This window comes from Aromatoleum aromaticum EbN1, assembly GCF_000025965.1.
GTDB classification, from domain to species: Bacteria; Pseudomonadota; Gammaproteobacteria; order Burkholderiales; family Rhodocyclaceae; genus Aromatoleum; species Aromatoleum aromaticum.
Genome location: NC_006824.1, coordinates 114,217 through 170,925 on the forward strand (window position 1 = coordinate 114,217; position 56,709 = coordinate 170,925).

Sequence of the window (56,709 nt, forward strand, 5' to 3'; positions counted from 1 at the left end):
GGGCCTGAAGGCCGTTTTCATCGTGATTTCTGCGAGAACGCGCACGATTCCCCGTCCGTTTGCTTACTGCGGACGCAATACGGCCATGCGCTTCAAATTCCACGCGAGGCAAACGAGGGTCCATTCGTTTGTCACGTTATCAAGGCCGCGCAGCAGAAACTGGCGGAAGCCCATCACCGACTTGATGATGCCGAATACCGGCTCGACCGTTTGCTTACGCAGCGCATAGGCCGCGCGGCCGGCCCGGGTCTTGAGCTTGTGCTTCATCGTCTCGACCGCCGAGGCGCCTGCGGCCAACGGTTCAGGTTCGCTGAAACGCTCCCGCCAATCCGGATGGTGCTCGTCGCGCTTGACCGCGATCAGCGGTTCGATCTTCGCGGCGACGCACGCCGTGACGTTCTTTTCGCTGTAGTAACCGGTGTCAGCGAGCCAGGTCGCCGGCCGGTTCAACCCCTCGGGATTGGACTGGACTTTCGCGAGCATCGGCGCGACCTGTTCCTTGTCGTTGGTCGCCTGGGTCACGTGAGTGGCGAGGATGAGCATCGACTCAGTATCGACCACCGCCTGCGCGTTGTAGCTCTGCTCGAATCCGCCGCCCGACACCGGCATGATCCGGGACTCTTCGTCGGTCAGGTTGATCTGATCGTCGGCGCGCGGACCGGCTTGCGGCGGCTTCGGCGGCTTGCCCCCCGGCTTCTTGCCGGTCTTGGCTTCCTGCGCCTGCCGCTTCGCGAGCTTGGCCTGGTGCTCGGCCTGTTCGCGTTCGAAGCGCTCCGCGGCACGCGCTTCGATCTTGGCCTTCGCCGCCGCGATCGCCGCTAGCCGGTCCTCGCGACGACGAATCTCGTCGGGCAGCTTCACCCCGTCCGGCAGCGAGGATTGATCGGCCGCCGCGGCCAGCTTCATGAGCTCCTGCACCTCGACCTTGAGCTGCGCCTCGATCGTCCGTGCGTGGCCATAGGAGAGCGCACTGTGCCGGCTCGCATTGGCGTGGATCTTGGTCCCGTCCAGACTCACCGTGCCAAAGCGTGAGAGCTGGTTCTCGCGGGCTACCTGCAGCACCTGGACAAAGGCCGCTTCGAACTCCCCGCCGAAACGCTTCCTGAAATTGGCCAGCGTGTCGTGGTCGGGATGCCGGTTGCAGGCGATGTAACGGAACGCCAGCGAGTCGTAGGTCGCGCGCTCGATCTTGCGGCTCGAGAAGGTCCCGGTGGCGTAGCCGTAGATCAGCAGCGCCAGCAGCGTTGCCGGATGATAAGCGTCGCTGCCACGGCCGGCGTACGCCCGCTCCATCGCCGACAAATCCAGCTGCTCGACGACGTCCACCACGTACCGCGCCAGATGCGCTTCCGGCAGCCAGTCCTGCACCGAGGGCGGCAACAGAAAGTCTGTGTCTCGATCTATCGGGTGGAACGCCATCGCAGCCGATTCCGTCAGTTCGTCTGGCTGGGATTATCGCCTATCTCTGTGAAAGCCCGACAGGCTGCTAGACGGTCACTTCCTCGGTGTGGTTTTTAACTGGCTCATCGACGGCGGTGGCACTGGCGACCGCGATCTCGACACGCGATTGGCGCTCCGCATCTGGGATTACGACGCGACGCGCGCCAAGGCGCGCGAGAAGAAGCATGGCGAGTACGACCTGCCGAGCCAGAACCTCGGCTACGATATCCTTCTGAAGCTCGCAGCCTTGTCGATTACGGCGCCCGCAGGGGAAGACCGTGAGGTTTGGGAACCCGTTCTCGTCCATGGTCCGGCCGCACACTATGCGCTGCAGCACTTCATCGGTGGCTTATTCCTGCGCCTAGGGAAGGGTGACGACCCGGTGGCATTCGAGCGCGTCTGGCGGGCCACCGCGGAGTACGGCCTCGCAGCCAATTGGTCTCAACCCGGTCTCTGGTTCTACGGCGAGCGCTTGATTTGCGACCTGCTCGGCTTCGGCAACGAGGACGCGCTGTCCCGGCTGAACTCGGACGCGGCCCTGCGGATGAAGGATGTCTACGAGTGCTGGGCCGCCGCGCACTTGGCTCGCGACGAAGAATGCGTCACCCGTTTCTGCCACTTCCTGACGACAAAGTTCGGAGCCCCACTTCGGCTTGACGGACTTCGCTGGCTCGCCGTCATGCTGAAGGAGCGCGAACCTTCCAATCGCTGGTACCGCGAGGGTACGAACGACGCATTGGTGGAGTTGGTGGCGGTAGCATTGAGTTCCGACGCACAGGGCCTGTCGCAACACGCTCAGGCGCGGCAGGCGCTTGTCGAGATAGCGGCTGCACTTGCAGGTATGAACATCCCAGTCGCCCTGGCCCTACAAGAGCGCATTAAGCAACTGCGATAGCGGTCGAGAACAGGCTTCACGTGGTCGGCGTGACGGAAGTTCGCTCGCCGCCCCAAACTCAACGTCTGCAATTGGCCGATAACACCGGTTCGCCCATCGTGCTGGGAAGCTGACGGTGTTACGCCGACTAGATGCTGATACGACGATTCGTAGCTCACCTCACCCATCGCTTGAGGTATCACCAACTTTTTGCGGGCAAGCGAGAATGACGCGGATAGTGCCGACCGAAAGGGTGGCTCCGGTGTAAGCTCTCCTAATGAGAACGCTGCTAATCGTCTACCACACCATGACCGGGGGTACGATGCAGATGGCACGCTCCGCGGCGGCCGGTGCCTCTGCGGATGGAACGGTGGCAGTGCAGCTCTTCCATGCCCGGGAGGCCGGCCCTCAGGATGTCCTGGATGCGGATGGGTACATCTTTGCAACCCCTGAGAACCTGGCTGCCATCTCCGGGCAGATGAAGGACTTCTTCGATCGTAGTTACTACCCTGTGCTGGACCGTATCAATGGGCGTCCCTATGCGACCCTTGTCTGCGCAGGCAGTGACGGCGCCAACGCGGCACGACAGATTGATCGCATCGCCACCGGTTGGCGGCTGAGACGGATCGCACCCCCACTGATCGTCTGCACGCATGCCCAAACTACCGAGGCGATCCTTCGGCCCAAGCAAATCGCCATGGAGGATCTTCGACGCTGCGGAGAGCTCGGAGCCGCGATGGCAGCCGGTCTGGCGATGGGTATCTTTTGAGGCGGACTTCCAGGCCCTACACCTGCTGACGGATGCGTTGCGGTCTTTTGGGACACCGAGCCCCAACGACCGTTCAGGCCGAGGACCGGAAGTCGGCCTCACCTGCCGTTCAGTTCCCGCGGAACGACCGGCTACGGTCTGCGCTAATGCAGCCATTGATCGTGCTACAGGTGAGAACGGTAGCGCTCATAGGGACGACCGACGGTGCTCCAATTCTGAGTTGCCCGTCGCCTGCACGGCAATGCGCCAAGTTGTCTCCACATCCAGACGGCTTCAGCCAATGCTGATAACATTGTCAATTAGGATGACCATGTGGAGCGAAGATGGGTGCAACGACTGAGATTGTGGAAAATTGGAATTTCGTCACCGATTTTCCCGAATTGCCAGGTAACTTGATCGAGCGGCCGCATCTTCTGCTGACGATGGCTGAAGCTCTAAGCAGTGAAGCTCCAATTCTTTTCTTGGAGGGCGAAGAGGGAGACGGAGCAACTACAACGCTAGCTCAGTTTTGTCATTTGTACCCCACCCAGACGTTCTCCCTCTTCATCAAACCGGCCAGCCGTATTACATACGGGTTGGAATATTTGCGCCTAGCACTTGCAGAGCAGTTTCACTGGTATGTGTACGGAGAGACGCTGCGAAAAGACCTCCTAAGCGTTAGCGAGTTTGAGGATCTGCGTCTCAAGGCGTTGAGGCACCACCGCTCCCAAGTTCTCTACTTCGTCATTGATGGGCTTCATCAGATTCCCCTCGAAGACCGCTCAGTCATCTCGCAGGTTTTTAAAGAACTACTTCCAACTGGAGCCTCTAGGTGCCGCTTTATTGTCACTGGTCAACAGGCAGAACTTGGTTCTTATATTCATGTCAGTGTCAAATCCAAACATTACCGATTGCTCAAGCTGTCTTTGGATGAGTGTGGACAGTTCTTGCGGGGCACAGGAATCGAGGATCGCGACTGCAAGAAGGTCTATGAACTATGCAAGGGGGGAAGCCCTGGTCGCATTGCAGTGATCAGACGGCTTCTCCTAGCCGGCACCTCGCTGTCTGCCATTCTTGAGACCGATCCCGCGAAGTATCTGGAGTTTGTAAAGCTTGAGTTCGAAGTCCTCAGGGAGTTAAGGGAGAACGAGCTCTTAGTGGTTTCGAGCATCGCCTTCTCAAAGATCGGGCAGTCCGTGAAAGACCTGTGTGCTTTGTCGGGTGCGCAGGAGAGCGAGATCGCGGAGTTGTTAGCCAAGTGCCAGTTCCTCAAAATCTCACCGAGTCAAGGCGTAGAGTTCATCTCCGAGACACACCGAAAGTATGCGGCGAAGCAGTTGGAGTCGCTTCAACGGTCCGCCCTGGAGGCTCAACTGACCTATCTACAGCAGAACCCGAGAAGTGAGACGTCTTTGCGGTTCTTGCCTGCCTACCTAGAAACGCTAAATCGGCAAGAGGCGATCTTGCAGTTGCTATCATCGGATTACTATAGCGACCTGCTCCAAACGACTCAGTCATTCTCTGCCCTGAAGACTCAGGCCGAAATGGGCGCACGGAGCGCACAGGCACTTAAGCGCGCACACGACGTATTCAAGTTCTCATTGCAGCGCTCAATCTTCGCCAGCACTAGCATGGCTGACGGATCTTCCGACCGCGTAAAGGCGCTAGTTGCATTGGGTAAATCGAACGCCGCCATGGCGTTAGCGAACGCAGAGGCGACGAAGGAGGATCGTTTGGCGCTGCTTAGCGCATTTGCCCGTCGTCTGAGCGAGCGCAACGGTAAGTTGGACTCCGAGATCGCAGAATATATAAAGCGCCTGATTGCAGAGGTCGATTTTAGTTCCATGGGCGATATGGCGATGAACATCGCAGCGGACATCCTGATGTTCGACCCCGATGCCGCAATTGGAATCATCGAGTCCGCGGTCAAGGGAGCCACGGCGGCTGTCAAGGACGCCGCGTATGCCGAGCTGTCCTTTTCGGCTTCACTAGCGAAACTGAAACACAAGGCCAAGATCGAGGATAAAGCACGCGCTCGCATCTCCGATCAAGCACTTCAGCACATCGCGTACTCATTCGAGCTGATGGCTGAGAGGTTGGACTCGATGGAGCTGATGGGCATCCTGTCGAGGATGCCTACTGCACACCAAGTTTACTTCCTGCGCTCTTTCGTAAACATCAAGCGCAAAGACCCTCGAATTCTAGATCTAATAGAACTTGGCCTCGACATCATCATTAAGGAAATAGAGTACACACCTCGCGCCAAAGACTTGGCAGAACTATGTGCTCCCTTCCTGGTTACCATTGAAGACCGCAGCCGGCTGAAGAGGCTGGTAACGCGCTTTGACAGCCAACTTGGGCTAGTGGGTAAGGCTGCACAGTCACGGGATTTGACCGTGCTGCAAATGAGGCTGGCCGCGGCCGAGTATCAGTACGAGAAACAATTGGCATGCCAGCGGGTGGCTCAAACCTACTATGAAGTGCTGGACATCAAGACCCCAGAAGTCCAACTCGAGTGCTTAGCCATCATGCTGGGCGCTCTAGCCAAGCTGGATAAGGAAGGTGTCTTGGAAGCACAGGAGGGGTTTCGCGCAGTAATCAAGGCTGACTTGGACAAGCTGTTAGCGGTCGTTCTTAAGGACACTGGAGACCACATTAGCACGGTTTCCCCCGCCCTGAAGGCTTTAGCGGCAGACGACTGCAAAGCCGCATTGGATCTCGCGGGGGGGCTAAATATCCTTCCCAGGCGCGATGTGGCGTACCAGACAGTCGCTGCGATACTGGTGGCTCAGCGGTACAACGAACCCAGATTGGCCTCCGTGAAGCAGGCTTTGAACTTGATAAGTTGCGATGATCTGCGCTCGCGTGCAACTGAGGACCTGCTGAGCTACCTGGATGCAAACGCCGACAAGTCTGCGTGGGTTCCGCATGTTGAGGGACTGAGACAGCACCTGATGAGCGCCTATGCGCTCAGCCACTGGGATTGCTGGATGTTCAAAGCCTCTGCAGCCGGGGGTTTAGGATATAACATACAGCTTCTGTGCGAGCGAATTAGGGAGGCCCTTGCACGGGTGGGGTCACCCTTGGAGGAGGCGAAGGTCTACTTTCGTGCCGCAGAAGCATTAGCGGAAGGCGAACCAGACATCGCGCAACAGTACTACAACGAGGGGCTTAGAGTAAGCCGGGCTACTCCCTTCAGTAGCGGTTCAACTGCCAAGCTTTTCGAACTGTGTCTGTCGTTGGTCGGGCGCTCAATGGCTCCCCTCGCTCGGAGCGGGATGCTGGATGGCGATAAGTTGAGCCGTCACGCCACGCTCATTGATCATCTGCCCGGCATCATTCCCAAGGTGCGAGTACTCAACGAAATCGCGGAACGGATGTGGTGTGCCAAGCGAGAGGATTTGGCGAACAGGTTAGTCAGCGAACAATTGCGACCGCTGCTGGAACAGGCACGCACCACTCACGCATCGATTGGCCGGACGGCCATTCGCATTGCCTTTCCATCGTTATGTGCCTCCCACTTGCGCCTCGCCGTGCCTCTGCTGCTGGAGTTACCAGACACTGATGCCGACGGCGCTTTATTGGATGCCTCAATGCTCAGGGTGCGCCATCTATGTAGCCAGGAGCCCGATGGAAATGGGAGGTCCGACTACAGCAAACTGGAGGCAGGCGACATTGCCGACGTGATCGAGCTAGTCCAGCATGCTCGTATGGATTCAACTATCTTCTCAATAATAAAAACGCTAGTCGAAGCTATCAGCGACAGGGCGAACAAGACGAGGTTCACCGCATCGCAGAAGGCTGACTGGTCGAGTAGACTCCGACCGATCGTCGATGAAAAGCTGCCGGATCAGAAGAATATCAAGCACGACGGTTATCAAATTGTTTGCTTAGCGCAAATCTATTCATTAGTTGATTTTCCTTGGAGTCAGTGGGACGCACTGGAAAAGCGGGCGCAAGCGATTGACAATTGCGCCGACCGCGGATTTATCTACACTGAACTGGCCGCCGCGCTCCCACGGAAGTTTGCGGAGAGCCACCGAAAACGCCTACTCAATAAGGCGGTCGAGGAGATCAACAAGATACCCTCACCGGTTGACCGTCTGTCCCATCTCCAAGGATACGTCCAGGAGGCTCATGCGAATGATTCTGCCGCGTCTGCGCGAGAATGCCTAAAGGCGGCAATGAAGCTGTCGATTGAAATCGAAGGCCACTCGCAAGTGGCTCAGCATCGCAGGGAACTTATCGATATTGCCGATCAGATCGATCCAGGTCTGGCGGACGAATTAATCGAGTTGGTCGATGACGATCCAGCGCGTGCAGAGTTGAAGTCCGATGCCAAGCAAGCTGCGGCACTGGCCAAAGCTAAGCGAGAGATGGCCAATGCCAAGCAGCTCAAGGATGCGGTCAAGTGCGAGATCGACCTGTTGCCCTTGGCCGCGTGGCGTAACCTGGGGGCGCTTGAGGCGGGACGTCTAGAGGTCAAAGCTCCCGAAGTGATGACAAGTTACGTAACCATGGCGGCCGACGGAACACTTCATCAGGCTTACCCTGTCCTTTCGTGGCATCTCGCAAACATGGAGCGCAAGTACGTCCAGCAGCAGGACGTGAGATCGCATCTCGTTCCAATTTGTGAAGCTCTGCTGCTATCGACAGAACTTACGTACTCACTATTGCGCAAGGTGTCGGGCAAGGGTGCTGACGTGCGGGAAGAAACCGGAGAGGAGGGAATGCTAGTGCGACGGCGAAGCCGGGCGGAGGCGGTCGCTTATATCGAAAATTGGCTGCAGCAAAATGCCGACGAGTATGTCGTTTATTGCGATGCGTACTTCTCAACTAGGGACATCCACTTGCTACGCGTGTGCTTGGCGCAAGCGCCACAATGCAAGGTCTATGTAATCGCTAGCAAGCCACACCTGCTGAAAGAGCGCGAGCTGGGAGAGGAACCATTTGAGCGAGCTTGGCGCGAGCAAAGCGATCAGGACCCCCCTGAAACAGAGATCATTGCTCCCGCGTTTGTCGACGCCCCCAATAAGCACGTGCTTCATGACCGATGGCTGCTAACTAAGGATGCGGGGCTGCGATTGGGAACATCATTCAACTCCCTCGGGGTGGAGCGTCTGACGGAGGTGTCTGAAATGGAGACTACTCAAGTCAACGTGTTGCGCGAGCAGATCGAAAAGTACCTCAACCGGCAGCGGGTTGTCGACGGCGCACGTATTCAGTACAGCTCCTTTACTCTGTAGCAGCGAATGGGGGCAGGTAAGTATTTACTTCCCCCGGCAGCGCAAACTTTGCCATGATCAGGGGCCGGTTTGGACCCCGGAGTTCGACAGTTAATCTCGTAACTATCTGATTTCGCTAGAGGCGACTTTCAAACGTGCCCCTACAACAGCGTCAGCTGCTCAGGCGCGACCGGTTTTTTCACCCGCAGGGCACTGAGGACCTCGTTCTGGTGTGCGTTGATGGAAGACACCCCCGTCACAGGTTCGGCGGCGCCGAGCCGGACGCGGTGGTGCTGGATGCGATGCAGCTGCTCGAGCGCCCGCTCGGGGGTGAGGCCGGTGTGCGCGGCGCGCAGCCGCGCGCGCATGATGCGGTGCAGGATCAGCGCCATGAAGCAGATCGAGGCGTGTGCGCGGATGCGTTCGGGCAACCGGTGATAGACCGGCCCAATCTCGATCTCGGATTTGAGCACCTTGAAGCCGCGCTCGATGTCGGCGAGCGCCTTGTAGCGCGTGACGACGTCGGCAGCCGGAGTTCGACAGTTAATCTCGTAACTATCTGATTTCGCTAGAGGCGACTTTCAAACGTGCCCCTACAACAGCGTCAGCTGCTCAGGCGCGACCGGTTTTTTCACCCGCAGGGCACTGAGGACCTCGTTCTGGTGTGCGTTGATGGAAGACACCCCCGTCACAGGTTCGGCGGCGCCGAGCCGGACGCGGTGGTGCTGGATGCGATGCAGCTGCTCGAGCGCCCGCTCGGGGGTGAGCCCGGTGTGCGCCGCACGCAGCCGCGCGCGCATGATGCGGTGCAGGATCAGCGCCATGAAGCAGATCGAGGCGTGTGCGCGGATGCGTTCGGGCAACCGGTGATAGACCGGCCCGATCTCGATCTCGGATTTGAGCACCTTGAAGCCGCGCTCGATGTCGGCGAGCGCCTTGTAGCGCGTGACGACGTCGGCAGGGGCGAGATCCTTCGTGTTGGTCACGAGCAGGAGCTTGCCGTCCATGAGTTCGGCAAGCCGCCGGGCCGTCTCGTCGATTTCGTAGCGGAAGAGCTCGGCCTTGAGGTCGACGCGGATGATTTTGGACAGATGCGCCTCGCACACCGCGTGGTAGAAGCGCGCCTTGGCCCCGCTGTCCGAGAGTTTGCGGCCGCGGTGCTTGACCCCGCCGTCTTGCTCGACGAGCTTGCTGGCCCAGGCTTCGCCCTGCGCGATGAGCGCGGCGATCTCGCCGTTGCGCCGTGTGCTCTGCACCGCGGCTGTCGCCGGAGCGTGGGCGACGATGAGCCGCAGCCCCTGCCAAGCGAGTTCGCCGGTCACCTCGGCCCTCGCCTGCGTGCAGTGCGTGCGCTGGAAGGGGCCGAGGAGCTCGGCGAACTCGTGATAGCGCCGCCCCGGCACCGCGATGATGAACTCGAGCGGCTCACCGCTCGCGAGCCGCACCGCCTCGAGCGCCTCGAGGTTGTCCAGGCTGAGCAACCCGCGGTCGGCCACGAGGATAAGCCGGCGCACTTCGGGGAAGCGTTCGAGCACCGTCGTGAGGGTGGGCAGGAGCGTCGTCGTCTCGGCCGCGTTGCCCGCGAACACCTCGTGATAGATCGGAAGCCCGTCGGCCGTCTGCACCACGCCAAGCATGAACTGGCGGGCAATCAACCCCTCTTTGGCCATGCCGAAGGCGCGTACGTCGCCGGCCACGTTCGTGAGCCCCTCGGCGCGGATCGTGGTGAGATCGTAGAAGACGACCGACAGGTCCTGATCGACGAGCGGGCGCAGGAGTCCCGTCACCACCGCATCGACCGCCGCCTGGTGAGCCATCAGCGCATCCATGCTGCGCAGCAATTGCTGATGCGTGATCGCCTTGACGTCGACCTCGGGCAGCGCGACCGTCTCGAGCCAGCGCAGCACGCCGAGCTTGGAGTCCGGATCGCACAGGCGGTTGAGCACCATCACGCGGATGAGCGCCTCGACATCGGTCGTGTGGCGCGTACGGCGAAACACCCGGCGCAGCGCCCCGAAGCCCAACTCCTTCCACAGCTCGGTGAGCGCCCAGACGTCGCCCAGTGCGCGGGCCGATTCGAACGCGACCGAAGGGGCCGCCGGGCGCTCGCCCATGGGTTCTCGGCCGGAGATCCTGAGCAGCCCGCTGATCACCGAGTCGAGCTCGCCGCCGACCTGGTCGAGGCGACCGAGCGTTGCCACGGTACGCTTCTTCACCCGCCCGGCATCGTCCCGATAGGACTGGACGAGTTGAAGGTAGCGGCGGCCGCCGGAGGTGGTGATCTTGACGAACATGCCGCCACTTTAGCAGCACGGCATACATCGTCAAGCAAGGTCGTAGCTGTTACAAACGTGCCACCACAAGAGTTTCGGAAAAATCGGGCTGAAACCCGCATGAATGCTGAGGCGGGTTTTCAAAAAACGGCGTTTTTCGGGCTGAACTGTCGAACTCCGGTGGACCGAGTCTTGCAGCCTAAGTGTTAGGGGTAGGTTCTCGCTTTCTGAACGGCAGCAGGTGACCGGCTTCCGTCATTCAAAATCCTTTCGCTTAATGACCGGTACGGCCGATTATGTGGATGCCTCGATTATGTTGAGCTTCCCGAGGTGCAGTTTGTAGAGACTGATGGTCGCGGGCTTTTGCGGGCCGAGGATGGGGTTCTGAGCTCGACATAATTTCAGCGCTCTCCTGAAGTGGAGTTTCCACTCCAGGAGACGCTCATGAACCGAACCTCGCCGTCCCGGAGCGCGCAGCGTGTGCGCTCTTCTGCAGAAATTCCCGCTCCCATCGCTGACGAACTGCGTCGGTACGACGACCACCTGCGTGACGTACGCGGCCTTTCGGCAGGCACGCGTCGCGACCGCTGCCGCATCGTCGAACAGCTATTGAGGAAGAAGTTTGCCGATGGCGTCGTCAACATGGCCACGCTACGTGCGGTCGATGTTCGCCGCTTCATCGCTCGGCAACTGGGGGACAGCCCCTCGCATTCCGCCGCAGCCCAATTGGCATCGGCCTTGCGAAGTTACCTCCGCTACCGAACCATCTGCGGCGACTCGGTTGCCGGACTGAACGCAGTCATTTCCTCTCCGGTGCAGTGGAAGCTTGCTTCGCTGCCGCGCGCCCTCCGGCCGGACCAAGTTCAACGGCTGCTGGGTGCATTCCCCTACGGGCGCTGGCCCCGACGAGGTTATGCCATTGTCCGCTGCGCACTCGACATGGGACTGCGCGCTGGCGAGATTGCGAACCTGCTGATCGAAGACATCGACTGGCGCGAAGGCACCGTCACGCTGAAGGGCACGAAGTCGCGACGGCAGGATGTCCTGCCGCTGCCGATGGCGACCGGACAAGCGTTAGCGGACTACCTGCAGCATGAGCGTCCAGCAATCTCAAGCCGGGCGATCTTCCTTTGCCGCCGCGGTTCGCGTGACATCCCGATCACCACTGATGCGGTTCAGAACGTGATCCGCCGTGCCTGCCGACGGGTCGGCTTGCCCGATTCCGGTTCGCACCTACTCCGTCACACGCTGGCCTGCCGTCTGGTCGAGAACGGCAGCTCGCTCAAGGAGGTTGCCGATGTCCTGCGGCACCGTTCTCTGGAAACCACCCGGATCTACGCCAAGCTCGACACCCCAAACCTCGCCGAGGTCGCGTTGCCCTGGCCGGGGAGCGAATCATGAGCAGGCGCCGATGCCTGCAGGCCAGAATCGACGACTATCTGGCCGAGCGCCGCCGCCAAGGTTTCCATCTGCGCTCCCGTTACGCCTTCCTCTCCAGCTTTGCTCGCTTCGTCGAGGCCAAGCGCCATCGCGGTCCGCTGACGGCGGAACTCATGATCGAATGGGTACGTGCCGGCAAGGATGGCCATGGCGATGAGGGTACTTGGGCGCGCAGTTGGGGACGGCTGCGGCACTTCAACTATTATCTGCAGCAGTTCGAGCCGGACACCGAGGTTCCCGAGGCGTCGCTCTTCGGCCCGGAACCTGGTCGCGTTGCGCCCCATATCTACCGTGACGACGAGATCGACGATTTGCTCGCGGCGGCGCGCACACTCGGCCCCTCTGGCAGCCTTCGGCCATTCACCTACGAAACCCTGTTCGGCCTGATGGCCTCGACCGGGTTGCGCGTCTCCGAAGCCATTCACCTGCGCGATGCGGATGTCGACCTCAAGCGCGGGATGCTGATGATCCGGCAGACCAAGTTCGCCAAGTCCCGGCAACTGCCGATCCATCCCAGCACGGTCAAGGCGCTGGCGCGCTACCGGAAACAACGCGAGCGGCATCTTCCAACGACAACCGGTATGCCGTTCCTGATCGGCAGTCGCGGCCGCCGACTGGGACTGCCACTTGGCGAGCGGCAGGCGCACCGCGTCTTTACCGGCCTGCGTGACGGCCTCGGCTGGGTCAATCGCGGCGGACACGAGGCTCCTCGCTTGCACGACCTGCGCCACACCTTCGCGGTGCGGCGGCTGGTGCCCTGGTATGCCGATGGTGCCGAGGTCGACCAGAAGATGCTGGCGCTGTCGACCTACATGGGTCATGCCGAGATCTTCTACACATACTGGTACCTCACCGCCGTTCCCGAGTTGGTAGCGATCGCTGCCGCCCGGTTCGAGCAATTCGCCGATCTCGCGGGAGATGATGATGCGTAAGCAATCCAAATCACCGCCATCGTTTCCCGCGCTCGTGCAAGCCTTCTTCGTCGAGCACCTGACGCAACAACGCGCCCTCAGCCCGCAGACGGTTGCCGCCTACCGCCGGAGTTCGACAGTTCAGCCCGAAAAACGCCGTTTTTTGAAAACCCGCCTCAGCATTCATGCGGGTTTCAGCCCGATTTTTCCGAAACTCTTGTGGTGGCACGTTTGTAACAGCTACGACCTTGCTTGACGATGTATGCCGTGCTGCTAAAGTGGCGGCATGTTCGTCAAGATCACCACCTCCGGCGGCCGCCGCTACCTTCAGCTCGTCCAGTCCTATCGGGATGATGCCGGCCGGGTGAAGAAGCGTACCGTGGCAACGCTTGGTCGGCTCGACCAGGTCGGCGGTGAGCTGGATTCCGTGATCAACGGACTGCTCAGGGTCTCCGGCCGAGAACCCATGGGTGAGCGCCCTGCACCCCCTTCGGTCGCGTTCGAATCGGCCCGCGCACTGGGCGACGTCTGGGCGCTGACCGAGCTGTGGAAGGAGTTGGGCTTCGGGGCGCTGCGCCGGGTGTTTCGCCGTACGCGCCACACGACCGATGTCGAGGCGCTCATCCGCGTGATGGTGCTCAACCGCCTGTGCGATCCGGACTCCAAGCTCGGCGTGCTGCGCTGGCTCGAGACGGTCGCGCTGCCCGAGGTCGACGTCAAGGCGATCACGCATCAGCAATTGCTGCGCAGCATGGATGCGCTGATGGCTCACCAGGCGGCGGTCGATGCGGTGGTGACGGGACTCCTGCGCCCGCTCGTCGATCAGGACCTGTCGGTCGTCTTCTACGATCTCACCACGATCCGCGCCGAGGGGCTCACGAACGTGGCCGGCGACGTACGCGCCTTCGGCATGGCCAAAGAGGGGTTGATTGCCCGCCAGTTCATGCTTGGCGTGGTGCAGACGGCCGACGGGCTTCCGATCTATCACGAGGTGTTCGCGGGCAACGCGGCCGAGACGACGACGCTCCTGCCCACCCTCACGACGGTGCTCGAACGCTTCCCCGAAGTGCGCCGGCTTATCCTCGTGGCCGACCGCGGGTTGCTCAGCCTGGACAACCTCGAGGCGCTCGAGGCGGTGCGGCTCGCGAGCGGTGAGCCGCTCGAGTTCATCATCGCGGTGCCGGGGCGGCGCTATCACGAGTTCGCCGAGCTCCTCGGCCCCTTCCAGCGCACGCACTGCACGCAGGCGAGGGCCGAGGTGACCGGCGAACTCGCTTGGCAGGGGCTGCGGCTCATCGTCGCCCACGCTCCGGCGACAGCCGCGGTGCAGAGCACACGGCGCAACGGCGAGATCGCCGCGCTCATCGCGCAGGGCGAAGCCTGGGCCAGCAAGCTCGTCGAGCAAGACGGCGGGGTCAAGCACCGCGGCCGCAAACTCTCGGACAGCGGGGCCAAGGCGCGCTTCTACCACGCGGTGTGCGAGGCGCATCTGTCCAAAATCATCCGCGTCGACCTCAAGGCCGAGCTCTTCCGCTACGAAATCGACGAGACGGCCCGGCGGCTTGCCGAACTCATGGACGGCAAGCTCCTGCTCGTGACCAACACGAAGGATCTCGCCCCTGCCGACGTCGTCACGCGCTACAAGGCGCTCGCCGACATCGAGCGCGGCTTCAAGGTGCTCAAATCCGAGATCGAGATCGGGCCGGTCTATCACCGGTTGCCCGAACGCATCCGCGCACACGCCTCGATCTGCTTCATGGCGCTGATCCTGCACCGCATCATGCGCGCGCGGCTGCGTGCGGCGCACACCGGGCTCACCCCCGAGCGGGCGCTCGAGCAGCTGCATCGCATCCAGCACCACCGCGTCCGGCTCGGCGCCGCCGAACCTGTGACGGGGGTGTCTTCCATCAACGCACACCAGAACGAGGTCCTCAGTGCCCTGCGGGTGAAAAAACCGGTCGCGCCTGAGCAGCTGACGCTGTTGTAGGGGCACGTTTGAAAGTCGCCTCTAGCGAAATCAGATAGTTACGAGATTAACTGTCGAACTCCGGCTACCGGGATGCCTTCATGCTCTTCTTGGGCTTCGCTGAGGCGCGCCTTGGTCGGTCGCCGGCGCTGATCACGCTGGCCGACATCACGCCAGAACTGATCACGGCCTTCCTCGATCATCTGGAACGCGAGCGGCACAACAGCGTGCGCAGCCGCAATGCCCGTCTCGCGGCGCTGCGTTCATTCCTGAAGTTCGCCGCCCACCGCGACGTGTCATCGCTGCAGGTGATCGAACATGCGCTTGGCGTTCCGGCAAAGCGCTTCGAGCGCCCGATGCTTGGCTATCTGTCCCGGGAGGAAATGCTTGCGGTGATCGGAACGCCGGATGGAACATGGTTCAGCCAACGGGATCATGTGTTGCTGTTGTTGCTCTACAACACCGGCGCTCGGGTTTCCGAGATTGCCGGGGTCAAGGTCGGCGAGGTGGTGCTCGCCGATGGAGCCGCCTGCGTTCATTTGCACGGCAAGGGACGCAAGCAGAGCAGTGTGCCGCTGTGGCACTCGACCGTCAGGGCGATCCGGGTCTGGCTCCGGCGAAATCCGCAGTTTGATTCGGACTCGCCATTGCTGCCCAATCGCGACGGCCAATCGATGTCGCGATGGAACGTGATGCAGCGACTGGATCGCGCCGTCCAGGTTGCCGCGGAATCCTGCCCCGCCTTGGCGGCACGCCAGATCTCGCCGCACGTGATTCGCCACTATCTACCCTTCCTGACTATGTCGAGTGACCCAGAGGAGCTTTCACGATCGTTCGACAAATCGCGTGGTGCCTTGCGTGGTGCCTTACACATCACCCGACATAGTTTTTGTCTGCCCTACAGACTATTCAAGAAGTTCAGGAGCTGGTCTCCCGGTTTATAGCGCCCGGGCGTGCCGTGGGGTGGAGCTGTCTTCGCAAGGGCCTGCTCCTTCATTTCGAGGTTCGCATCGAGATAGATCTGCGTGGTCTCCACCGATTCGTGTCCGAGCCACAAGGCAATCACCGAACGATCAACGCCCGCTTGAAGCAGGTCCATGGCCATCGTGTGCCTCAAGCGGTGAACAGTGATTCGCTTCTGCGTCAACGAAGGGCACGCCTCCGAGGCCGCCAAGCGATGCTTGTTCAGCAAGTACTGCACGCCGTGGACGCTGAGACGCTCGCCCTTGGCGCTGGGGAAGAGCACGTCGCCCTCTCCGCGTTGCGGCTCGCGCAGCCAGGCTTTCAACACGGTGAGCGTGGACTTGGCCAGCGGCGTACAGCGTTCCTTGCGACCCTTGCCCACCACGCGCACGTGAGCGCCGGCCCCGAGGATGAGGTCGTCGCGTTTGAGCCCGGTCATTTCAGACAAACGTAGCCCTGTCTGCACCGCCACCAGCAAAAAGGCGTGATCGCGCCGGCCAGACCACGTGTGCTGATCCGGAGCCGCCAGCAAGGCATCGACTTCGGCACGTGCGAGAAACGAGACCAAGTTGCGCGTGAAGCGCTTGCTGGGGATGGCGAGCACCCGCTGGATCTGCGCGGAATGCTCGGGGGCCTCGAATGCCACGTAACGAAAGAAGGAGTGGATCGCAGTGAGGCGCAGATTACGGCTACGGATGCTCACCCGTCTGCACTTCTCCAAGTCATCGAGAAACGCCACGATCAATGGGGCATCGATCTCCTCCAGGCTCAGCCGTGACGGTGACTTATGCAGCCGTTGCTGAACGAATTTCAGAAATTGACGAAAGGTATCGCGATAGGAGCTGATCGTGTGCGGACTCGCTTGGCGTTGCTGCATCAGGCGCTGGGTAAAGAAACGCTCCAACAGCGCAGCAAAGCTGGCAGGGGTGATCATGGCCGATCCTCCCAGCGCCGCTCGAGCCGGCGCATCGCCTCGCGCATCAGTTCCGGAGAACTGCTCAAGTACCACTGCGTATCCTCGACGTGGACATGGCCGAGGTAGGCGGACAGGATCGGCAGCTGACGCTGCGGATCTTGATCACATTGGTACCAGCGCACGAGGGTATTTGTCGCAAATGCGTGCCTCATGTCGTGCAGGCGTGGTCCGTGACTGTCCGATACCCCGCGTAATCCAATCTGCCGCGACAAGGCGTAGAAAGTTCGGTGAATATCGCCGCCGTCCAAACGATTGCCCGAGCTGGATACGAACAGGTAGGAGGACACCGGCCGTGCCTCCCAATGACGGTTGCGTCGCGCGATGTAGTCGGCAAGTACTTCGCAGGTGGAGCCATGCAAAGGTACGAGTCGAGACTTGCCGAACTTGGCACCGCGAATCGTCAACGCCGCCGCCTCGAGATCCACGTCCTGAAGCTGGAGGTTGCGGGCTTCGCCCAGGCGCAGGCCCGAGACGCTCAGTAACCCGAAAAGGGCATGGAAGGTCCACGGGCGCAGCGCACCGCGTTCATAACGGCACGGCATCGTGAGCGCCGCGCCCAGCAAGCGCCGAATCTCCTCATCCGAGTACAGGTACGGGCGCGCTCGCTTGGGTTGAAACGGCAACAAGCCCGGCGGCGGAATCTGCGTGCGTGGGTCCGTGGCACTGTGATGGCGAGCAAATCCGCGTACGAAACTCAGTCGCTGCGCCCAGTGCGCCGGTTGGACGTTTGAAGGTTGTTGCGCCCAGGCGAGCGCCAACTCATGCGTTACATAGTCGGCGCGGCGCCGCTCCATGAACGTGACGAAGTCATGTAACGCCTTGCCCGCCTCGCGCAGCTTGAACCCCAGAGCGCGCCGCAGACTCAGGTACTCTTGAACGGCCTGTCGCAGCGTGTTCATCGCGCACCTCCGGGCCACGGCAGAGCCAGGGTGCGCAATGCCTCGAGGTCGACCTTGGTGTAGATCTTCGTGGTCTGTGGATGGCGGTGACCCAGCAGCTCGCCGATCTCGCCCAGCGAGGCGCCCTGGCGCAACATCTCGGTGGCCAATCCGTGGCGAAACTGATGCGCCCCCCTCGTAGGGGCGTGGATGCCGGCGCGCTCGATCGCGTGCCGGACCAGGGAGCACACACCGCACGCTCCCTGGAAACCGCGGTTCGGCGCTCTGGTACGCAAGAATACGCGACGGCTGGCGCTACGCGGGCGCCCCGAGTGCAGGTAGGCGACGATCGCTTCGCCGACCTCGACCGGCAAGGGAAACTCGTTTCGCTGGCCACCTTTGCCGCGTACATGCAATTGTCCTGCGTTCCAGTCGATGTCATCGAGTTCGAGAAATGCCACTTCGCCCGAACGCAAGCCCAGTCGTGCGAGCAGCAGCAAGATGGCATAGTCACGGCGCCCTGTCGGCTGATCCCGATCGATGCTGCCCAGCAACTGACGGACTTCTTCGGCTGCGATCGCCCGCGGGATCGACGTCATCGACCAGTTCGCCACGACCGGTACGGCGGCGGCCAGATCCCGGGTGACGTCGCCACGATAACGCGCATAGCGCAGGAAGGAGCGCAGCGCGGTGGTCATGAGCTTCGCGCGCTTCAGATGCAGGCGCGGAACTTGGCCCTGCACAAATCTCACGACATCGCTGGCATTCAGGCGCGAGAGCGTGGCGCCTTCCTCGCCAAATTGTTGCTTGAGAAACTCCCGGACGAACGGCACGTAGTTGATGATCGTTGCTGTGGCTAAACCACGTGCTTCGCACAAATACTGCGCATAGTCTTGGACACAGTGCTCAACTGCGGTCAGTCGGGTGGGCTCGACCTTCTCCTGCGGAATCACGCCCTCACGGCGCAGAAAGGTAATGAGGTGTTGAAGCACCGCCGTATCACCGCGACCAGGTCGCAGATACCGGGCGCGATCACGTAAATACTCGACGGCGTGCGCACTGCAGATGCTGTCCACCTGGATTCCGCTTTGTCCAAGCCATCGACTAAAACCTGCAGCGATCCGAACGTGCCGCCTCAGCGAAAAAACGCTGTACCCCTGTTCGCCCACGAAGTTCGCAAATGACGCAAGGTGTGCCGCCAGCGGCCCTTCAGGCGGCCGCGATAGAACGACTTGCTCATGGATGAAGTAGGTCATGATCGACTCCTCTCCCCGAATTACGGGGGGTGCTGAGAGGAGTCCAGATTATCTTTCTCTAAGCTGCTGCAAGTACTTGAAACTTCGGGATCTAGCGGCACAACGAGACATAGTCAGGAAGGGTAGATAGTGGCGAATCACGTGCGGCGAGACGTGGCGCTTCGCCAGATCCGGATAGGGCTGGGTTGCGGTATGTACAGCCAACGCCAGCCGGAGGGCGACGTTGGTGCGCGTCATCGCATGCCAGTTGCGGTTGGGCAACAACGGTGATTCTGGCTCGAGCTGAGGGTTCTGCTTCAGCCAAGCTCGGACGGCCTTGACTGTCGAGCGCCACAGCGGAACGCTGCGCTGCTTGCGGCCCTTGCCATGCAGATGAACGCAAGCGGCACGCTCTTCCAGTACCACGTCGCCGACCTTGACCCCGGTGATTTCGGACACACGCGCGCCGGTGTTGTAGAGCATCAGGAAGAGCACGTGGTCACGCTGACCGATCCAGGTTTTATCGGGCGCGTCGATCACGGCCAGCATCTCCTCGCGGGACAGATAGCCGAACATCGGGCGCTCGAAACGCTTCGCGGGTATGCCGAGTCCGCGTTCGACCACCTGCAGCGACGACACATCCCGGCGGCCGGCGAACTTGAGGAATGACCGCAACGCAGCCAGGCGCGCGTTACGACTGCGCACGCAGTTGTGACGCTGCTGTTCAAGATGATTGAGGAATGCCGTGATCAGCTCCGGTGTCATGTCTGCGAGCGCGATCGCGGCCGACGATTTGCCCAGCCGGGACTGAGCGAACTCGAGGAACAGCACAAAGGCGTCGCGGTACGCGGCGATGGTCTGCGGGCTGAGTGCGCGCTGTTGGGTCAGGTACTCGGCGAAGTAGGCCTGCACGAGCGTGGCGAATGACGGCGGCGTCTTGGCGGGCTTACTCATCGTCGCCTCCCGCCAAATCCACGAAGCGCTCGAACTTGCCACCGGCCAGGGCCATCAGTTCAGGGACCGACGAGAGATACCAGTAGGTGTGGGAGATCTTGGTATGCCCCAGGTAGGTCGACAGGGCCAGCATCATCTGGTCGATGTCGGTGCCTTCACGATGCCAACGCACCAAGCGTCTGACGGCAAAGGTATGCCTCCTATGTCGCTGAAGAGATAGGCGACACACGACGGCAATGCACCTGCTGCAGGCCGGCGTCGACATCACCGTCATTGCGCTTTGGCTCGGCCATGAGAGTCCGGCAACTACGCACCAATACGTCGAGGCCGATCTGGCGATGAAGGAGCGGGCGCTGGCCCGGCTTCACGAGCCAGAGGCCAAGCTCCGGCGCTATCGGGCGCCCGACTCGCTGATCGACTTCCTGCGGACGCTCTGATTATGTAGAGCTCGAAATCGGCGCCTGCCGCTCCAGACGGGCGGTTGGCGCACGACGCCGGTCCTGGCTCCACATAATCGAGGCATCCACATAATCGGCCTTTATGTTGAGCTCCACATAAGGCCGAGTTGCTGTCCGTGGCAAAATTGCTGGGATGACAGCTCATCGGTTACCTGCCATTGAATTTATGGCAGTCCCGGAAGGCCTGAATGGTTCGGAATTAGCGCCGGACTTGGGGATACTCAACCTTTTCCCGCTGGACGACACCCAGCTCGACATCAAGCGCCGAGCCGACCCGTAAGGACTTCCGCCATCGCCATGGGGGTCTTGTTGTTACCGGCCTCCTCGGCACCCAGGACGAATTAGCAACGGCCGGTCATCCCCCCAACGACGGTCTTAACCTGACTCGCGGTCAATAAACAGTCTACGATGTTCAACGTGACTTCGTGGTCGCCTGACTTTGCTGCCCAGTATCGGTTGGATCTTCAACGCGCCCAAGTCTCCGTTGCGGATGAACTTGGGAAAATTTCCCCACGGGGCGTGTTCGCCCATTCCCAACCCACTCACGTCGACCTCCTGTTTTAGCCGCTAAAAACTACCGAGAGCGCCCTCGACTGAGCTGGATCGTTTCGGCGGACATGCTGGCCTTGCCTTGCGCGTCGTAGCTGATGCTCCTAGCGCTCCCAATTTCCGGGGTTTTATCGAAATCTGAGCGATCGTGCATGACGTAGTTCTTGCCGACTTGCTGGTATACGCGTTCCTTGTCGGCATGAAGGATTACGCCGCGGTGGGTGGCGGCCTTGTCTGCTAGGCTCGCAAGATACAAGTTGTATATACCGGGCCTCAAAGCCCCGGCCTTATCGACCTTGTCGGTGTACCACTGGCCTTCTCGCTCGTTCTGAACGATCCGCGAACCATTCATCACAAGAAGTCTTTGTTTCACTAAGAGTCCCCTTTGAGTTAGGTCGACAATTCTATGATTTATCAGTCTTGTTAGCGAAAACGGTTAGCGACTGCATTCTCACCTGACTCGTGTACGGAAAACGGGTCAGAGTCGTCTATCTGATCGCTAGGACCAGTCGATGTGCGGGTCGCGTTCGACGAGGTCGACGCAAACCTTCCGATCGACGCTCTGGCCATCGCCAAGCTCAGTCGTTCCAGTGTCGAGGATCAGCGCGTTGGCGTCGAGTTGCCCCACCCGGGCGAAGGCCTGCTCAAGTATTGTCAGCGCCCCTTGCCATTGATCTCTTCCAGCAGTTCTGCGTTCTGCGCTTGGAGCATCTCGACCTGACCGGTGAGACGCGCGGTGCTTTCGCGCACCCCAGCGGCCTCCTTGGCGACCGCGTCGCGGTGGTCTTGCTCTTGCGCCCCGCGGTCGTAATGGGTAACTGCCGGTCGGTGATGGCCAAGTAGGTTTCATCGACTTCGACCAGCCCAGGCAGTTTTTCGCGCTCCGGGCGCACCATGGCTCGGCGAAAGCGGTGCAGCATCGTCCACGCCGTCTGGTAACTGCCTAGGCCAAGCACTGTCACTGCCGGATGTAAGTTGATACGGGCTGCCGATTGAAAGTTGATACACCGAGTTGAGAAGATCGGGCCATTTGGAGCCCGGGTGATCACAGACGAGGTGTATGTGGAAATCGAACTGTTGAGGCGTCACGGGTTGAGCCTTCGGCGGATCGCCGCCGAGGTGGGGTGTGCGGTGAACACGGTGCGTGCGCACCTGGCGTCGCCGGAGCTGCCACGCTACGCGCGCAAGGTCCAGCGGGTGACGAAGCTGGCGCCCTTCGAGGCGTACTTGCGCGAACGCCAGGCGGCGGCGCATCCGCACTGGATTCCGGCCTCGGTCCTGATGCGTGAGATCGTGGCGCAGGGCTATCAGGGTGGCGCCAGCCAGCTGCGCGCGTTCATGCACATGCTCAAGCCGGCGCAGCCATCGGAGCCGGTGGTGCGCTTCGAGACGGCGCCGGGCCACCAGATGCAGGTCGACTGGGTGGAGTTTCGCAAGGGCGCGCAGCCGCTGTACGCGTTCTGCGCCACGCTCGGCTACAGCCGCATGAGCTACGTCGAGTTTGTCACCGACATGAAGGTGACGACGCTGATCGGCTGCCACGAGCGCAGCTTCGCGGCGTTCGGGGGCGTGGTGCGCCAGGTGCTGTACGACAACATGAAGACCGTGGTGCTCGAGCGCGATGTCGACGGCGAAGGCGCGCACCGCTACCACGCCGGCTTTCTGGACTACGCCCGTCACGCCGGGTTCGTGATCAAGCTGTGCCGCCCCTATCGGGCACGGACCAAGGGCAAGGTGGAGCGCTTCAACGGCTATCTGCGGCGCTCGTTCTACGTGCCGCTGGTGGCGCAGTTCAAGCAGGCCGGTCTGGTGCTCGACGCCGCCACGGCCACGGTGCAGGTGCGCCGCTGGCTCGACGAAGTCGCCAACGTGCGCGTGCATGGCACCACCGGCGAGCAACCGGTAGCGCGGCTGGCGGCCGAACGGGCTGCGCTGCAGGCGCTGGCACCGCCGTGGCGGGGCGACATCGAGGGCGCCCGGCCGCAGGCTGAGGCGGCACACGACGAGGGCCCCGTGCGCCCGCCCGCCGTGCGTGCGCACCTCGAAACGGCGCAACCCGCCCAGCATCCGCTGGCCGTCTACGACGCGTTGCTGCAGACGCTGCAACAGGCGCAGGAGATCGGCGCATGAACCTGCAATACGAACGGATCCAGGCGCTGTGCCAGACGCTGAGCCTGCCGCTCACCGCCCAAGGCTATGCCGCAGCGGCCCAGCAGGCGGCCACCGATCAACTGGCCTACAGCGACTTCCTCGAACAGTTGCTGCGGGCCGAGGCGGCCGGTCGTCAGAGCCGCAAGCAAAGCATGCTCACGCGCCTGGCGGGCTTCCCCGCGATCAAGACGCTGGAGGATTTCGACTATGGCTTTGCCAGCGGGCTCAAGCGCAGCCAGATCGAGGAGTTGGCCAGCCTCGCCTTCGTCGAGCGTGCCGAGAACGTTGTGCTGGTGGGCCCCAGCGGGGTGGGCAAGACCCATCTGGCCATCGCGCTGGGCTACCGCGCCACGCAGGCCGGCATCAAGACGCGCTTCACCACCGCCGCCGACCTGCTGCTGACGCTGGTCCTGGCGCATGAGCGCAACCAGCTCAAGAACGTGATGCAGCGGGCGATCAACGCCTACCGGCTGTTGATCGTCGACGAGATCGGCTACCTGCCGATGACGCGCGAGCAGGCCAACCTGTTCTTCCAGGTGATCGCGGCGCGCTACGAGCGGGGCAGCCTGATCGTGACCAGCAATCTGTCGTTCGGGCAGTGGGACAGCACCTTCGCCCAGGATGCGACGCTCACGGCGGCGCTACTGGATCGGCTGCTGCATCACGCGCACATCGTGCCGATCAGCGGCGAGAGCTACCGGCTGAAACACCAGCGCAAGGCCGGGATGGTGCAAGCGCTGGCGGTCGCCGGCTGAGGGCCGCGCGACGGAGCGCCCCTGCGGTCGGGCCTTCGGCCCTCCCTTCGGGGCGCTCCGTCGCACATGTCAATGGGATAGAGGTGTATCAGTTTTAAATCGGCAACCGCCGGGAAAGCGTGTCAGTTTTAAATCGGCATTGACAAGCACCCGCTGCAAGCCGAGGGCACTCACGCCCAGCTTCTGGTTGGTTGCATCCCAAGCCCCCGCCAACCATACGCGCAACGGCGTGCGCGTCTTCTCGAAGATCGTCTCGGTCGTGACCGACGTCTGATGCCGGCAACTGCGGCACATCAAGCGCCCCGGCTGGCGCGGTACGGCGGCTCGACCACCCCACACGCCGGACAGGTGAAATCGTGCCGCCAGCGAAGCCGCTCGACAAAGGCCATGCAGGCCTCCTCCGTCGGGAACCAGTCCAAGAACTCGTTCCACGTTCGGGGGTAGTCCCTCCCTGCAACCGGAGCTATCATATATAAATATACAGTAGCCCGGGGTCGGTGGAGCTAAATGGATACCCCATATAAAGTTACAGCTAAAGGCAATGATTATGACCCTGCTCACTCCCCTTTCGGACTTGTCCCCTGCCGCGGTTGCCGGTCTCCGCTATCCGTCGCCGACCCGGGGGTGCCTGGCAATCCCGCTTGGGCTCGCTCCCGTATCGGCTGGCTTCCCATCGCCGGCCGAGGACTATGAAGACAAAAAGCTCGACATCAACGATTACTTGGTGCGCAACCCGGTCTCGACTTTCTACTTCCCCGTCAAGGGCGACTCCATGCAGGGAGCGCAGGTCTTCGACGGCGACATTCTGGTGGTCGACCGCAGCGTTATGCCGGCTCACGGGCATGTCGTCATCGCCTTCGTGAATGGCGAACGCTTGGTGAAGCGCTTTCACCGTCGCGGCGACCGGATCGCACTCCTGGCGGAAAACCCCGGCTATCCGCCACTCGAATTGACCGAAGGCAGCGAGCTGGTGATCTGGGGCGTGGTGATCGGCAAGTTCAGCCGAATCCCCACATGAGTTCACCGCCCCCGGTTTTCGCGCTGGTCGACTGCAACAACTTCTACGCCAGCTGCGAAAAACTCTTCGACCCTCGGCTCGCCGGCCGGGCGGTCGTGGTGCTGTCGAACAACGACGGCTGCGTGGTCGCCCGCTCGGCCGAGGCGAAGGTCCTCGGAGTCCCGATGGGCGCGCCCTGGTTCAAACTCGCCGGGCTCGCCCAGCGGCACGGAATCATCGCCCTGTCCTCGAACTACGCGCTGTACGCGGACATGAGCAACCGTGTGATCGAGGTTCTGGCCAGCTTCACGCCGCGGCTCGAGGTCTACAGCATCGACGAGTGCTTTCTCGATTTAGCGGGGTTTGCTCAGCTCGACCTCGTGGAGTACAGCTACCGGATCCGCGACCGCGTCAGCCAATGGCTCGGGCTGCCGGTATGCATCGGGATCGCCCCGACGAAAACCCTCGCCAAGCTCGCCAATCATCTTGCCAAGAAGCGCCTGCAGTACGCTGGCGTCTGCGACCTGCGCACAATCCAGCCAGCGCAACGGGCGGCCCTATTCGCTGAAATCGGTGTCGGCGAGGTGTGGGGCGTCGGTGGCCGGCTGCAGGACCGCTTGGCCACGATGGCGATCCGCACCGTTGAAGACCTGCGTCGGGCCAACCCCGAATTAATCCGGCGCCGCTTCTCGGTCGCCCTCGAACGCACGGTGCGCGAGCTCAATGACATGTCCTGCCTCGAACTCGAAGAGGTCGCCCCGCCCAGGCAGCAGATCATTGCCAGCCGCTCGTTCGGCAACGCCGTCTTCCTCTTGGAAGAGCTGCGGGAAGCGGTCGCAAGCCACATCAGCCGGGCAGCGGAGAAGCTGCGCGCGCGAGGATCCGAGGTAGGGGCGCTGACGGTGATGATCTGCACCAATCCGTTCAAGCCCCAAGATCCGCAATACCAGCGCGCGGTCACGGTTCCGCTGAGCGACCCGACCAGCGACACCCGCAAGCTGATCGCAATCGCGCTGCGGGTGCTCGACGGTCTCTACCGGTCAGGCTTCGCATACCACAAAGCTGGAATCATGCTCGCCGAGCTCATGCCGGCCGGAAAACGGCAACAGAGCCTGTTCGACGAGCTGGCGAGCGATACGCGCGCACAAGCCGTCATGGTGGCAATGGATGCGATCAACCACCGATGGGGCCGCAGCACGCTGAAATCCTCCGTCATCGGCACCCGGCAAGGCTGGAAGATGCGCCAGGAACGGCGGACACCGGACTATACGACGTCCTGGAGCGATTTACCGGTGGTGGTGGCACGCTGACCGGCAGTCAGCCTTCGAGCCAGGGGGTCCGTCGGGATGAAGAAGTGTTCACGCTTGAGGGGCCGGCGTTGGAATTGACCAACAGACGGAGCCAGCCCGCCTTGCATCGGAGCTGCGTCCCTCCCGTCAGCCCTCGATCAGCGCAACGAGTTTCACCTGGATCAAGTCGGCCTCGAACTCCATTCCGTCATCCTCATACTTCAACCAGGCCCAGCCCTCGGTCGGCGGGCGCTTGTTGAGGATCAGCCGGGCAGGGCGGCCATTGTGCTTGACCTGGATGATCACCTTCTTGAGCTTGTCCGAGTCGGCCTCCTTCTTCTCCTTCTTGGAATCCGACCCTTCCGACCCTTGCTCGCCTTCCTCAGCAGCGGCGTCAGTCTCGCTGCTCGTGGCGTCCGCCGTATTCGGATTGAACTCGTCCTCGTCACCATGCCGGCGCTTGTCCTCCAAGAACTCGCGCAGCAGCTTGACCGATCCCCGCGTCAGCTCCTGGCTGTCGTCGGCCAACCAGACGCCAACTTCTTGCGGGTTCTTCTTGAACGCCGTCACCAGTTCGTTGACCACGGTCACGTCGTTGGCCCGACCGGTGTTGAACGCCTTGGCGATCGGGTCGGGTAGATCGAGCAGCGTCACGTGCTGGGTCACGAATGCCGGGGACTTGCCGATCTCGCGGGCGATCTCGCTCTTCTTCTTGCCAGTCGCCAGCTCGCGGCCGATGAAATCCGCGATCTCGCGCGGGGTGAGCTCGTTGCGTTGGAGGTTCTCGATGACCTGGTCGGCGTGGTTGTAATCGTTGTCGATAAAGGCCGGAATGGTCGCTCTCTCGGCCCACTGAGATCCACGGTAGCGGCGCGCGCCGTGGTTGATGATGTAGCGCCCTTCAGCCTGCGGGTTCTCGCGCACCGAAATCGGCGACTTCACGCCCCGGTATTTGATCGTCTGCCCAATCTCTGCGATGCTTTCGCGCGAGAAGCCGGGGTTGTCTGCGGTGCGGGGCTGGTCTGGATCTTCATCGATCAGCTCCAAAGGCAATTCCAAGGGGCCAGCGCCGCGCGCAACCGACTCGGGCTCGTTCAGGAGGCCCGACAGGTCGCCAATGCTATCCAGGCCCAGCCCGGACGCCCGGGGCTGCTCGACGACCTTCTTCTTGGCGTTCTTAACGGCGGTCATTACGCAATCTCCATCTTCGTAAATACATAGTCGGCCACGTCGCGGACTTCCTTCGCCGCCTTGCGCGCTGCGGTTTTCTTGATCTTCCAGACAGGCACGCCGCTCGCCAAAGCATCGGCGATGCTGCTGCGAAGGCCGACGCTGGCCGGAATCATCAGTTGCGGATACGCCTTGTGTAGCTCGTCCAAGTGCCGCAAGTGCCGGGGGTTCCGGGCGTCCACCTTGCTCGGCATCATCCCGAGGAATTTCAGCTTGGTATTGACCTTGCGGACGTTCGCAATCGTCGTGACCATCCTCTTGATGCCCTGCATGCTGTACGCCTCCAGCTCGATGGGCGACAGCACATAGTCAGCCGCGAACAGCGCGGCCGCCATTCCGACGCCAAGGGAAGGAGCGGTATCCACCAGCACCACGTCAAAACCGCAATCGGCAAGCGCCGCCACGTTGGCCTTGAAACTCGCGCTCGCCTCGGATACGCCGCGCTTCTCCATGTCCGCCAAGCGGGCATCGGATGCGATCAGATGAATAGCTGGCCCGTCCACGCGGCCAGTGAACCACTGTCGCAGGCGGTCGACGTCTAGGTCGAACATCTGGCTCGCCAGATAGCCACTTTGGTGGCCCTGCAAAGTGAAGGACGCATTGGCTTGGGTGTCCAGGTCGATCACGGCAACCCGCAAGCCGCGCTCGAGGAAATCGAAAGCGACATGCACCACCGTCGAAGTCTTCCCGACGCCACCCTTTTGGTTTGCCGTGACCATCGTTTTCATGCTTTAGGTTCCTGTTTTTTCTTGGCGTCCTCGGCCCACTTCTTCACGATGAACGCCTGGTGCTCGGGTAGTACTGCCGTGACTCGCTCAAATCCATCCGGTATTGCCTTGGTTATGTGCGCCCCCCACACTCGTTCCACCGCTTGCCAGACTGCTCCCTTGGTCACGCCCAAGGCTGTCACGTACCCGGCCTGCTTCTTTCCCTCGACCAGCACACCCCACGCGATTTCGCGGGTCTGCTTCCCTATTTCGAGGCCCTTAATGGCCTCTAGAAACTGCGCTTCGGTTAACCTCTTCTTCATGATGATGGACTGCACTCATAACACTCCGCCCTGATGATTGAAATCAGCGGCACCAACCGCCAATCATGCGCTAAAGTTTAGCTATACTTATTCAGCATGTCAATATTTTAGCGGCTAAAATTCCTCCGCAAGCGCTCCGTCAGAGCAGTCGTTTCCGCCCTAACGCGACCCCAGTGGACTTTCTGTCAACCCCGTCCCTACAGACCGTCCGCATACCGGTTGTGCCGTTGATCATGCGTTCATCGTCATTCCTGGCGTGATCGGTTCTCGACTGCGGGCCTTTGGACAAGGGCAGAACAGACTTTCTTTCCCCAATCGAGCTTGTTCGACGCTGTGCGCCGGAGCCTGCGACTACCCGCTCCGGCTGGTCTCAATGACTCATCGGTGCGGACGAGGCATGGAGATCAGTCGCGCCACCCTTGGGTGTCAGCCAGGGAGGCTCTCAATCGGTCGGCCTGACCTGCTCCCTGCGCTTCTCGGGTCCGTTTTCCTCTTGCGAACACGCGCCTGGCCTGCGAGCTGTCGTCATGACTTTTGATTTGCTGGCCGAACCCAGGTGCTCGGTCGGTCGCCGTCCACAGGCGGACCTGCCGCGCTATTTTCAGGCTTGGCAGGAGATCGCCGAGTACACCGAAATCTTCTACGATTGTTAGCGAAAGCAGGCCCGACTGGGCTACCTGTCACCTGCTTCCTTCCGGCAGCAGTACTACATACAGATGGTGGCTTGAACGCTTGAACTCCACGCTTGCCGACCCACCTCAGTCGAGGATCAGGAGACTCATGGCGCGTCTCCGCGGGCGCCGGGCGGCGTGGTCGGTGATGCGACATGCTTCTCTCGATGCCGTTGTACCTTAGCCAAGATCTTCTTCACCGCGGCCAGTTCCTCCTGGGCGACCTCCGCGCGTCCCTGCCAACGTGCTGCCTCATCCCGGGCCGTGTAGGCCTGCTTCCGATAAGACTCCGCCGCCACTTTCTGTCCCTCGAGCTGCTCCCGCAAAGGCTCCGCCTGCAGCTTATGCGCCTGGCGCAGGTCGTCGGTCTGCTGCATGAAGTGCCTGCGGTCGGCCTCGGCCTGGCTATGCACCTGGGTAAGTTCTGCTCCATGGCGCTCTCGCTCCTGGCGCATGGACTCATCGTGTTGATGCCGTACAGCCTGGAGCACCTCGTCGTGGCGGGTGCGCTCGGACTCGAGTGTCGTCATCGCCCTTGCCAAGTCTTCCCGCAATGCCGTTATCTGATGGTCGCGGGCGGCGAGGGCGGCCTGCTGCTCCCGAAGGCGTGTCTCCAGTTCGGCCAAGCTGTGTTCTCGAGCCTGTAGCGTTGCCTTTGCCTCCTTGAGTTCTCCATTCAGGAGGAGGTTCTCGCGTTCGACCGCTGCCACCTTCTCATCTGCAGCTTCGAGTCGCACCTGCCACTCAGCCTCTTTCATTGCCAGCTCGCCGAGCTTCCGCTGGTAGCTTTCCTCGGCCCGGGCCAGGGCCAGCTTCCAGACGGTTTCCACCAAGTTGTCGGATGCGGCTACCAGTTCTTCTGGAAGGGCAGTGTTTTCGCGCTTTGCTGTGATGGTCGCGGCGGTCTCCTGGCGCCAGCGCCGGATCATGTCGCTGACTACCTGCTGCCCACCTCGACTGCCGATGGCGGAATAGACCTTTGCAAAGGACACGGTTTCGCCCGCTCGGAACAGTTCCGTGCACGCCTTCTCAACCTGGTCGTACTGGACTTCAGTGATGCGGACCATTCTCGGTTTCCTGTTCGATCTGTACTTCAAGTTCCCGGGCAGCCTCAATCTCCCCCATCTCGCGGTACGCCGCGGGCCCACGGCAACTGCTGCGCGCGGGTGGGTCTTGAATCTTGCCAGGAGCGCGTCGCCTCCTGGGTCTGAACGCCAAGCTGAAGGCCGTGCCCATGCTTCAGCAGCCGGTCCATATCGTCCTGGGCAAGGAACGCGGGGGCAGCGGTTGCCGGCGAGCAGTCGAAGTGCTGGCGAATACGCGCTGCATACGCGAGGTCGCCAGCAGACTCCATGTACTCCGCCAACTCCTGACCAGGCGTCGCGTAGTGCGCCACGAGCAACGACGCCAAGTCCGGATGACCGAGCTTGTAGGCCTCCAGTGCAATGCTGGCCAGCATCGAGGCATACCTATTGGTAACGACCCATGCAGCCTCGGCCATGGCCTGCCCGGCGTCAATTACCGTGGCCTGTCGACGTCAATTATCCTGGCCGGTGGAAGCGAGGCATGAGGGGTTCAGCCTTTCGGTTTCGAGGTTGTGGGTTTGCGTTGCTCAGAAGGGGCGAGCCCCTTCTGAGCAACGCGGCGGCGGAAGCTCTCGACGTTCATCTCGAAGATCGTGGCGTGATGTACAAGACGATCGACTGCGGCCAGCGTCATGGCCGGTTCGGCAAAGACGTGGTCCCAGCCGGAGAATGGCTGGTTGGCCGTGATGGCCAAACTCTTTCGCTCGTAGCGTTCGGCGATGAGTTCGAACAGCACCGAGGTCTCGCCCTGGTCGCGGCGGACATAGCTGAAGTCGTCACAGATCAGCAGATCGAAGCGGTCGAGCCTGGCCAGTTCGGCCGGCAGCCGCAGATCGCGCCGAGCCGCCTGCAACCGCTGCACCAGATCGCTCGTGCGGGTGAAGAGCACGCGGTATCCGCGTTCGACGAGCGCGTGGCCCAGGCCGGCGATCAAGTGTGTCTTGCCGACACCTGGCGGACCGAACAGCAGGATGTTGGCGCCTTGCTCGAGCCAGCTGTCGCCCTCGGCGAGCGCAGTGACGTGAGCCTTGGAGACCGTCGGCACGGCAGCGAAGTCGAACGCCGACAGCCGCTTGTCGGGCGGCAAGGCCGACTCGGCCCGATGGCGATCGATACGGCGCCGCTCGCGCTCATTCATTTCGTGCTCGCACAGTGCCGCCAGAAACCGCTCGGCAGGCCAACCCTCGCGGTTGGACTGCTCGGCCAGGGCCGGCCACAGACGCTTGATGGTGGGCAAGCGCAGTTCGGTGAGCATCATCGGCAGCGTGGCGGCCTCGAGCGCGCTCATGCCGCCACCGCGAACAAGTCGTCGTAGGCCGACAGCGTCGGCAACGACACGGTGACCACCGGCATCGGTGTCTCGCGCGGTGCGAAGCGCTCCGCCAGCGTGTCCAGATCGGGCACGGCGTCCGCCTGCAGCACCTCGCCGAGCACCTGTGCCAGTTGCGCTTCACAGGCACCGCGTGCGGCCAGATCGAGCAGGCCGACCATGAGCTTGCACGCCTGGCGCTCGGGTAGTTTCTCGACGAGCCGCTCCCAGGTCTGCCGGTACTCTGTGCGGGGGAACATCTCGTCGCGCAGCGCCCAGCGGGCGAAGGCGCCGGGCTTGCGCTTGAGCGCGGGCAACAGGTGGCGGTAGTCGATCTGCTTGCCGCGTGGTTTTCCCGCCGGCACCGTCCCACGCACGCTCTCGAACACGGACACTCCGCCGAGCCAGCCTTCCAGGCGCTCCGGGTAGAGACGGAACTGGAGCCGGTGGCCGATCAGGCGCGAGGGCACGCTGTAGAGCACGCGCCGGATGCTGACCGTACCGAACTTGGTCACGCGTGCCTCGATCTCCTCGTACTCGCTGGTGCGGCGAATCGGCAGCGCCTTGAGTTGGCTGCGCTCCTCGGTCAGCTGCGTCTGGATGCGTCGGTTCAGCCGTGCAACGACATCGGCGACGACGCGTTGGTAGTCGGCGACCGTGGCAAAGTCGCGATGCCCGCGCAGCAGCAATGCCTGATCGAGCGCGCCCTTGAGACTGCCCTGGCGCGATTCGATCGCGCCGTTCTCGTGCGACTGCCCAAGATTGTTCCGCGTCGGACGCATGCCATAGTGCCGGCACAGGTCTGCATAGCGGCGCGTGAGCGTTTCCGCTTCGGCCAGGTTGTTGAAGGCGGCCGACAGGCTGTCGGTGCGGTGCTCTTCGGGCACGCCGCTCAGGGCCCACAAGGCATTCTGCAGCCCCTGCGCCAGCGCGGCGAAGCTCTCGCCGCCGCACACGAGCTCGGCATGGCGCCAGCCTGAGTAGGCGAGCGCGAACTGGTACAGGCGATGCTCGAAGTGCTCGCCGGCGATCGAGACATTCAGTTCGTTGCACACGGTGAAGTCGGACAGTGCCAGCCGCCCGGGCGGGTTGGACTGGGCGAAGAAGACCTCCTTCTCCTGACCATGCTCGGCCCGCCACAGGCGAATCCGCCGCTGCAGCGTGCGTAGCACGCCATCGCCGAACACCTCACCGTGCCGGCGCTGCAACTCCTCGAGCAGCGTACGGCCCTGCAGCCCCGGCTCGCGCTCGAGCAGCGGTACCAGCTCTTCCTCCCACACCCCCGCCAGCGGGTCGGCACGCGTTCGCCATGTCCTCGCTCCTTCTTGCGACGGCAGTCCGTCGGCCTGCTCGATGCGCCGTGCCGAGCGTACGCTGATGCCCATCCGGGCCGCGGCGATCTGCTGCGTCGCCTGCCTTCTTGCTTCCTTGTATTTGCGCACTTGTTCGTCCGTGATCTTCCTGCCGGGCACTGAGCGTCTCCCAACGTCTCTCGTCAGAAGAGCACTCTATCCCTCGCTTCCGGACCTTCCCGGCTACAGATCCAACCGGCCAAGATAGTTGTCGTCGACCGGCCAGGCTAATTGTCACCGACCAATGGCCCGGGTCTGCAGTTGGTCTGGCACCGGGGGCCTCGGCTGACGTAGCGGCACTCCCATCATCAAGACAGACACCTGGGCGACGAATAGCGGCGCGTACTTGCGTTCCCGCAACAGCGTAATGGGCTGATGACCATGCTCTTGCGCATCCCCGGCCCCCTTCGGCAGAAGGCTATGGGCCAAGAATTCGTTTTCTTCTCTTGCAACCTCGAGCCAGGCATGTAGCAGCAAGGCCTCGAGGTCGTCACCAGCCGCCTTCGGGGCGGCGTCATGGGATTACGGGGCATGTGGGCTCCAATACGATGGAAGCCTAGCAAATATACGTGCATACGTGTTGATACGCACGTATAGCGTTATATTTGTGTCGTTTTGTCTTAGTTTCTGGTCTTTATTCCCATTATGACCAGTTTCTTTTACCCTACGTTGGCGAACTCAAAACACCCTTCGAATAGCCCAAATGTTCCACGGAGAAATCAAGCTGATCGGCGCATGAAAGCCGCGCCGTTGCTGGACTCTGAGCCTTCCAGGTCGAAGTGTTTTTTCTTTCTTCGTTGTTCCACGCGCCCCCTGAAAAGGAGTTCGCATGCCCGCAACAGACGACAACCAGAAATTAGTAACTGATCGCCGGCCAACCGTTCATCGCCGGCGTCACCAGCTGGCCCGACGACCGTTTCGAGTACCGAATCTTCGGCGGCACTCATCTGCTGCAGATCTGCCTGGCTAACCTAGTGTGCTGAGTTAGAAATTCGCAGACAAAACCGTTCAATGTTGGCGAGAATTTCGTCGGCTGATTTGGTCCATGCGAATGGTCTTGGATCTTCGTTGTAGCGTGTGAGGTAATCGCGGATGACCTGCTCGAGCTGGCGAGTGGAGCGGTGCGTACCGCGGCGGCTCTGTTTCTCGGTGAGGGCGGCAAACCAGCGCTCGATCTGGTTGATCCAGGAGGCCGAGGTCCGGGTGAAATGGACGTGGAAGCGCGGATGACGGACAAACCAGTTCCTGATCTTGGGCGTCTTGTGCGTGCCGTAGTTGTCCATCACCAGAGGGATGTCGAGATCGGCCGGGACGTTGGCTTCGATGGTGCGCAGAAACGTCAGAAACTCGCCGCTGCGGTGGCATCGGTGCAACTCCCCGATGACTTCTCCCGTGGCGATATCGAGCGCAGCGAACAATGTCGTCGTGCCGTGGCGCATGTAGTCATGCGTGCGACGTTCGGGAAGCCCCGGCGCCAGCGGCAGGATCGGCTGGGTGCGGTCGAGCGCCTGGATCGGGCTCTTCTCATCGACGCACTACACCATCGCTTTGACCGGGGGATCCAGATACAGCCCGTCGATGTCGCGGACTTTGTCGACGAACAGTGGATTGGTCGAGAGCTTGAACGTTTCCTGCCGGTGCGGTTGCAGACCGAAGGCGCGCCAGATGCGGCTGACGGCGGTTTGCCACAGCCCGCTCTCGCGCGCCATGCTGCCACGCTTCGAGCTGCTCACGCTCGCCGTCGTTCAGCACGATCTATGCCTTCGGTCTGCCCATCACTTTCTCCCGCCGCCAATCTTATGGCATGCGAGACAAGCCGATGAGCCATTTATTCATGCAATTTACAACTCACCACGCTAGCTGAACAGATACAGCAGCCCGACGACGAGCGCCGCATAGAAGGCGAACTTAATCAGGACGCCAAGCACCTTCATCGCAAGGCCGAGCACCACGAGGGCGACATACACTGCAACCCCTCCGGCCGCGCCCCACAGCGCGCCTTTCACGCCCCAGGCAAACAGCACCGAGTCGGCCACGATGTTCAACCCGAAGACGGCGTATGCGACCATCAACAGCGCGCCCAGGACGGCGCAACCCTTGACGCAACCGGCGAGGCTCGGCGCTCCACCGCTGCCAGCGGCGGCGACGGCCGAAGGACCATAGGAGGCGGACCCTGGCGCAGGGCGCGTCAGCGATGCGGCGTACTTCAGCTGCTTCTCGAGGTGCTCCTGGCCTTCGCGCTCGGACTGTCGCCGCGCCGCTTCCTCGGCGCGCCGCTCCTCCTCGAGTCGCGCCCAGCGCCCCATCTTCGCTTCATAGGTGTGCTGCGCGCCGGTGGAGAAATACCCTTTGTTGAACTCGTCGCTCATCGCACACCTCCGCGCCGCGCGAGGGCGGCGGTCCTTCCTCAGACTCCTACTATAGAAGGGCGCGGGGCGCTTGCAACGACGCTTTTGGCGATCAGTCCTCCGCCACGACGAAACCCGCGCGCGCGGCCGCCTCGAGCAACATTTTCCAGCCCGCGGGCGTCTCGAAGCTCGTTTGCCGGTCGACGCCGAGCTCGCCGTCACGAACCCGATCGCCGAAAAACAGCACGCAATCGCTCTCGTCATGCTGGCGCGAGCGCCAGACAAGGCCGTCGATGTCGGCGAAGGCGGCGTGCAGGGCTTCGCCCCAGCGCGCAGTGCGCCCGTAATGGCTCGGACCGGGCTCGAGGAGCTGCGCGCGCAGCAGCGCGAGCTGTCGCAGGTTGTCGCCGCCCAGGCGCAGCAGCCGCAACGGACGGCGCGGGACGATTAGCGCGTAGGCATGGCGCAGCACGCGCTTTTTCGGCACCGCCGCGCGGCCCGGATAGCCCGCTGAAGGCTCGAGCCGAAAAAGCGTCTCGCACAGGGCGCCGACGAGCGTCGAGCCGCCGTAGAGCGTCGGTATCGACGCGCCGCCGAGGCGGGCGATCGGATGGAAGCGCCCCTTGCCTTTGCCGGGATTGAAGCTGCTCGCCCCGTGCTCGAGCTCGTGAATGTGGTACAGCGCCCGCCCGCGCAGCCAGAATTCGGGCTCGAGCGGAAGAGTTCGAAGCGCAGCCGCGTCGGGCGGCAGCGGGACGAGCTCAGCCATGGAACATGTCGTGTTCCTCGCGCGCCGCGGCAGCGACCCGATCACGTTTGGCGGGCCAAACGTCAAGCGGTGCGGCCCCGTCGAGCCAGTCGTTGGGAGTGATGAACCAGATCCCGAGCGACCACCCTTCGTAATCGGGGGCGAGGGCCTCGATGATTGAGCGCACCTCCGAATAAGGCCGGCTGGTGCCCGGGTCGAACTGGAAGGCCGGGAACAGCATAGCCTTGTCTCGTACGCCGAAAACCCGCTTTTCGGCGGACCAGCGCGAGGTGAGGGCGTGCCGGTTCTCGGCCGAGGACTTGGCGAACTCGGCGACTTTGGCGGCGCTCCACAGCTGCGTACGCTGGGCGAACTGCTCCCGCAGGACGAGGTTTGCGTCCAGGTGCGCTGCGAGCGCGGGCGAACGCTGCAACAGCGCCTCGGTGCGCTCCTTCAGGAGCGATTGCAGGCCGGGGTCGCGTGCGCCGCCGGGTGCTTGGCGATCGGCAGCTGCGTCGCCGGCCGGCGCCACGTAGTTCCTATTCTCGAACCCACGAACGACGATCCGTAGATCCTGCGTAAAGACGACCCGGCGCTTGCGAGGGCCGGCGGGCGACAGCGGCCGGTAGCGAGACTGAGCAACCAGTCGGCCGAGCTTGGGTTCGTTGGGCATGCGCCGCTCCGGTTGGTATATGAGTTCAATTATAGCAACCCTCCGCTAACGACGCTCACTTTCAGGAGGAGCGAAGGGACGAAAGTGGCGGGCGGCCGGGACTTGAGGTAGCCTGACGAAAATGGACACTCCCGGTTGGTAGACTTGCGGAACGGGAGCAGCAGATGCAAAGAAAATGTCAGCATTACACGCCGGAGTTTCCGCCGGGGGGGCGGTCGGTCGCGGAACTGGAGGCCGAAAACGCCCGGTTGCGCAAAGAGTTGGCGGAAGCCCGGATCGAGCGCGACGCAATAAAAAAGGCCGTCGCGTACTTTGCCAGGGAGTCGCTGCCCGGTACGCGTTCATGAAGCACTGGCGACTCCGCTTTCCAGTCAAGGTCATGAGCCGCGTGTTCGACGTCTCACGCAGCGGCTTTTACGCTTGGCTGAAACGGCCGCCGTCGTGCAAGCGCCAGTCGGACGAGCGGCTGAAAGTGGCGATCAACGTCGCCCACCCGCGCAGCCGCGAGACTTACGACGTACCTCGTCTGCAGCCGGAGCTGGCCGCGGGCGGCTTTGCTGCCGGCCGCGACCGCATCGCCCGCCTGTGGCGCGAGCTGGGCCTTCGCTGCCGACAAAAGCGCAAATTCAAGGCGACGACGAACTCGAATCACAGCTTGCCGGTGGCAGAGAACGTGCTCGGACAGACCTTTGCCCCGCGCGCACCGAATCAGGGGTGGGTCACCGATCTGACGTACCTCCCGACAGGCGAAGGCTGCCTGTACCCTGCCCTACCTCGCATGGACGCTCTCTATTGACCCTGCGGCCACAGAGCAAGCGGGCCCGTGGGCGACGCGATGCGTGCGTTCCCGGCTACCATTTAACGCCATGCCCGACTTTCCGGTAATCGCCACCCACCCCCTCTCCCCTGCCCTGCCTGTCCAACCGGGGAAGCTGATTGTGGGCGCGAACGCCGGCACTCGGACGCTTACCCGGGCCGAGACGGACATAGAGGCCGTGAGCGGCTGGCTCGCAAAGTACGTCGACAACCGGAACACCTTCGAGGCCTACAAACGGGATGTCGAGCGCCTCCTCACGTGGGCCGGAACAAGAGGGAAGGGGCTCGCCGATCTGATGGTGGAAGACCTGACCGACTACGGGCTGTTTCTCCGCGACCCTCAGCCCATCGAGGACTGGTGCTTGGTAAAACTGCCACGCTACCTCGAGGACGGCACCGACAATCCGAAATGGCGGTCGGTGCAGCGCCCTCCCCGCTTCCTGGCGGATGGCTCACCGAACCCGGAATGGCGGCCCTTCGTCGGCGCCCTCTCCTCGTCCGCCGCGGGTCAGTCCCTCACTGTGCTGTTCGGGATGTTCGAGCATCTCTGCGGCGTTGGCTACCTGGCCGGCAACCCGCTCCGTGCCGCTCGGAAGAAAGGCTACAAGCCGCGGCGGACGACGGTCGACCGCTATCTCGAGCAGGATCTCTGGCAGCTCGTGCTCTCTCATCTGGAGACGTGGCCACGTGAGACCGCCCGCGACGAAGCGCACTATCAGCGCACACGGTTCCTGGCGGGTTTCCTCAAACTGACCGCGCTTCGTCGCTTCGAGATGGCGAAAGCGAGCACGGCGGACGTCACGCGCATCGAAGGGCGCTGGTGGCTCAAAGTAGTCGGGAAGGGCAGCGTCGACCAGCCCATTCCACTCACGCGCGAGGCAATGCGACTCCTCGGAGCGTACCGGGCATCGACGAGGCGCCCTCCCCTCCCCTCCCCCAACGTTGTCGAGCCGCTTCTGATGGACATCACCGGCACTGGCCGCGCGGTCAGCGTGAAAACCATCCACGCGATCCTGAAGAAGCTGTTTCTGTCCGCCGTTCAGGCCTGCACGGATCCTTATCACGCCGAGAAGTTGAAGGCCGCGAGCGCACACTGGTTGCGGCACACCGCCGCGACTCATTTGCTCCAGGACGGGGCCAGCTTGCTTCACACCCGGGATGCCCTCAGACATGCCTCCGTGCAGACAACCGAGATCTACATCTCAACGAATCAACGCGCCTTCCACGAGGACATGGAAGCCCGGCAGCGTCTCACAAGTGCCGACCAGCTTGCTGCAGACAGCGAAACGAAGTTGCCTACAACCAACGCGAACGTCGCCTCCAAACCGGCAGATCTCGACTGAAGGGAATCCGGTATGCGCAGCTCACCTCTCATTGAAGCCGAAATCGAGCAAACCGCGTTGCGGCTTTTCGCAAGAGGCGGGAACTTGGCGCCGACCACCATGGAGGCTGCGCCCCGTCGTGCGGAACTGATTCTGGAACAGCAGTATTCCCCTGTCGCAGCCCTCGAGAGCTATGGGCGCGCCATGGGCACCAAGCTCCTTCAGCCCAAGCCCCCCGTCCCTTTGCGGCAACAAAGCATCGAAATGGCCAATCAGCTGACCGACTCCGGGGCTGGCTCGCTCAGCGCGCTATCCGCCCTGGCCGTTGCAGTCTGCCGCTACAACCAGAAGGCGCCGCCCCAATCCTGGTGTTACAACATAACGCGTCGGCCGGACCGCTCTATGCTGAGGCAGCTCTGTGCAGCGATAGCGGGATGTCGGCGAAGCTTCGCTCCCGCGTGACCCCTGCCGAGCGCGAAGTGATCCCGGCACAGTTTCGGCGGTAGCTGAAAAACCGCCACGACGTCGGATCCAGCGGACCCGCCTGCCACCGAACCCCGAGCGAACCGCCGCGCTCCGTGCCCTTCGTCGCTAAGCTTTGCCCTTTTCCGCTGCAAAGCTTGGCGTGATAATGCAGCCTGCGTAATCAACCAAGGCCTTCCATGGCTACCCCCACTTCTGAACAAGCTTGCCGCGCTCAAACGCCTCTGGACTGTCGCCAATGGTCACTCCGGCCAGTGCAAGTACATCGCTGAGTTCCTTCTTGGCCTGTATAACGGCATCCGTTTTCCCGTCGACTTAACCGGTTTCCGGGCGCTCGATCAAGCAATCTTCCGAGACTGTCTCACCGTCCTCCAGATGGATAGCCAGCCGCAGCAAGAGGTTCACCTGCTACTGGGGTGCTTGAATGGCGAATTCGAGAAACTCGCCGAAGATTGGCGCATTCCCGACCGCTCCGTATAGTAGCCTCCTCCTCATTGCACAGAGGTCCAACGATGATGTTCATCGCGGCGAAGATCAACAATGTTGACATGATTCGACTCCGAGACCGAGTGCTGTCACTGCCGGATGTAAGTTGATACGGGCTGCCGTAAGCGGTAACTGACCGGCGTTATTCCAGGGCACGTGATCGACGTGGACAATTGCCTCCAGGGTCAACAATGGAGGGATCGTTCATGGCAGGGGTGCTCAAGCGCAAATGGCGCCGGCGCAGCCGAGAGGAGTGGCAGGAGGTGTTCGCCCGCCACGGTTCGAGCGGGCTGAGCGTCACGGCATTCTGCGCGCACGAGTCGATCAGCGTCTCGAGCTTTCAGCGCTGGCGTGCGATCGTCGGGCCGGTGTGCGGCAAGGCCGTCGCGGTGGGGCCGGCTCGGCAAGAGGCGTTCGTCGATCTGGGAGTGCTGGGTTCGGGCGGCGCTTCGCGCTGGGAGTTGAAGCTTGACCTGGGTGACGGCGTGGTGCTGCACCTGGTGCGCGGCTGATGTTCTTTCCCGAAGGCGCGGTGCGGGTGCATCTGTACGGGCGCCCGGTCGACATGCGCAAATCCTTCGACGGCTTGTATGCGCTGGCGCGCCACGGCGTGGGACAGGATCCGTTGTCGGGGCATCTGTTCGTGTTCATCAACCGGCGCGCGACCCAGATGAAGGTGTTGTACTGGGACCGCAGCGGGTTTTGCATCTGGGCCAAGCGGCTCGAGTCGGGTCGCTTCGTGTCGGACTGGTCGCGGGCGACGAGCCGCGAGATGGACTGGACGGGGCTGAAGCTGTTGCTCGAAGGCATCGAGCCGGCACGCTTCAAAAAGCGCTTCGCGCTGCCCGCAAGTCACCGCAAACCCGCATGAATGCTGGCTTTTTTGGTAAAATGACGCCATGCCTCCGACGCCTTTGACGCAGCTGCCGACCCGTGAAGAAGCCGCCCGGTGGACGGCCGATCAGGTCGTCGAACTGGCGGGCGCGCATCTGGCGCAGCAGCGCCAGTTCGAGGTCATCAAAGGCGAATGCGAGGCGATGCGCCACCAGCTCGACTGGTTCCGGCGCCAGCTCTTCGGGGCGAAGAGCGAGAAGCGCCTCGTGGACGCCAACCCGCATCAGATGAGCCTGGGCGAGTTGCCGGTGCCCGAATCCTCGCCGCCGCCCCCCGGTCAGGACATTGCCGCCCACACCCGCCGGGCCCGCACCAGCGACTGCGCCAAGGGCGACGCATCGGCGCTGTTCTTCGACGAGGCCCGCGTGCCGGTCGAGACCATCGAGGTGCCCAACCCCGAGGCCGAGGGGCTCGCCCCCGACCAGTTCGAGGTGATCGGCGAAAAGGTCAGTCACCGCCTGGCGCAGCGCCCGGGCAGCTACGTGATCCTCAAGTACGTGCGTCCGGTGATCAAGCGCCTCGACACCCAGGCGATTTCCTGCCCGGCGGCACCCGGGGGGGTGATTCGCGGCAGCCGCGCCGATGTGAGCTTCGTCGCCGGGCTCATCACCGACAAGTTCTGCTACCACCAGCCGCTCTACCGCCAGCACCAGCGGCTCGGCGACAATGGCATCAGGGTGTCGCGCCCGTGGCTCACGCAGCTCACCCACGGGGCGCTCGCGCTGCTCGAACCGATCTTTACGGCCCAACTCGACTCGATCCGCGCGAGCCGCATCAAGGCGATGGACGAGACCCCGATCAAGGCCGGCCGTGCGGGCCCCGGCAAGATGAAGGGCGGCTACTTCTGGCCGGTCTATGGCGAACGTGACGAGATCTGTTTCGTCTATCGCGAGAGCCGCAAGGCGCAGCACATCGAGCAGATCCTGGGCACCGACCCGCCGCCCGAGGGGGCGGTGCTGCTCACCGATGGCTATGGCGCCTACGAACGCTATGCCGAGAAGTGCGGGCTCACGCACGCGCAATGCTGGGCGCACTCGAGGAGGAAGTTCTTCGACGCCCAGTCGGTCGAGCCCGAGCGCGCGGGCCGGGCGCTGGAGATGATCGGCAAGCTCTATGCGGTCGAAAAACGCATCCGCGAGGCCACGCTCGTCGGCGAGGCGTGCCGGGCGTACCGGATCGAGCATGCACAGCCCGTGGTCCACGAGTTCTTCGCCTGGGTCGATGCCCAGTTCGACACCCACGGCCTGTTGCCCAGCTCGCCGCTCACCACCGCCATGGCTTATGTGCGGGAGCGCCGGGCCGCCCTCGAGGTGTACCTGCGCGATCCTGAAGTGGCGATCGACACAAACCATCTCGAGCGGGCGCTACGCGTGGTGCCGATGGGTCGTCGCAACTGGCTCTTTTGCTGGACCGAGGTCGGCGCCAAATACGTCGGTATCGCGCAGAGCCTGATCGCCACCTGCCGGCTGCACGACATCGATCCGTACGACTATCTGGTCGATGTGCTGCAGCGTGTCGGCCAACACCCCGCTGCCGACGTCGCGCAACTCACCCCCCGTCTGTGGAAGCAGCACTTCGCTGCCAACCCGCTGCGATCCGATCTCTTCGGGATCTCGAAGTAGTCAAGAACGCTCGTCAGTTACCGCTTACGGGCTGCCGATTGAAAGTTGATACACCGAGTTGAGAAGATCGGGCCATTTGGAGCCCGGGTGATCACAGACGAGGTGTATGTGGAAATCGAACTGTTGAGGCGTCACGGGTTGAGCCTTCGGCGGATCGCCGCCGAGGTGGGGTGTGCGGTGAACACGGTGCGTGCGCACCTGGCGTCGCCGGAGCTGCCACGCTACGCGCGCAAGGTCCAGCGGGTGACGAAGCTGGCGCCCTTCGAGGCGTACTTGCGCGAACGCCAGGCGGCGGCGCATCCGCACTGGATTCCGGCCTCGGTGCTGATGCGTGAGATCGTGGCGCAGGGCTATCAGGGTGGCGCCAGCCAGCTGCGCGCGTTCATGCACATGCTCAAGCCGGCGCAGCCATCGGAGCCGGTGGTGCGCTTCGAGACGGCGCCGGGCCACCAGATGCAGGTCGACTGGGTGGAGTTTCGCAAGGGCGCGCAGCCGCTGTACGCGTTCTGCGCCACGCTCGGCTACAGCCGCATGAGCTACGTCGAGTTTGTCACCGACATGAAGGTGACGACGCTGATCGGCTGCCACGAGCGCAGCTTCGCGGCGTTCGGGGGCGTGGTGCGCCAGGTGCTGTACGACAACATGAAGACCGTGGTGCTCGAGCGCGATGTCGACGGCGAAGGCGCGCACCGCTACCACGCCGGCTTTCTGGACTACGCCCGTCACGCCGGGTTCGTGATCAAGCTGTGCCGCCCCTATCGGGCACGGACCAAGGGCAAGGTGGAGCGCTTCAACGGCTATCTGCGGCGCTCGTTCTACGTGCCGCTGGTGGCGCAGTTCAAGCAGGCCGGTCTGGTGCTCGACGCCGCCACGGCCACGGTGCAGGTGCGCCGCTGGCTCGACGAAGTCGCCAACGTGCGCGTGCATGGCACCACCGGCGAGCAACCGGTAGCGCGGCTGGCGGCCGAACGGGCTGCGCTGCAGGCGCTGGCACCGCCGTGGCGGGGCGACATCGAGGGCGCCCGGCCGCAGGCTGAGGCGGCACACGACGAGGGCCCCGTGCGCCCGCCCGCCGTGCGTGCGCACCTCGAAACGGAACAACCCGCCCAGCATCCGCTGGCCGTCTACGACGCGTTGCTGCAGACGCTGCAACAGGCGCAGGAGATCGGCGCATGAACCTGCAATACGAACGGATCCAGGCGCTGTGCCAGACGCTGAGCCTGCCGCTGACCGCCCAAGGCTACGCCGCAGCGGCCCAGCAGGCGGCCACCGACCAACTGGCCTACAGCGACTTCCTCGAGCAGTTGCTGCGGGCCGAGGCGGCCGGTCGTCAGAGCCGCAAGCAAAGCATGCTCACGCGCCTGGCGGGCTTCCCGGCGATCAAGACGCTCGAGGACTTCGACTATGGCTTTGCCAGCGGGCTCAAGCGCAGCCAGCTCGAGGAGTTGGCCAGCCTCGCCTTCGTCGAGCGTGCCGAGAACGTTGTGCTGGTGGGCCCCAGCGGGGTGGGCAAGACCCATCTGGCCATCGCGCTGGGCTACCGCGCCACGCAGGCCGGCATCAAGACGCGCTTCACCACCGCCGCCGACCTGCTGCTGACGCTGGTCCTGGCGCATGAGCGCAACCAGCTCAAGAACGTGATGCAGCGGGCGATCAACGCCTACCGGCTGTTGATCGTCGACGAGATCGGCTACCTGCCGATGACGCGCGAGCAGGCCAACCTGTTCTTCCAGGTGATCGCGGCGCGCTACGAGCGGGGCAGCCTGATCGTGACCAGCAATCTGTCGTTCGGGCAGTGGGACAGCACCTTCGCCCAGGACGCGACGCTCACGGCGGCCCTGCTGGATCGGTTGCTGCATCACGCGCACATCGTGCCGATCAGCGGCGAGAGCTACCGGCTGAAACACCAGCGCAAGGCCGGGATGGTGCAAGCGCTGGCGATCGCCGGCTGAGGGCCGCGCGACGGAGCGCCCCTGCGGTCGGGCCTTCGGCCCTCCCTTCGGGGCGCTCCGTCGCACATGTCAATGGGATAGAGGTGTATCAGTTTTAAATCGGCAACCGCCGGGAAAGCGTGTCAGTTTTAAATCGGCATTGACAAGTGCTGACCGCGCCGGTCCTCCGTGGTACGCCCGGGGACTTTCCCTGGGATCGATTCGAGGCCGCCGCGCTCGAAGCCGGCGTTTCGAAGGATCTCGCGAATCTTGGTCGCGCGATTTTCCGGGAAGCTTTTCAGCATGACTGGAGCGACGAGCTCAAAGTCGAATGCGGCTGGTTGGACGGCGGGCAACGGCTGGTCTACCAAGCCTTCGCGTTTCCACAAGACTGCACCGCGCGTTGGCAGCATCTGCTCGAAACCGACGGGGTCCCGGACGACGTCGAGGTCCCGCCCGTCACAGTCGACCCGTATGACCTGGCCGACGGCCTCGGCGCTGTAGGGATCAAGACGAACTTCATACGGTAAGCCCATCCGCGCGACCCACCCCCGTTTTAACCACCCTACCCCTACCCTTCTTGCTAGTGCAGTGCATCATTTTTACTAAGTAACTGATTATTGGCGTTATTGCAGGTTGATAAGCGCCGAGAGAGTCAATCCGCCGCGAACTCTGGCTCATAGCAAACTTCGGGGTCCGGGCGGCGCAGTACGATGTCGCCCTCCTCCCACGACTCGACCAGCCGCGCGTTGACCGGCAGTGTGCGACGAACGTTCTGGTCGTCTAGACATTCGACGTACCCGCCATCGCCCATGCGCCTAAGCACGCCGATCAGCTTGCCTCGTCGGGTGACAACCTGCATGCCGTCTCCCCGCTCGAGGAACATCGGCAGCTTCGTGTTGAGCCGCTCGAGGACCGCTTTCGACGCGCTATCTCTGTCCTCGAACCGGTCTTGGATCTCGAGCAGGCGGGCAAAGTCCTTCCGCTGCCGAACAAGCGTAGCCAGATACGCGAAAGCGGCTTTTGCGTTGAATTGCTGGATGCGATGCCACACCAGGGCGACGACTGCTCCGAGCTTGCCCCCGTTGCCATGCTCACGGGCCAGCTTCATGAGCGCGCAGATACGGCTTCGAGAAAGGCCGAGCGATATGAGTCGAACCAGCTCTGCCGGCAGCCGGGTTTTCTTGTCGATCCTATTTTCTCGAGATCCCCCTGCCCTCTCCTGGTCGGTTTCGCGTGGCGCTTCGGGTGGGGGCTGTTCTTTCGAAGAAAGTTGTTGATTAGGGGAAAGTTCAATCTCTTGTATACGGTCTCTCACGGTGAGAGACCGCCCCTGTGGAAAACTGCACTCCGGCTGGCCAGCGACCTCTTCCTTGGTAGCCAGTTGTTCCTGGTAGACGCCCTTGCTGGCCTGTGCTTGTCCAGCCAGGCCGAGCAGCTGCAATGCCTTCTCGGTGAGCCAAATGCGGCTTACCGAATACTGGCCGAAGGCTTCCCTCGCCCGTCTGCGGCCTTGCTCGCGCGTGATGTACCCCCTCGTTACAAGGTCCGCGAGACCGCGGTAAAGAGTGGGGTGGCTGCCGAGGAGCGACTCGGCGCAGATGCTGTCTCGACTGGCGAAGACTGGCTCAGTGGGACGCTTTACGTCGAAGAAGGCCAAGATGCCGTAGAGGGCCTGACGGGCCGTTCTGGCGAGGTCGAGGCAGTTTCGCCGGTTAAGCGCTGCTGCCCGGGCACGGATGAGCGGCGCCGGCAGAAACCGGGCCTTGGGCCCAGAAGGGGAGGGGAGGGGGGCGTTGAGTTGAACAACCCCCTCGCAAGCCAGTGAAATTGGCACGATAGTCCTTTTTGAGCAAAAAGGACCCCTTTCGGTATTGACACCAACTCGCCGCTCATTAAACTACGGACATGCAACTGTCGCGTAACCGGTTCCCGCCGGTGAGCGTTAAGTCAGGGTTCAATCCCTAGCAGAGGCCAACTTTCCAGAGTTGGCCTTTGTCTTTTCAGGGGTCAGTTGATCTCTGCGTTGTCGCTAGTCGATTCCTCTTACGTTGTCCAAACGACAGCCGTCAGTCTCGTGTTCCCGCACGAGACGAATGCCGCCCCCAATGCTCAGAAAGCTGCCCTGTGGACGATGGGCAGCTTTCTGAACATTCGGAAGGGTAGAGGAGGGCCGTACGTCCAAAACAGTCATCTGGCACCTCCCTTTCGCTTCATTTTAAGTTAAGTTCTTGTTTTTCTGGATTATTGCAGGTCGATAATCACTTTTTGTTGCCTTTGGCGGCGCTGGCCCGCTCTTTGATAAGCTCAGTAATGAGCGCGAACGTCGCCTCTGCTTCTTCAGCCGAAGCAAACGAGAGGCGGACGGTCTTGTCGCTGCGAAGCGCTTCACAATACTTCGTCTTGCCCTGACGAAAGGTGACTGGTTCGGGTCGGGCAGGGCGCTTCAAGGTGGCACTTGCTTTTGCTTGCTGCACTGCAGCAATTTGGGAAAGCTCCGACGTTACGATCTTCTGAACGGCCTCAATGACCTTAGCTGCTTTGCCCTGTTTGGTGAGTTGAGCAAGCTGCTGCACGGCCTTGGCACCGAAGAGGGCAGGGGCGTCGGCGATGCATGCCAAGGCCTCCTCGGGCAGCTCGTCAAACGCCATGAGGGAGCTGATGTACGGCTGGCTGACCCCGGCTTCGGCAGCCACCTGCGCTTGCCTCAGCTTCTTCTTCTCCATCCGCCCTTTGAAGCCGAGATACTTCTCGTAGTCCGTGAGGCTCGGGGCGAGGAGGTTGGAGTAGAACGCCGTCCGGTCGGTCTCGTCGTCGTCGAGGTCGAGAATGTTGATGTCGATCTCGTCCCGGCCAAGCTCGCGGAAGAGGCTTACGCGGTTGTTGCCGGCGATGATCTCGTAGCCGCCCTCAGGTCGCAGTCGTACAGTGACCGGGTTCGCCAACGGGTTGTGTCGCAGGTTTTCGCGCAACTCCGCATATTGCTGGGCGGTGAGTTTGCGGCGTCGCCCCGGAATCTCGTGGAGCTCGTCGAGTTTGGCCGTCTGGTGTGGCTGGCTTTCAAGCGCAGTCGCCAGCGCTGCTTCCGCTTCGGCAAGCTTGCGATGAGCTTCTGCCAGCGCCTCCTTGGAGCCATGCTCCGCCTTGAGCTTGGCCAGCTCTGCTTCCGCCGCTTCGGCACGTGCCATGGCGTCCGCCAGTTGGCCGGAGAAAATTGCCAGCTGTCCGGGAGCCGTACGAGCTTCATCTGGCTTCTCTGGAAGCCTTTTCGCCACACCGCCGCTGGCCGTTCGCGCTTGCATGGCGGCCAAGAGGTCGGTGTTCTTCGACTTCATATCCTTCGCGCCGGCCATATCAAGCCCCCTCGTACCAAGCTTTCACGATCTTGTTGTCAATGATTTCGACGACCTGGTCGTAAGCGTCACGAATACGGCTGTAGGTTTTGGCGCCGCCCTCCCACTTGCTGACGTCGTAGACGGTGCCGAAGCCGGTGGCGGTGGTGCCGATGACGCTCGAGAAGGGTATCTCGACGGGCAGGACCTTAGCGGTGTAGGTCGAAACGATCCACTCGCGGACCACGGAGGCCGACGCCTCCTGCGCATTCACCGCGCTCAAGAGGATGTTCACGAAGTCGAACTCTTTGACGAAGTTCCGCTTCTCGAACGAGCTCGCCAGGTCGGAGAACAGCGACCAGTATTGAGCGGCTGAGGCGAAGTCCAAGCTCTTGGGCGGCAGCGGCATCAGCATCCCGTCCGCGGCCATCAGGGCGTTGATGGTAAGGTACGAGAGAGAAGGCGGCGTGTCTAGCACGATGGTGTCATAGTCCACCGCCAAGTCTTGGAGGGCAGGGGCGAGGATGTCCCAGAATTCAAAGCCGGGCTTCTCGGCCACTTTGTGAGGGATGACGAACTCGGCCGAGAAGAGGGTAGGGGCACCGGGAATCAGATCCAGCCCGTCCCAGTATGTGGGTTGGATTGCGTATCGGAGATCCTTCTGGTCCCCGAAAATAAGGGGCATCACCGTCGCGTCGCTGTCGACTTCGGCTGAGGGCAGCAGCCCGCACAGAGAAGAGAGCGATGCCTGCGGATCCAGGTCGACGATGAGCACTTTCCGGCCGCGCAGAGTCAGGCCTTGAGCCAACGACATCGCGGTCGTCGTCTTGGTCGAGCCCCCTTTGAAATTGCTGACGACTACAATGCGGCCGCGTTTTCCCTCGGGGCGTTTCTTGATCTTGCTCTCAGCCTGGACCCATTGCCGGGTCTCAGCCAAGGTGAAGACCCGCCCACGGCCCGCGCCCTGCGCGACCCCTGGTGGCAGGTCACCCTTGCCGATGAGATAATTGATGCGCGCCCGGTCGATGCCGCAGAGCGTCGCAAGCTGAGTGGTTGTGTATTCAGGTGGGTTTTTGCGCGGGTGCGGCTTGAGCATGCTGTCGCGCACCAATGCCAACATGTCGTCTGCGATACCCGCGAGTTCGATGAGTTGAGCTGGGCCGACTTTCGCTTCGATGGGCTTCAGCTTGAGATCAGATTCGGGTGTCGTCAGTGCCATGGCAAGCCTTCTTTGTTTTAGGATCGCGCCTCTTGCACTGAGGCGACGACTAAGCTTCCATTCGACGCTCATGGTGCAAAATAACTCCGAAGCGGAGAATACGCGGTGATGCAGCGGGGCGCAAGTCCACCTCGCATATTCCCACCTACCGCAGACTCTAAAAGAATCAGTCGATTACGCTGGTTACCTGGAATGAAGGGTGAAGGTTGCCTAGCTCCTAGCGCATTTGCAATTAACCATCTTACCGGTTTGCTTTGTATCCCTTAAAAATGGTTTTCTTGACATTCGTTGATGTGCTCAGACGTCGGCGTAGGAGGTTGTAGACTGGGAAGTCTAAGATGGTTAATTGCATTTAGCGAGAGTGAGACTATGATTTTCAATAGCTGCTGGGAGGAGAGCCTGACGTCCTTGCTTTTCGTTTTGAGGAGGAGCGCTGGGACGCCAATCCTTCCCGGTACTTGCTCGAGATTGGCCTGAGCCCCCTGCTTGTTGAGGAGCTGGCGTCTAATCCGGACCACGAATGGATGCAGCATAGCGGCGACTCTGATACCGGAGCGGTCTTGACTTACGCTTGACGTAACGCGCCGGCGTTGAGGTGAGCTGCCCTACCAGACGGCCAAGACCGAACACTGCGCCGCACAGGAGAACCGCAGTCGGGCTTACCTGGCATCCAAAACAAGCCCGATTTGCTAGCAGATACTAACTTTCCCGAAAGTAATGCCATATGGGCGATAATATGCGGCATGAAATGCAAGCGAACTTCCGACGGTCGCGCCCACGATCATCACACCTTGCAGGTGATGCGGCAGCAGGCCATCAAAGCGGTGCGTGAGGGGCAGACCGTGCAGAGCGTCGCCGCCTCGTTCGGCGTGAATCCTCGCAGCGTCTTCCGCTGGCTGGCCGACTTCGCCAACGGCGGCCAGAACGCCCTGCTCGCCAAGCCGATCCCGGGACGTCCGCCCAGGCTCAGCGCCGAGGAGATGGCCTGGCTCGCCCGCGCGGTCCGCGACCACACCCCGCAGCAGTTCAAGTTCGAGTTCGGGCTGTGGACGCTGACGCTGATCCGTCACCTGATCAATCGTCAGCTCAAGAAGGAACTGTCGGTTTCCTCGGTCCACCGGCTCATGAAGATCCTGGGCTTCAGCGCCCAGAAACCGCTCTATCAGGCCTGGCAGCAGGATCCCGTGCTGGTGCGGACCTGGGAGACCGAGACCTATCCCGCCATTCGCGCCGAAGCGCGTGCGACGGGCGCGACGATCTACTTTGCCGACGAGTCGGGAATCCGTTCCGACTACCACACCGGCACCCCCTGGGCGCCGCAGGGCCAGACGCCGGTGGTGACGGCCACCGGCCGGCGCTTTTCGCTGAACATGATCTCGGCGGTGAGCGCGCAGGGCGAGTTTCGGTTCATGCTGCATGAAGGCTCGGTCGGTGCGAAGGTCTTTCTGGAGTTCCTCAAGCGCTTGATGATCGGCGCTCAGAAGCCGGTGTTCGTCATCGTCGATGGTCATCCGATCCACAAGGCAAAGTTGATCAAGACCTATGTCGACAGCCTCGGCGGCCGGCTGAAGCTGTTCTACCTGCCGCCGTATTCGCCGCACCTGAACCCGGACGAAACGGTCTGGGCGCAGGTGAAGCGCAAGGTTTCGCGCCAGGTGGTCGAGAGCAAGGAGGACATGAAGCGCCTCGCACTCGGGGCCCTGCGCAGCATTCAGAAACTCCCCGAGCTCGTGAAGTCATTCTTCCGGCAACCAGAGTGTCAATACGCTCTATAGTGACACTACTTATTGAAAAGTTAGTAAGGCGGAGGCGTCCTCCCCCGATGTTGAGCTCGCCCACCCTGCAGCTCAGAGTCGCCGCTGACAGCCCTCGGGTGCCCTCATGGACGCATTCGCATTCGGGCGCCTGCATCCCTTGGTAGAGCACGAGGTTCCAGCCAGTGGACCCCGAACGAAAACGGAGCCCTCAGGCTCCGTCGTCAATGAGTTCCGCCAACCAGGTCAGGCAGCCGCTTTGGTCCTGTCCAGAGCATACTGCCTCGTCTGGTATGGCATCAGCTCGCCCAAGCGGCTGGTGAGGTCCATCGAGGCGCCCCATGCCACCGCCAAAGGATCCTTGCAACCGGCGGCCTCCGCCTTGGGTGCAGGTGAGGAGGGCTGGAACTGGCGGATAGCCGAAAGCAGCCGTAGCTTCCGCTCCTTCGGCAAGACGTTGAAGCGGGCCAGCCTGTCGACCAGGTAGCCGGCATCTGGCCGGAGGTTGACGGGCACATCAGCCAGGTTGGGAACCTCGCCGGCGTACCAGAGGCGTTCAGCGACCTCGCGCAGCAGCCCAGAATCGACACGCGCGAAGCCTTGGCGCGCTACGTCGCCAAGCATTCTCTCTAGTGCCGCTCCTCGAGCCAACCGTTTCACGAAGGTCTCCTCTCGTCAAATTTTCTTCTAACATGGGCCAAATTCGGGGTCAAGTCAGGCCCCACGTAGTATTTGGCTGCCTCCAGCGCCAATTGTTCAAACCGTTCCCACGAGGCCTCCGGCAGGGCGAGGAGGGTGAGGATGTCCTCCAGATCCACGTCACCTAGGCGGCCGAGCTTGGACAGGGCAATGTCCTCGATGCTCGGCAGCATCACGACTACGGGTGACTCGCGGATGCCCTCGAGGGGCACGGCGTGGTCCTGGTAGTCCATGTGGAGCGGGCCCAGGGTCGGGTTGAAGGTCGGGTCGTAGGCCAGCTGCGAGGGCCCCTCCTCCGGATCGTCGTAATCCACCGGTGGCAGGTCAGCAAGGATGAGCATCAGTTCGCTCTTGAGCGGCTGCGGATACGCGAACTCGGCGTCGACGTCCGTGCTGGCCCGGGACTGGGCGTAGAGATGCACCGCGCAGCCCCCGAAGATATATGCGTGGACGGCGCCGGGCGGCACTTGGCGCCGAGCGAGTTCCTCGCCTAGGTTGCTGAAGAGCTGCAGGATCGCATCCGTCATCGGGGTGTTCATGATGCCTCCAAGAGTGCTGCCTGCAATTGTATCGGGATAGCGTGGAAGGCCAGACTCAAGTTTCGCAGCTGAAGCACAGCAGAGGAGGCGGCCGCAGTCCTGCGTCGCCTCCGATTCTCCTGGTAAGGCGGGCGTAGGCCGACTCCCATGTCGCCAGGTCGATCCCGTCAGGCTTGTCTGGGTTGCCAGACAAGCCTGACTTGCTAGCAATTCACTTCGAAGCGTTGCCATCCCCAAAGTTAAGCTGGCGCACCCGGCAGCCCAGGCATGGTGCTCGCAAGTTCGAACTGGACCGGCCGCTGCGGCTTTTTCTGGACGACCGCTGTGCGGGACAGCACTGGGGTGCGGTGCGTGACGTCACCAACCCGCAGGGCGACGAGGTCGCATCCGCGAAGCTTGCTGTCGATGGCGAGATTGAACATTGCCAGATCGCGCACGCGGTGTGCGTTCTGGAGGTGAATGCGGATGGCCCAGATATCCTTGGGCTTCAGCGGTGCCTTCTGGCGTTGATGCGGGCCATGATGTTTCTCCTAAGAACCTATCCCGGTAGGTCGACTGTCAAATCGCCGGGGGGTTGATTTGAGAGGACACGGCGATGGGACTGGTCTGCAAGGATGACGGGTGGCGGCTGCCGGACGAGTTGTGGGCGAAGATGGAGCCGTTGTTGCCAGCGCGCAAAGCGCACCCGCTGGGCTGTCATCGGCCGCGGGTGCCGGACCGAATCGCGATGAATGCGATTCTGCTGGTACTGCGCACCGGGATGCAGTGGAACGCGCTCAACGGCAGCGGGATTTGCTCGAGCAGTTCGGCGTACCGGCGGTTTGCCGAATGGCGCGATGCGGGCGTTTTTGGGCGCTTCTGGCACGAGGGTTTGCTCGAGTACGATCGCCTCGAGGGCATTGACTGGAGTTGGCTGTCGTTGGATGGGGCGATGACCAAAGCGCCGTTGGGTGGGGAAAAAAACCGGCCCCAACCCTACGGATCGCGGCAAAGGCGGCGTCAAGCGCAGTCTGTTGACCGAGGCGAGCGGCATTCCGCTGGCCATTGAAATCGATGGCGCGAACCGCCACGACATGAAGCTGGTCGAGGCGACGCTGGGCAAGCTGATGGTCAAACGGCCAACCCCGAGCATGACACGACCGCAGGGCCTGTGCCTGGACAAGGGATACGACTACGACGAAGTGCGGGAGCTGGTAGCCGGCCTCGGATTTACTGCCCATATCCGCGCCCGCGGCGAGGAACAGCGTGACATCCTGCGGATTCCGACCCAACGTGACCGCTGATTCCGAAATAGTGTGACCGGTGAATCCGCGGGTCGTGACCGCGGATTCCGATTTGATCGTGACCGATTTCGGCCAGTTGTCGGAATGGGCGGTCACGTTGTCGGAATCGTCGGTCACGATCAAATCGGAACGGGTTTGTGAGGCCAAGCGTGGCAACGTCGTTTGTCAGGCCGGCTACCCTCGCGCGCTTTGCGCGGAGACCGAGGATGCCGGCGGAGCGGATTGCCATGCACAAGATCAGGGAGCTGTTGCGGCTCAAATACGACTGCACGCTGTCGCACGAGCGCATTGCCCGCGCGCTGTCGATTTCCAAAGGAGTGGTCGCCAAGTATGTGAAGGCGGCCGAGGAGTGCGGCCGGCCGTGGGCCGAGTTGTCAGCGGCCGACGAGGCCGAGCTGCGCCGGGTGCTGGGGGTGACCAGGCGTGGACGTGGCGCGAGCGTGGGCTACGCGGCGCCGGATCTGGCGGCGGTGCATCAGGGGCTCAAGCGAAAGAACGTCACGCTGGCGTTGCTGTGGGAAGAGTACGCGCAGACGGCCGACGGGCCGAGCTATCAGTACTCGCGCTTTTGCGACCTGTACCGCGCGTTCGCCCGCACGCTCAAGCGCTCGATGCGCCAAGTGCACCGCGCCGGCGAGAAACTCTTCATCGATTACGCGGGCCACACGGTGCCGATCGTCGACGCCGACACGGGCGAGATTTCGCGCGCGCAGATCTTCGTCGCGGTGCTCGGCGCCTCGAGCTATACGTTCGCCTGCGCCACGGCGACGCAGTCGCAGGCCGACTGGCTGGGCTCGCTCGCCCGGGCGCTGGCCTTCATCGGCGGCGTGCCCGAGCTCGTCGTGCCCGACAATACGCGCTCGCTCATCGGTCAAGCCGACCGGTATGAGCCGCAACTGCAGCGCACCACCGCCGAGTTCGCCGCGCACTACGGCGTGGCGATCCTGCCCGCGCGCCCTTACAAGCCGCAGGACAAGGCGAAGGCTTCATATTGCACCTTGTGTGGTTGATGAAACGGCGATGAGCGTCGGCGACCTGCTTCCATAGCGCCCGCCGGCCCCCTTGGTGACGAGGACCTCTCCGACTGGCTCGTACAGGCAACGGTGATTGTTGCCGTAGAGATGGCGCCGCAGCAAGCCTTGCCGCCCCCACTGGTGAATGGTGGTGGGGCATACGTCCAGTTGCTTTGCCAACTCGTCCCCGGTCCGCATGCCGCGCTCACGCAGGCGTTCGAAGCGGCTCTTCAGGTGATAGGCATTGCGCAGGACGATCACCTTCTTGAAGGTGAAGCTCTGGCCTTGCCAATTGCGGTAGCCCAGTTCGTTGAGTCGCGCTGCGACCTGCCGGTCCGTGCAGGTCTCGAGCAGTTCGTCCACCGTCTGCACTACCTGCGGCGACGTCTTGCGGATCTGGGCGATCGGCTTCGGCTTGTCGATCAGCAACGAGCGGGTCTTGCCACCGCGGAAGCGAACGTGAATGGACACCCGGTCGGCCTTGACGAGCGTCACATCTTCGATGAGCAGCGCCATCATGCGCTTGCGCTCGATCGGCTCGGTGCGCGGATCATTCCAGACATGCCGGAACTCCTTCGCGAGCGCGAGGATGCGTCCGCGCGCCTCCTCGCCGAGCAGCCCCTGGTCGGCGGCGCGCTGGCGCTCATGCTCGCGCTGCAGCGCATCGAGCTGACGCAGCCGCGCGTTCCAGTCTGCCTCCAGCGCGTCGGCCACCAGGCGATTGTCCGGATCGACCTTGAGGTAACGACGCCGCGCGAGTTCCGCTTCGTACCGTGCCCGCTCCAGTTGCGAGGCGCGCAGCGTCTCGGCCTGCTCGAGGCGCCCGGCGATCTCTTCCTGCACCGCAAGGGCGACCTCGATGGCCGCCGGTGCCACGCTCTCCAGCAGCAGCGCACTGATCGCCTCGTCGATCGGGCGCCCGCGCACCGACTGACACAGCTTGCCGGCGCGGCGTACCACCGCGTCCGTGCACTGGTAATACGGTTCGAGACGGCCCTCGACCTCCTGATAGCGCACGCGCATGCGCGCCCCGCACAGGCCGCAAACCACGCGCCCCTGCAGCAGCCCCGTGCCCTCGCGCGGCACCCGACCTCGGGACGCCTCACCAAAGCCGCCCACGTTCTGCTTGAGTGTCGCCTGATTGCGCTCGTACTCCTCCCAGTCGATGTACCCCACATGCGCATCGCGGATCAGAACGTGCCACTGTTCGCGCGCCACCTTGTGCTGAACGGACTTGAGCTGCGCGTTGCGCCCGCCACGGGTGCGCCCATAGACGAAGGCGCCGGCATAGCGCGGGTTGTGCAGGATCTGCACCGCGCGCGAGTGGTCCAGCGTCGCCCACAGCAATTCGCCCTTGCCGATGCCGCCACGGATGCGGCGCGGGAACGCCCACCCCTCGCGTTGAAACCGGCGCACCACGGCGCTTGCCGAGCCGCATTCGGCAAAGCTCACGAACAGCAGGCGCAGCGTGTCCTGGATCTGCCGGTCGGGGTCCAGAACGACCGAACCGTCGGCACCATAAACGAGCCCGATCGGCAGGGCCAATTCCAACTCGCCGCGGCGCGCCTTGTTGCGGATGCCGCCCTGCAGGCGAGCCCTGAGTACATGCAGTTCGGCCTCGCTCATCGTGCCCTTCAGCCCCAGCAGCAGCCGGTCGTTGAAATGCGCCGGATCGTAGATCCCATCCTCGTCCAGAATCAGGGTGTGGGAGAGCGCTGCCAGTTCGATCAGGCGATGCCAGTCCGCGTTGTTGCGCGCCAGGCGCGAGACCTCCAAACCGAGCACGATGCCGGCATGGCCAATCGCCACCTCGCTGACCAGCTGCTGGAAGCCGTCCCGCCCCTCGGCGCTCGCTCCCGAGCGCCCCAGGTCGCTGTCGATCACATGGATGCGCTCGATCGGCCAGCCCAGTGCGCTCGCCCGCTCGCGCAGGGCATACTGACGCTTGGTGCTCTCGGTGTTCTCGAACACTTGGCGCAGCGAGGACTGGCGCACATAGAGGAAGGCATCGCGGCTGAGATGATCGGCAGTGACCTTCTGATGGGTTTCAGTAAACATGGACCACCTCCGACTGGGTTCGCAGCAGCATGTTGGCGAGCAGGCGCACGAATTGACGGTTGTTCGGGATGGGGGCGACGGCGCCTGCCGGGGCACTCTGGACGAAGGACGCAACGGGCGGGCTCGTCAGGATCAGCGTCAATCCGTTTAGCATGCCGTGATAGACGATGGCGCCGAGCCCCTCGGGGCGGGCCTGACCCGTCAGGACTTCGGTACGCAGCGCCTCGTAAGTCTCGACGACAGTGAGCGGGAGCCGCTGCAGATCGCCATGCCTTAGGGTTTTTTTTTGCGCGCCATCGCGCGCTCGATGCTGCGGGGATGCACCGACACGCCCAACTCGGTCTCCAGGTTGAGCGCCAGCATGCGGGCGTGGATTTGACCGTCGCCTTCGAGGTGCTGCTCGATGAAGCTCATCACCTCGGGCTTGAGCTTGTGCGCGCCCTTCGGCCCCCGCTGGCGCGGCAGCAGCCCCGCCAGTCCGTCGCGGGCAAAGGCCGCTTCGGCCTGATAGAAGGTGGGACGCGACAGACCGAACAGCGCCGCGGCATCGGCTTTGGACGCGCCCTCGAGGCTCACCTGCCGCAACATCTCGTACTTCACCTGCACCAGATCGCGGGCGTCGAAGAACCCGCCTGTCTGGAACCAGGGGGCGCGCACCCGCTCCGGGTTCGGGTTGAGCACGCCGAGTTGTTTGAGGCGCTCGGCCTTGGCATCGCGCTTGGACATGAGA

General features: G+C 62.5%; 46 protein-coding genes and 13 pseudogenes. 26 read left to right on the forward strand and 33 right to left on the reverse strand.

Going from position 1 to position 56,709, the window contains the following annotated elements; translation table 11 throughout:
- Nucleotides 1-63 precede the first annotated feature (63 nt).
- Nucleotides 64-1,419 (reverse strand): IS1182-like element ISAzo2 family transposase, encoded by a 1,356-nt coding sequence (locus EBN1_RS22360; protein WP_011255007.1) that lies wholly within the window; start codon nt 1,417-1,419, stop codon nt 64-66.
- Between the two features lie 88 nt (nt 1,420-1,507).
- On the opposite strand from EBN1_RS22360, the gene EBN1_RS22365 reads away from it, so the two are divergent.
- The 3 genes from EBN1_RS22365 (at nt 1,508) to EBN1_RS22375 (ending at nt 8,308) form a co-directional block, all read left to right on the forward strand.
- The gene (locus EBN1_RS22365; RefSeq protein WP_011255006.1) at nt 1,508-2,335 is read left to right on the forward strand and encodes a hypothetical protein; all 828 of its coding nucleotides are present in this window, start codon (nt 1,508-1,510) and stop codon (nt 2,333-2,335) included.
- Between the two features lie 256 nt (nt 2,336-2,591).
- Nucleotides 2,592-3,083, forward strand: coding sequence for a flavodoxin family protein (locus EBN1_RS22370; RefSeq protein WP_011255005.1), 492 nt, complete (start codon nt 2,592-2,594; stop codon nt 3,081-3,083).
- Nucleotides 3,084-3,406: 323 nt separating this feature from the next.
- Nucleotides 3,407-8,308, forward strand: coding sequence for a hypothetical protein (locus EBN1_RS22375; RefSeq protein ID WP_011255004.1), 4,902 nt, complete (start codon nt 3,407-3,409; stop codon nt 8,306-8,308).
- A gap of 140 nt (nt 8,309-8,448) precedes the next feature.
- On the opposite strand, the pseudogene EBN1_RS22380 reads toward EBN1_RS22375, so the two are convergent.
- Nucleotides 8,449-8,814 (reverse strand): annotated as a pseudogene (locus EBN1_RS22380) (IS1634 family transposase); the annotation flags it as partial.
- 66 nt (nt 8,815-8,880) lie between these two features.
- Nucleotides 8,881-10,581 (reverse strand): IS1634-like element ISAzo6 family transposase, encoded by a 1,701-nt coding sequence (locus EBN1_RS22385; protein WP_011255002.1) that lies wholly within the window; start codon nt 10,579-10,581, stop codon nt 8,881-8,883.
- A 423-nt stretch (nt 10,582-11,004) separates the two neighbouring features.
- Between EBN1_RS22385 and EBN1_RS22390 the strand changes: the two genes are divergently transcribed.
- The 5 genes and pseudogenes from EBN1_RS22390 to EBN1_RS22410 form a co-directional block, all read left to right on the forward strand.
- On the forward strand, nt 11,005-11,961 hold the full coding sequence (locus EBN1_RS22390; protein ID WP_011255001.1) for a site-specific integrase: 957 nt from the start codon (nt 11,005-11,007) through the stop codon (nt 11,959-11,961).
- Complete coding sequence (locus EBN1_RS22395) at nt 11,958-12,932, forward strand: tyrosine-type recombinase/integrase (protein WP_011255000.1); 975 nt, start codon at nt 11,958-11,960, stop codon at nt 12,930-12,932. Before EBN1_RS22390 ends, EBN1_RS22395 begins: the two co-directional genes overlap by 4 nt.
- Nucleotides 12,925-13,038 (forward strand): annotated as a pseudogene (locus tag EBN1_RS22400) (integrase); the annotation flags it as partial. The gene EBN1_RS22395 and the pseudogene EBN1_RS22400, both read left to right, overlap by 8 nt.
- A gap of 159 nt (nt 13,039-13,197) precedes the next feature.
- Nucleotides 13,198-14,898, forward strand: a complete 1,701-nt coding sequence (locus tag EBN1_RS22405; protein WP_011237305.1) for an IS1634-like element ISAzo6 family transposase — start codon at nt 13,198-13,200, stop codon at nt 14,896-14,898.
- Between the two features lie 59 nt (nt 14,899-14,957).
- Nucleotides 14,958-15,821 (forward strand): annotated as a pseudogene (locus EBN1_RS22410) (tyrosine-type recombinase/integrase); the annotation flags it as partial.
- Here EBN1_RS22410 and EBN1_RS22415 read toward each other — a convergent pair.
- The 5 genes and pseudogenes from EBN1_RS22415 to EBN1_RS22435 form a co-directional block, all read right to left on the reverse strand.
- Nucleotides 15,776-16,774, reverse strand: a complete 999-nt coding sequence (locus tag EBN1_RS22415; RefSeq protein ID WP_011236106.1) for a site-specific integrase — start codon at nt 16,772-16,774, stop codon at nt 15,776-15,778. The pseudogene EBN1_RS22410 and the gene EBN1_RS22415 sit on opposite strands and share 46 nt — an antisense overlap.
- The gene (locus EBN1_RS22420) at nt 16,771-17,715 is read right to left on the reverse strand and encodes a tyrosine-type recombinase/integrase (RefSeq protein ID WP_011236107.1); all 945 of its coding nucleotides are present in this window, start codon (nt 17,713-17,715) and stop codon (nt 16,771-16,773) included. Before EBN1_RS22420 ends, EBN1_RS22415 begins: the two co-directional genes overlap by 4 nt.
- Nucleotides 17,712-18,950, reverse strand: a complete 1,239-nt coding sequence (locus EBN1_RS22425) for a site-specific integrase (RefSeq protein WP_011236108.1) — start codon at nt 18,948-18,950, stop codon at nt 17,712-17,714. The genes EBN1_RS22420 and EBN1_RS22425 overlap by 4 nt, the downstream gene beginning before the upstream one ends.
- 48 nt (nt 18,951-18,998) lie before the next feature.
- Complete coding sequence (locus EBN1_RS22430) at nt 18,999-19,883, reverse strand: tyrosine-type recombinase/integrase (protein WP_011254998.1); 885 nt, start codon at nt 19,881-19,883, stop codon at nt 18,999-19,001.
- A pseudogene (locus EBN1_RS22435) lies at nt 19,876-20,082 on the reverse strand (tyrosine-type recombinase/integrase); the annotation flags it as partial. The gene EBN1_RS22430 and the pseudogene EBN1_RS22435, both read right to left, overlap by 8 nt.
- Nucleotides 20,083-20,104: 22 nt before the next feature.
- Between EBN1_RS22435 and EBN1_RS22440 the strand changes: the two are divergent.
- Nucleotides 20,105-20,320: pseudogene (locus EBN1_RS22440) on the forward strand (tyrosine-type recombinase/integrase); the annotation flags it as partial.
- Between the two features lie 595 nt (nt 20,321-20,915).
- Here EBN1_RS22440 and kfrB read toward each other — a convergent pair.
- From kfrB to EBN1_RS22455, 3 genes and pseudogenes are all read right to left on the reverse strand, one after another.
- The gene (gene kfrB, locus EBN1_RS22445; protein ID WP_011254997.1) at nt 20,916-21,263 is read right to left on the reverse strand and encodes an IncP plasmid survival protein KfrB; all 348 of its coding nucleotides are present in this window, start codon (nt 21,261-21,263) and stop codon (nt 20,916-20,918) included.
- 126 nt (nt 21,264-21,389) lie between these two features.
- Nucleotides 21,390-21,518, reverse strand: a complete 129-nt coding sequence (locus EBN1_RS22450; protein WP_277813128.1) for a hypothetical protein — start codon at nt 21,516-21,518, stop codon at nt 21,390-21,392.
- 151 nt (nt 21,519-21,669) lie between these two features.
- Nucleotides 21,670-21,846, reverse strand: a pseudogene (locus tag EBN1_RS22455) (IS1595 family transposase); the annotation flags it as partial.
- An 85-nt stretch (nt 21,847-21,931) separates the two neighbouring features.
- Between EBN1_RS22455 and istA (EBN1_RS22460) the strand changes: the two are divergent.
- Together istA (EBN1_RS22460) and istB (EBN1_RS22465) are read left to right on the forward strand one after the other, a co-directional pair.
- Nucleotides 21,932-23,020 (forward strand): IS21-like element ISAzo17 family transposase, encoded by a 1,089-nt coding sequence (istA, locus tag EBN1_RS22460; RefSeq protein ID WP_011236050.1) that lies wholly within the window; start codon nt 21,932-21,934, stop codon nt 23,018-23,020.
- Nucleotides 23,017-23,796 (forward strand): IS21-like element ISAzo17 family helper ATPase IstB, encoded by a 780-nt coding sequence (gene istB / locus EBN1_RS22465; RefSeq protein WP_011236051.1) that lies wholly within the window; start codon nt 23,017-23,019, stop codon nt 23,794-23,796. Before istA (EBN1_RS22460) ends, istB (EBN1_RS22465) begins: the two co-directional genes overlap by 4 nt.
- Nucleotides 23,797-23,940: 144 nt before the next feature.
- Here the strand turns inward: istB (EBN1_RS22465) and EBN1_RS22470 are convergent.
- A pseudogene (locus EBN1_RS22470) lies at nt 23,941-24,266 on the reverse strand (transposase); the annotation flags it as partial.
- 71 nt (nt 24,267-24,337) lie between these two features.
- Between EBN1_RS22470 and EBN1_RS22475 the strand changes: the two are divergent.
- Both EBN1_RS22475 and EBN1_RS22480 read left to right on the forward strand, forming a co-directional pair.
- The gene (locus EBN1_RS22475) at nt 24,338-24,814 is read left to right on the forward strand and encodes a LexA family protein (RefSeq protein WP_011254995.1); all 477 of its coding nucleotides are present in this window, start codon (nt 24,338-24,340) and stop codon (nt 24,812-24,814) included.
- The gene (locus EBN1_RS22480; RefSeq protein WP_011254994.1) at nt 24,811-26,103 is read left to right on the forward strand and encodes a Y-family DNA polymerase; all 1,293 of its coding nucleotides are present in this window, start codon (nt 24,811-24,813) and stop codon (nt 26,101-26,103) included. The genes EBN1_RS22475 and EBN1_RS22480 overlap by 4 nt, the downstream gene beginning before the upstream one ends.
- A 126-nt stretch (nt 26,104-26,229) precedes the next feature.
- Here EBN1_RS22480 and EBN1_RS22485 read toward each other — a convergent pair whose 3' ends face one another.
- From EBN1_RS22485 to EBN1_RS22495, 3 genes are read right to left on the reverse strand one after another with little or no spacing between them, the layout of a single operon-like run.
- Nucleotides 26,230-27,273: a transcriptional repressor gene korB gene (locus EBN1_RS22485; protein WP_011254993.1), complete on the reverse strand. Its 1,044-nt coding sequence runs from the start codon at nt 27,271-27,273 to the stop codon at nt 26,230-26,232.
- On the reverse strand, nt 27,273-28,040 hold the full coding sequence (locus tag EBN1_RS22490) for a ParA family protein (protein WP_011254992.1): 768 nt from the start codon (nt 28,038-28,040) through the stop codon (nt 27,273-27,275). The genes EBN1_RS22485 and EBN1_RS22490 overlap by 1 nt, the downstream gene beginning before the upstream one ends.
- Nucleotides 28,037-28,342 (reverse strand): transcriptional regulator KorA, encoded by a 306-nt coding sequence (locus tag EBN1_RS22495; protein ID WP_041648054.1) that lies wholly within the window; start codon nt 28,340-28,342, stop codon nt 28,037-28,039. Before EBN1_RS22495 ends, EBN1_RS22490 begins: the two co-directional genes overlap by 4 nt.
- A gap of 602 nt (nt 28,343-28,944) precedes the next feature.
- Here EBN1_RS22495 and EBN1_RS22500 point away from each other — a divergent pair.
- Nucleotides 28,945-29,070 (forward strand): annotated as a pseudogene (locus EBN1_RS22500) (IS3 family transposase); the annotation flags it as partial.
- Between the two features lie 50 nt (nt 29,071-29,120).
- Here the strand turns inward: EBN1_RS22500 and EBN1_RS22505 are convergent.
- The 9 genes and pseudogenes from EBN1_RS22505 to EBN1_RS22545 form a co-directional block, all read right to left on the reverse strand.
- Nucleotides 29,121-30,080: a DNA-binding protein gene (locus EBN1_RS22505; RefSeq protein WP_041648000.1), complete on the reverse strand. Its 960-nt coding sequence runs from the start codon at nt 30,078-30,080 to the stop codon at nt 29,121-29,123.
- A 44-nt stretch (nt 30,081-30,124) separates the two neighbouring features.
- On the reverse strand, nt 30,125-30,514 hold the full coding sequence (locus EBN1_RS22510) for a hypothetical protein (protein WP_041648002.1): 390 nt from the start codon (nt 30,512-30,514) through the stop codon (nt 30,125-30,127).
- A 74-nt stretch (nt 30,515-30,588) separates the two neighbouring features.
- Nucleotides 30,589-31,386, reverse strand: coding sequence for an IS21-like element ISAZo16 family helper ATPase IstB (gene istB, locus EBN1_RS22515; protein WP_011236000.1), 798 nt, complete (start codon nt 31,384-31,386; stop codon nt 30,589-30,591).
- Nucleotides 31,383-32,879, reverse strand: a complete 1,497-nt coding sequence (gene istA, locus EBN1_RS22520; protein WP_011235999.1) for an IS21-like element ISAZo16 family transposase — start codon at nt 32,877-32,879, stop codon at nt 31,383-31,385. Before istA (EBN1_RS22520) ends, istB (EBN1_RS22515) begins: the two co-directional genes overlap by 4 nt.
- 599 nt (nt 32,880-33,478) lie before the next feature.
- A complete protein-coding gene (locus tag EBN1_RS22525) occupies nt 33,479-33,706 on the reverse strand; it encodes a hypothetical protein (RefSeq protein WP_157866795.1) in 228 nt (75 codons plus the stop codon).
- Nucleotides 33,707-33,730: 24 nt separating this feature from the next.
- Nucleotides 33,731-34,471: pseudogene (locus tag EBN1_RS22530) on the reverse strand (IS630 family transposase); the annotation flags it as partial.
- Between the two features lie 144 nt (nt 34,472-34,615).
- Entirely contained in the window at nt 34,616-35,128 is a 513-nt protein-coding gene (locus tag EBN1_RS22535; RefSeq protein WP_011254986.1) for a hypothetical protein, read from the reverse strand.
- 91 nt (nt 35,129-35,219) lie between these two features.
- Nucleotides 35,220-35,876 (reverse strand): RES family NAD+ phosphorylase, encoded by a 657-nt coding sequence (locus tag EBN1_RS22540; RefSeq protein WP_011254985.1) that lies wholly within the window; start codon nt 35,874-35,876, stop codon nt 35,220-35,222.
- Nucleotides 35,869-36,528, reverse strand: coding sequence for a hypothetical protein (locus EBN1_RS22545; protein ID WP_011254984.1), 660 nt, complete (start codon nt 36,526-36,528; stop codon nt 35,869-35,871). The genes EBN1_RS22540 and EBN1_RS22545 overlap by 8 nt, the downstream gene beginning before the upstream one ends.
- Before the next feature lie 203 nt (nt 36,529-36,731).
- Here EBN1_RS22545 and EBN1_RS22550 point away from each other — a divergent pair.
- The 9 genes and pseudogenes from EBN1_RS22550 to EBN1_RS22585 form a co-directional block, all read left to right on the forward strand.
- Nucleotides 36,732-37,297, forward strand: a pseudogene (locus EBN1_RS22550) (IS3 family transposase); the annotation flags it as partial.
- 226 nt (nt 37,298-37,523) lie between these two features.
- Nucleotides 37,524-38,687: a tyrosine-type recombinase/integrase gene (locus EBN1_RS22555; RefSeq protein WP_157866796.1), complete on the forward strand. Its 1,164-nt coding sequence runs from the start codon at nt 37,524-37,526 to the stop codon at nt 38,685-38,687.
- Between the two features lie 657 nt (nt 38,688-39,344).
- On the forward strand, nt 39,345-39,629 hold the full coding sequence (locus EBN1_RS23025; protein ID WP_422103763.1) for a DUF7673 family protein: 285 nt from the start codon (nt 39,345-39,347) through the stop codon (nt 39,627-39,629).
- Between the two features lie 212 nt (nt 39,630-39,841).
- Complete coding sequence (tnpA, locus tag EBN1_RS22560; RefSeq protein ID WP_011236214.1) at nt 39,842-40,147, forward strand: IS66 family insertion sequence element accessory protein TnpA; 306 nt, start codon at nt 39,842-39,844, stop codon at nt 40,145-40,147.
- On the forward strand, nt 40,147-40,506 hold the full coding sequence (gene tnpB / locus EBN1_RS22565) for an IS66 family insertion sequence element accessory protein TnpB (RefSeq protein WP_011236213.1): 360 nt from the start codon (nt 40,147-40,149) through the stop codon (nt 40,504-40,506). Before tnpA ends, tnpB begins: the two co-directional genes overlap by 1 nt.
- A 28-nt stretch (nt 40,507-40,534) precedes the next feature.
- Complete coding sequence (locus EBN1_RS22570) at nt 40,535-42,151, forward strand: IS66-like element ISAzo19 family transposase (protein ID WP_011236212.1); 1,617 nt, start codon at nt 40,535-40,537, stop codon at nt 42,149-42,151.
- 87 nt (nt 42,152-42,238) lie between these two features.
- Nucleotides 42,239-43,327: an IS21-like element ISAzo17 family transposase gene (gene istA / locus EBN1_RS22575; RefSeq protein ID WP_011254978.1), complete on the forward strand. Its 1,089-nt coding sequence runs from the start codon at nt 42,239-42,241 to the stop codon at nt 43,325-43,327.
- The gene (istB, locus tag EBN1_RS22580) at nt 43,324-44,103 is read left to right on the forward strand and encodes an IS21-like element ISAzo17 family helper ATPase IstB (protein ID WP_011254977.1); all 780 of its coding nucleotides are present in this window, start codon (nt 43,324-43,326) and stop codon (nt 44,101-44,103) included. Before istA (EBN1_RS22575) ends, istB (EBN1_RS22580) begins: the two co-directional genes overlap by 4 nt.
- A 146-nt stretch (nt 44,104-44,249) precedes the next feature.
- The gene (locus EBN1_RS22585; protein WP_049780417.1) at nt 44,250-44,612 is read left to right on the forward strand and encodes a hypothetical protein; all 363 of its coding nucleotides are present in this window, start codon (nt 44,250-44,252) and stop codon (nt 44,610-44,612) included.
- Nucleotides 44,613-44,737: 125 nt separating this feature from the next.
- Here the strand turns inward: EBN1_RS22585 and EBN1_RS22590 are convergent, their stop codons facing one another.
- The 3 genes from EBN1_RS22590 to EBN1_RS22600 form a co-directional block, all read right to left on the reverse strand.
- Entirely contained in the window at nt 44,738-45,919 is a 1,182-nt protein-coding gene (locus tag EBN1_RS22590; RefSeq protein WP_011254976.1) for a hypothetical protein, read from the reverse strand.
- Nucleotides 45,920-46,343: 424 nt separating this feature from the next.
- Nucleotides 46,344-47,435: a ParB/RepB/Spo0J family partition protein gene (locus tag EBN1_RS22595; protein ID WP_011254975.1), complete on the reverse strand. Its 1,092-nt coding sequence runs from the start codon at nt 47,433-47,435 to the stop codon at nt 46,344-46,346.
- 1 nt (nt 47,436) lies between these two features.
- Nucleotides 47,437-48,705, reverse strand: coding sequence for an AAA family ATPase (locus tag EBN1_RS22600; RefSeq protein WP_011254974.1), 1,269 nt, complete (start codon nt 48,703-48,705; stop codon nt 47,437-47,439).
- Nucleotides 48,706-49,376: 671 nt separating this feature from the next.
- Between EBN1_RS22600 and EBN1_RS22605 the strand changes: the two genes are divergently transcribed.
- On the forward strand, nt 49,377-50,408 hold the full coding sequence (locus EBN1_RS22605; protein WP_011254953.1) for an IS630-like element ISAzo33 family transposase: 1,032 nt from the start codon (nt 49,377-49,379) through the stop codon (nt 50,406-50,408).
- Nucleotides 50,409-50,633: 225 nt separating this feature from the next.
- Here the strand turns inward: EBN1_RS22605 and EBN1_RS22610 are convergent, their stop codons facing one another.
- From EBN1_RS22610 to EBN1_RS22620, 3 genes and pseudogenes are all read right to left on the reverse strand, one after another.
- A complete protein-coding gene (locus tag EBN1_RS22610; RefSeq protein ID WP_041648005.1) occupies nt 50,634-51,011 on the reverse strand; it encodes a hypothetical protein in 378 nt (125 codons plus the stop codon).
- Between the two features lie 32 nt (nt 51,012-51,043).
- On the reverse strand, nt 51,044-51,625 hold the full coding sequence (locus tag EBN1_RS22615; protein WP_011254972.1) for a DUF6036 family nucleotidyltransferase: 582 nt from the start codon (nt 51,623-51,625) through the stop codon (nt 51,044-51,046).
- Nucleotides 51,626-51,903: 278 nt separating this feature from the next.
- A pseudogene (locus tag EBN1_RS22620) lies at nt 51,904-52,128 on the reverse strand (site-specific integrase); the annotation flags it as partial.
- A 92-nt stretch (nt 52,129-52,220) separates the two neighbouring features.
- On the opposite strand from EBN1_RS22620, the pseudogene EBN1_RS22625 reads away from it, so the two are divergent.
- Together EBN1_RS22625 and istA (EBN1_RS22630) are read left to right on the forward strand one after the other, a co-directional pair.
- Nucleotides 52,221-52,878, forward strand: a pseudogene (locus EBN1_RS22625) (IS5-like element ISAzo38 family transposase); the annotation flags it as partial.
- Between the two features lie 236 nt (nt 52,879-53,114).
- Nucleotides 53,115-53,891 (forward strand): annotated as a pseudogene (istA, locus tag EBN1_RS22630) (IS21 family transposase); the annotation flags it as partial.
- Between the two features lie 3 nt (nt 53,892-53,894).
- Here istA (EBN1_RS22630) and EBN1_RS22635 read toward each other — a convergent pair.
- From EBN1_RS22635 to EBN1_RS22645, 3 genes are all read right to left on the reverse strand, one after another.
- Nucleotides 53,895-55,979: a recombinase family protein gene (locus tag EBN1_RS22635; protein ID WP_011254970.1), complete on the reverse strand. Its 2,085-nt coding sequence runs from the start codon at nt 55,977-55,979 to the stop codon at nt 53,895-53,897.
- Nucleotides 55,969-56,133 carry a hypothetical protein gene (locus EBN1_RS22640; RefSeq protein ID WP_162014376.1) on the reverse strand — a complete coding sequence of 55 codons (165 nt, stop codon included), beginning with the start codon at nt 56,131-56,133 and terminating at the stop codon, nt 55,969-55,971. The genes EBN1_RS22635 and EBN1_RS22640 overlap by 11 nt, the downstream gene beginning before the upstream one ends.
- Before the next feature lie 119 nt (nt 56,134-56,252).
- The gene (locus EBN1_RS22645; RefSeq protein WP_011254969.1) at nt 56,253-56,705 is read right to left on the reverse strand and encodes a helix-turn-helix domain-containing protein; all 453 of its coding nucleotides are present in this window, start codon (nt 56,703-56,705) and stop codon (nt 56,253-56,255) included.
- Nucleotides 56,706-56,709 lie beyond the last annotated feature (4 nt).

Bases quoted from the DNA above. Each gene is read 5' to 3' on its own strand.
- EBN1_RS22360 (WP_011255007.1), bottom strand. From the start codon at position 1,419: ATGGCGTTCCACCCGATAGATCGAGACACAGACTTTCTGTTGCCGCCC.
- EBN1_RS22370 (WP_011255005.1), top strand. From the start codon at position 2,592: ATGAGAACGCTGCTAATCGTCTACCACACCATGACCGGGGGTACGATG.
- EBN1_RS22375 (WP_011255004.1), top strand. From the start codon at position 3,407: ATGGGTGCAACGACTGAGATTGTGGAAAATTGGAATTTCGTCACCGAT.
- EBN1_RS22385 (WP_011255002.1), bottom strand. From the start codon at position 10,581: ATGTTCGTCAAGATCACCACCTCCGGCGGCCGCCGCTACCTTCAACTC.
- EBN1_RS22390 (WP_011255001.1), top strand. From the start codon at position 11,005: ATGAACCGAACCTCGCCGTCCCGGAGCGCGCAGCGTGTGCGCTCTTCT.
- EBN1_RS22395 (WP_011255000.1), top strand. From the start codon at position 11,958: ATGAGCAGGCGCCGATGCCTGCAGGCCAGAATCGACGACTATCTGGCC.
- EBN1_RS22405 (WP_011237305.1), top strand. From the start codon at position 13,198: ATGTTCGTCAAGATCACCACCTCCGGCGGCCGCCGCTACCTTCAGCTC.
- EBN1_RS22415 (WP_011236106.1), bottom strand. From the start codon at position 16,774: ATGATCACCCCTGCCAGCTTTGCTGCGCTGTTGGAGCGTTTCTTTACC.
- EBN1_RS22420 (WP_011236107.1), bottom strand. From the start codon at position 17,715: ATGAACACGCTGCGACAGGCCGTTCAAGAGTACCTGAGTCTGCGGCGC.
- EBN1_RS22425 (WP_011236108.1), bottom strand. From the start codon at position 18,950: ATGACCTACTTCATCCATGAGCAAGTCGTTCTATCGCGGCCGCCTGAA.
- EBN1_RS22430 (WP_011254998.1), bottom strand. From the start codon at position 19,883: ATGAGTAAGCCCGCCAAGACGCCGCCGTCATTCGCCACGCTCGTGCAG.
- istB (WP_011236051.1), top strand. From the start codon at position 23,017: ATGAACCTGCAATACGAACGGATCCAGGCGCTGTGCCAGACGCTGAGC.
- EBN1_RS22475 (WP_011254995.1), top strand. From the start codon at position 24,338: ATGATTATGACCCTGCTCACTCCCCTTTCGGACTTGTCCCCTGCCGCG.
- EBN1_RS22480 (WP_011254994.1), top strand. From the start codon at position 24,811: ATGAGTTCACCGCCCCCGGTTTTCGCGCTGGTCGACTGCAACAACTTC.
- EBN1_RS22485 (WP_011254993.1), bottom strand. From the start codon at position 27,273: ATGACCGCCGTTAAGAACGCCAAGAAGAAGGTCGTCGAGCAGCCCCGG.
- EBN1_RS22490 (WP_011254992.1), bottom strand. From the start codon at position 28,040: ATGAAAACGATGGTCACGGCAAACCAAAAGGGTGGCGTCGGGAAGACT.
- EBN1_RS22495 (WP_041648054.1), bottom strand. From the start codon at position 28,342: ATGAAGAAGAGGTTAACCGAAGCGCAGTTTCTAGAGGCCATTAAGGGC.
- EBN1_RS22505 (WP_041648000.1), bottom strand. From the start codon at position 30,080: ATGGTCCGCATCACTGAAGTCCAGTACGACCAGGTTGAGAAGGCGTGC.
- EBN1_RS22510 (WP_041648002.1), bottom strand. From the start codon at position 30,514: ATGGCCGAGGCTGCATGGGTCGTTACCAATAGGTATGCCTCGATGCTG.
- istB (WP_011236000.1), bottom strand. From the start codon at position 31,386: ATGAGCGCGCTCGAGGCCGCCACGCTGCCGATGATGCTCACCGAACTG.
- EBN1_RS22525 (WP_157866795.1), bottom strand. From the start codon at position 33,706: ATGAGTGCCGCCGAAGATTCGGTACTCGAAACGGTCGTCGGGCCAGCT.
- EBN1_RS22535 (WP_011254986.1), bottom strand. From the start codon at position 35,128: ATGAGCGACGAGTTCAACAAAGGGTATTTCTCCACCGGCGCGCAGCAC.
- EBN1_RS22540 (WP_011254985.1), bottom strand. From the start codon at position 35,876: ATGGCTGAGCTCGTCCCGCTGCCGCCCGACGCGGCTGCGCTTCGAACT.
- EBN1_RS22545 (WP_011254984.1), bottom strand. From the start codon at position 36,528: ATGCCCAACGAACCCAAGCTCGGCCGACTGGTTGCTCAGTCTCGCTAC.
- tnpA (WP_011236214.1), top strand. From the start codon at position 39,842: ATGGCAGGGGTGCTCAAGCGCAAATGGCGCCGGCGCAGCCGAGAGGAG.
- tnpB (WP_011236213.1), top strand. From the start codon at position 40,147: ATGTTCTTTCCCGAAGGCGCGGTGCGGGTGCATCTGTACGGGCGCCCG.
- EBN1_RS22570 (WP_011236212.1), top strand. From the start codon at position 40,535: ATGCCTCCGACGCCTTTGACGCAGCTGCCGACCCGTGAAGAAGCCGCC.
- istB (WP_011254977.1), top strand. From the start codon at position 43,324: ATGAACCTGCAATACGAACGGATCCAGGCGCTGTGCCAGACGCTGAGC.
- EBN1_RS22595 (WP_011254975.1), bottom strand. From the start codon at position 47,435: ATGGCCGGCGCGAAGGATATGAAGTCGAAGAACACCGACCTCTTGGCC.
- EBN1_RS22600 (WP_011254974.1), bottom strand. From the start codon at position 48,705: ATGAGCGTCGAATGGAAGCTTAGTCGTCGCCTCAGTGCAAGAGGCGCG.
- EBN1_RS22605 (WP_011254953.1), top strand. From the start codon at position 49,377: ATGAAATGCAAGCGAACTTCCGACGGTCGCGCCCACGATCATCACACC.
- EBN1_RS22610 (WP_041648005.1), bottom strand. From the start codon at position 51,011: ATGCTTGGCGACGTAGCGCGCCAAGGCTTCGCGCGTGTCGATTCTGGG.
- EBN1_RS22615 (WP_011254972.1), bottom strand. From the start codon at position 51,625: ATGAACACCCCGATGACGGATGCGATCCTGCAGCTCTTCAGCAACCTA.
- EBN1_RS22635 (WP_011254970.1), bottom strand. From the start codon at position 55,979: ATGTTTACTGAAACCCATCAGAAGGTCACTGCCGATCATCTCAGCCGC.
- EBN1_RS22640 (WP_162014376.1), bottom strand. From the start codon at position 56,133: ATGCTAAACGGATTGACGCTGATCCTGACGAGCCCGCCCGTTGCGTCC.
- EBN1_RS22645 (WP_011254969.1), bottom strand. From the start codon at position 56,705: ATGTCCAAGCGCGATGCCAAGGCCGAGCGCCTCAAACAACTCGGCGTG.